This is a genomic window from Geobacillus sp. DSP4a (assembly GCF_013096875.1).
In the GTDB taxonomy this organism is placed as follows: Bacteria; Bacillota; Bacilli; order Bacillales; family Anoxybacillaceae; genus Geobacillus; species Geobacillus thermophilus.
On the sequence record NZ_SDLD01000018.1, the window covers coordinates 1 to 57671 of the forward strand.

General features: G+C 50.5%; 53 protein-coding genes, 4 tRNA genes, 11 pseudogenes and 1 riboswitch (1 of these 69 running past the window's edge). Of the genes and pseudogenes, 56 read left to right on the forward strand and 12 right to left on the reverse strand.

Features of this window, described 5'->3' with window-relative positions; genetic code table 11:
• Positions 1-217 precede the first annotated feature (217 nt).
• The 3 genes from ETC02_RS07935 to ETC02_RS07945 form a co-directional block, all read right to left on the reverse strand.
• Positions 218-865, reverse strand: a complete 648-nt coding sequence (locus ETC02_RS07935; protein ID WP_171698178.1) for an MOSC domain-containing protein — start codon at positions 863-865, stop codon at positions 218-220.
• Positions 866-869: 4 nt separating this feature from the next.
• The gene (locus ETC02_RS07940) at positions 870-1874 is read right to left on the reverse strand and encodes an LLM class flavin-dependent oxidoreductase (protein ID WP_033016728.1); all 1005 of its coding nucleotides are present in this window, start codon (positions 1872-1874) and stop codon (positions 870-872) included.
• A 156-nt stretch (positions 1875-2030) separates the two neighbouring features.
• Complete coding sequence (locus ETC02_RS07945) at positions 2031-3005, reverse strand: coiled-coil domain-containing protein (RefSeq protein ID WP_015374768.1); 975 nt, start codon at positions 3003-3005, stop codon at positions 2031-2033.
• A 135-nt stretch (positions 3006-3140) separates the two neighbouring features.
• On the opposite strand from ETC02_RS07945, the gene ETC02_RS07950 reads away from it, so the two are divergent.
• The 25 genes and pseudogenes from ETC02_RS07950 to ETC02_RS08070 all read left to right on the forward strand — a co-directional run.
• Positions 3141-3704 (forward strand): thioredoxin family protein, encoded by a 564-nt coding sequence (locus tag ETC02_RS07950; protein ID WP_050367214.1) that lies wholly within the window; start codon positions 3141-3143, stop codon positions 3702-3704.
• Positions 3705-3963: 259 nt separating this feature from the next.
• Positions 3964-4353, forward strand: a complete 390-nt coding sequence (locus ETC02_RS07955) for a gamma-glutamylcyclotransferase family protein (protein ID WP_044744334.1) — start codon at positions 3964-3966, stop codon at positions 4351-4353.
• A gap of 191 nt (positions 4354-4544) precedes the next feature.
• On the forward strand, positions 4545-5903 hold the full coding sequence (glnA, locus tag ETC02_RS07960; RefSeq protein ID WP_050367215.1) for a type I glutamate--ammonia ligase: 1359 nt from the start codon (positions 4545-4547) through the stop codon (positions 5901-5903).
• Between the two features lie 263 nt (positions 5904-6166).
• The gene (locus ETC02_RS07965) at positions 6167-7054 is read left to right on the forward strand and encodes a sulfite exporter TauE/SafE family protein (protein ID WP_171698179.1); all 888 of its coding nucleotides are present in this window, start codon (positions 6167-6169) and stop codon (positions 7052-7054) included.
• Positions 7055-7341: 287 nt separating this feature from the next.
• A pseudogene (locus tag ETC02_RS07970) lies at positions 7342-7548 on the forward strand (MBL fold metallo-hydrolase); the annotation flags it as partial.
• 230 nt (positions 7549-7778) lie between these two features.
• Positions 7779-8078: a transporter suffix domain-containing protein gene (locus tag ETC02_RS07975; protein ID WP_171698206.1), complete on the forward strand. Its 300-nt coding sequence runs from the start codon at positions 7779-7781 to the stop codon at positions 8076-8078.
• A 9-nt stretch (positions 8079-8087) separates the two neighbouring features.
• Positions 8088-8885, forward strand: coding sequence for an SGNH/GDSL hydrolase family protein (locus ETC02_RS07980; RefSeq protein ID WP_171698180.1), 798 nt, complete (start codon positions 8088-8090; stop codon positions 8883-8885).
• Positions 8882-9796 (forward strand): ABC transporter ATP-binding protein, encoded by a 915-nt coding sequence (locus tag ETC02_RS07985; protein WP_171698181.1) that lies wholly within the window; start codon positions 8882-8884, stop codon positions 9794-9796. The genes ETC02_RS07980 and ETC02_RS07985 overlap by 4 nt, the downstream gene beginning before the upstream one ends.
• Positions 9789-10769 carry an ABC transporter permease gene (locus ETC02_RS07990; RefSeq protein ID WP_050368664.1) on the forward strand — a complete coding sequence of 327 codons (981 nt, stop codon included), beginning with the start codon at positions 9789-9791 and terminating at the stop codon, positions 10767-10769. The genes ETC02_RS07985 and ETC02_RS07990 overlap by 8 nt, the downstream gene beginning before the upstream one ends.
• A gap of 177 nt (positions 10770-10946) precedes the next feature.
• Complete coding sequence (locus ETC02_RS07995) at positions 10947-11129, forward strand: hypothetical protein (RefSeq protein ID WP_171698182.1); 183 nt, start codon at positions 10947-10949, stop codon at positions 11127-11129.
• Positions 11130-11288: 159 nt separating this feature from the next.
• A tRNA-Pro gene (locus tag ETC02_RS08000) sits at positions 11289-11365 on the forward strand.
• Positions 11366-11375: 10 nt separating this feature from the next.
• Positions 11376-11448: transfer RNA gene (locus tag ETC02_RS08005), tRNA-Ala, on the forward strand.
• A gap of 9 nt (positions 11449-11457) precedes the next feature.
• Positions 11458-11547: transfer RNA gene (locus ETC02_RS08010), tRNA-Ser, on the forward strand.
• A gap of 238 nt (positions 11548-11785) precedes the next feature.
• Positions 11786-12055, forward strand: coding sequence for an AbrB/MazE/SpoVT family DNA-binding domain-containing protein (locus ETC02_RS08015; protein ID WP_023634676.1), 270 nt, complete (start codon positions 11786-11788; stop codon positions 12053-12055).
• A complete protein-coding gene (locus ETC02_RS08020; protein ID WP_011231143.1) occupies positions 12055-12384 on the forward strand; it encodes a type II toxin-antitoxin system PemK/MazF family toxin in 330 nt (109 codons plus the stop codon). Before ETC02_RS08015 ends, ETC02_RS08020 begins: the two co-directional genes overlap by 1 nt.
• A 452-nt stretch (positions 12385-12836) precedes the next feature.
• Entirely contained in the window at positions 12837-13670 is an 834-nt protein-coding gene (locus ETC02_RS08025) for a pirin family protein (protein ID WP_171698183.1), read from the forward strand.
• Positions 13671-13765: 95 nt separating this feature from the next.
• Positions 13766-14515 (forward strand): oxygen-insensitive NADPH nitroreductase, encoded by a 750-nt coding sequence (nfsA, locus tag ETC02_RS08030; RefSeq protein ID WP_171698184.1) that lies wholly within the window; start codon positions 13766-13768, stop codon positions 14513-14515.
• 73 nt (positions 14516-14588) lie between these two features.
• Positions 14589-15332, forward strand: coding sequence for an NAD-dependent protein deacylase (locus tag ETC02_RS08035; RefSeq protein WP_171698185.1), 744 nt, complete (start codon positions 14589-14591; stop codon positions 15330-15332).
• A 180-nt stretch (positions 15333-15512) separates the two neighbouring features.
• Positions 15513-16691: pseudogene (locus ETC02_RS08040) on the forward strand (acyl-CoA dehydrogenase family protein).
• Positions 16692-16726: 35 nt separating this feature from the next.
• On the forward strand, positions 16727-17491 hold the full coding sequence (locus ETC02_RS08045; RefSeq protein ID WP_171698186.1) for a beta-ketoacyl-ACP reductase: 765 nt from the start codon (positions 16727-16729) through the stop codon (positions 17489-17491).
• 18 nt (positions 17492-17509) lie between these two features.
• Complete coding sequence (locus ETC02_RS08050; protein WP_171698187.1) at positions 17510-17959, forward strand: MaoC family dehydratase N-terminal domain-containing protein; 450 nt, start codon at positions 17510-17512, stop codon at positions 17957-17959.
• A complete protein-coding gene (locus tag ETC02_RS08055; protein WP_171698188.1) occupies positions 17956-18360 on the forward strand; it encodes a MaoC family dehydratase in 405 nt (134 codons plus the stop codon). The genes ETC02_RS08050 and ETC02_RS08055 overlap by 4 nt, the downstream gene beginning before the upstream one ends.
• A 181-nt stretch (positions 18361-18541) precedes the next feature.
• Positions 18542-18766: pseudogene (locus ETC02_RS08060) on the forward strand (acetyl-CoA C-acyltransferase); the annotation flags it as partial.
• 20 nt (positions 18767-18786) lie between these two features.
• Entirely contained in the window at positions 18787-19413 is a 627-nt protein-coding gene (locus tag ETC02_RS08065; protein ID WP_094238669.1) for a TetR/AcrR family transcriptional regulator, read from the forward strand.
• Between the two features lie 95 nt (positions 19414-19508).
• Positions 19509-20072: pseudogene (locus ETC02_RS08070) on the forward strand (ABC transporter substrate-binding protein); the annotation flags it as partial.
• A gap of 178 nt (positions 20073-20250) precedes the next feature.
• Here ETC02_RS08070 and ETC02_RS08075 read toward each other — a convergent pair.
• Complete coding sequence (locus ETC02_RS08075) at positions 20251-20694, reverse strand: OsmC family protein (protein ID WP_031409611.1); 444 nt, start codon at positions 20692-20694, stop codon at positions 20251-20253.
• Between the two features lie 293 nt (positions 20695-20987).
• Here ETC02_RS08075 and ETC02_RS08080 point away from each other — a divergent pair.
• Positions 20988-21980 (forward strand): annotated as a pseudogene (locus ETC02_RS08080) (DMT family transporter); the annotation flags it as partial.
• Positions 21981-22353: 373 nt separating this feature from the next.
• On the opposite strand, the gene ETC02_RS08085 reads toward ETC02_RS08080, so the two are convergent.
• Positions 22354-22857, reverse strand: a complete 504-nt coding sequence (locus ETC02_RS08085) for a QueT transporter family protein (protein WP_171698189.1) — start codon at positions 22855-22857, stop codon at positions 22354-22356.
• 72 nt (positions 22858-22929) lie between these two features.
• Here ETC02_RS08085 and chrA point away from each other — a divergent pair, with 72 nt between their 5' ends.
• The 5 genes and pseudogenes from chrA (at position 22930) to ETC02_RS08105 (ending at position 28064) form a co-directional block, all read left to right on the forward strand.
• The gene (chrA, locus tag ETC02_RS08090; RefSeq protein ID WP_171698190.1) at positions 22930-23754 is read left to right on the forward strand and encodes a chromate efflux transporter; all 825 of its coding nucleotides are present in this window, start codon (positions 22930-22932) and stop codon (positions 23752-23754) included.
• A gap of 315 nt (positions 23755-24069) precedes the next feature.
• The gene (locus ETC02_RS08095; protein ID WP_171698191.1) at positions 24070-26187 is read left to right on the forward strand and encodes a YhgE/Pip domain-containing protein; all 2118 of its coding nucleotides are present in this window, start codon (positions 24070-24072) and stop codon (positions 26185-26187) included.
• 539 nt (positions 26188-26726) lie between these two features.
• On the forward strand, positions 26727-26972 hold the full coding sequence (locus ETC02_RS17695; protein WP_253264111.1) for a hypothetical protein: 246 nt from the start codon (positions 26727-26729) through the stop codon (positions 26970-26972).
• 10 nt (positions 26973-26982) lie between these two features.
• Positions 26983-27282 (forward strand): annotated as a pseudogene (locus tag ETC02_RS17700) (nitric oxide synthase oxygenase); the annotation flags it as partial.
• Positions 27279-28064, forward strand: a complete 786-nt coding sequence (locus tag ETC02_RS08105; RefSeq protein WP_015374799.1) for an ABC transporter ATP-binding protein — start codon at positions 27279-27281, stop codon at positions 28062-28064. The pseudogene ETC02_RS17700 and the gene ETC02_RS08105, both read left to right, overlap by 4 nt.
• Before the next feature lie 152 nt (positions 28065-28216).
• Here the strand turns inward: ETC02_RS08105 and ETC02_RS08110 are convergent, their stop codons facing one another.
• Positions 28217-28423, reverse strand: coding sequence for a hypothetical protein (locus ETC02_RS08110; protein ID WP_033014172.1), 207 nt, complete (start codon positions 28421-28423; stop codon positions 28217-28219).
• A gap of 226 nt (positions 28424-28649) precedes the next feature.
• Here ETC02_RS08110 and ETC02_RS08115 point away from each other — a divergent pair, with 226 nt between their 5' ends.
• Complete coding sequence (locus ETC02_RS08115; protein WP_171698192.1) at positions 28650-28790, forward strand: hypothetical protein; 141 nt, start codon at positions 28650-28652, stop codon at positions 28788-28790.
• A 61-nt stretch (positions 28791-28851) separates the two neighbouring features.
• Here the strand turns inward: ETC02_RS08115 and ETC02_RS08120 are convergent, their stop codons facing one another.
• The 3 genes from ETC02_RS08120 to ETC02_RS08130 all read right to left on the reverse strand — a co-directional run bounded on the left by ETC02_RS08120 (position 28852) and on the right by ETC02_RS08130 (position 32090).
• Positions 28852-29679 (reverse strand): serine/threonine protein kinase, encoded by an 828-nt coding sequence (locus tag ETC02_RS08120; RefSeq protein WP_171698193.1) that lies wholly within the window; start codon positions 29677-29679, stop codon positions 28852-28854.
• On the reverse strand, positions 29679-29876 hold the full coding sequence (locus ETC02_RS08125; RefSeq protein ID WP_033014157.1) for a hypothetical protein: 198 nt from the start codon (positions 29874-29876) through the stop codon (positions 29679-29681). The genes ETC02_RS08120 and ETC02_RS08125 overlap by 1 nt, the downstream gene beginning before the upstream one ends.
• Positions 29877-29996: 120 nt before the next feature.
• Positions 29997-32090: a DNA topoisomerase III gene (locus ETC02_RS08130; RefSeq protein ID WP_171698194.1), complete on the reverse strand. Its 2094-nt coding sequence runs from the start codon at positions 32088-32090 to the stop codon at positions 29997-29999.
• Positions 32091-32306: 216 nt separating this feature from the next.
• On the opposite strand from ETC02_RS08130, the gene ETC02_RS08135 reads away from it, so the two are divergent.
• The 5 genes from ETC02_RS08135 (at position 32307) to ETC02_RS08155 (ending at position 36062) form a co-directional block, all read left to right on the forward strand.
• Positions 32307-33680 (forward strand): sensor histidine kinase, encoded by a 1374-nt coding sequence (locus ETC02_RS08135; protein ID WP_171698195.1) that lies wholly within the window; start codon positions 32307-32309, stop codon positions 33678-33680.
• 2 nt (positions 33681-33682) lie between these two features.
• Positions 33683-34363, forward strand: a complete 681-nt coding sequence (locus tag ETC02_RS08140) for a response regulator transcription factor (RefSeq protein WP_095860215.1) — start codon at positions 33683-33685, stop codon at positions 34361-34363.
• Positions 34364-34394: 31 nt separating this feature from the next.
• Positions 34395-34952, forward strand: a complete 558-nt coding sequence (locus ETC02_RS08145; protein ID WP_015374808.1) for a TVP38/TMEM64 family protein — start codon at positions 34395-34397, stop codon at positions 34950-34952.
• Between the two features lie 126 nt (positions 34953-35078).
• Positions 35079-35645 carry a YdhK family protein gene (locus tag ETC02_RS08150; protein ID WP_171698196.1) on the forward strand — a complete coding sequence of 189 codons (567 nt, stop codon included), beginning with the start codon at positions 35079-35081 and terminating at the stop codon, positions 35643-35645.
• 240 nt (positions 35646-35885) lie between these two features.
• Positions 35886-36062 (forward strand): hypothetical protein, encoded by a 177-nt coding sequence (locus tag ETC02_RS08155; protein WP_371810155.1) that lies wholly within the window; start codon positions 35886-35888, stop codon positions 36060-36062.
• Positions 36063-36113: 51 nt separating this feature from the next.
• Here ETC02_RS08155 and ETC02_RS08160 read toward each other — a convergent pair whose 3' ends face one another.
• Positions 36114-37478: an amino acid permease gene (locus tag ETC02_RS08160; RefSeq protein WP_171698198.1), complete on the reverse strand. Its 1365-nt coding sequence runs from the start codon at positions 37476-37478 to the stop codon at positions 36114-36116.
• 159 nt (positions 37479-37637) lie between these two features.
• Here ETC02_RS08160 and ETC02_RS08165 point away from each other — a divergent pair.
• From ETC02_RS08165 to ETC02_RS08225, 13 genes and pseudogenes are all read left to right on the forward strand, one after another.
• Positions 37638-38228: pseudogene (locus ETC02_RS08165) on the forward strand (PH domain-containing protein); the annotation flags it as partial.
• A 133-nt stretch (positions 38229-38361) separates the two neighbouring features.
• Positions 38362-40566: a catalase/peroxidase HPI gene (gene katG / locus ETC02_RS08170; protein ID WP_055359027.1), complete on the forward strand. Its 2205-nt coding sequence runs from the start codon at positions 38362-38364 to the stop codon at positions 40564-40566.
• 543 nt (positions 40567-41109) lie between these two features.
• On the forward strand, positions 41110-41559 hold the full coding sequence (locus ETC02_RS17705) for a transposase (RefSeq protein ID WP_253264113.1): 450 nt from the start codon (positions 41110-41112) through the stop codon (positions 41557-41559).
• Between the two features lie 589 nt (positions 41560-42148).
• A complete protein-coding gene (locus ETC02_RS08180) occupies positions 42149-42424 on the forward strand; it encodes a hypothetical protein (protein WP_063211955.1) in 276 nt (91 codons plus the stop codon).
• A gap of 163 nt (positions 42425-42587) precedes the next feature.
• Positions 42588-43013, forward strand: a complete 426-nt coding sequence (locus tag ETC02_RS08185; protein WP_063211957.1) for an NUDIX hydrolase — start codon at positions 42588-42590, stop codon at positions 43011-43013.
• Between the two features lie 176 nt (positions 43014-43189).
• A pseudogene (locus ETC02_RS08190) lies at positions 43190-44062 on the forward strand (IS982 family transposase).
• A 284-nt stretch (positions 44063-44346) separates the two neighbouring features.
• Entirely contained in the window at positions 44347-44670 is a 324-nt protein-coding gene (locus tag ETC02_RS08195) for a hypothetical protein (RefSeq protein ID WP_216367745.1), read from the forward strand.
• 313 nt (positions 44671-44983) lie between these two features.
• Positions 44984-46240: an MFS transporter gene (locus ETC02_RS08200; protein ID WP_171698199.1), complete on the forward strand. Its 1257-nt coding sequence runs from the start codon at positions 44984-44986 to the stop codon at positions 46238-46240.
• Between the two features lie 373 nt (positions 46241-46613).
• Positions 46614-47710, forward strand: a pseudogene (locus ETC02_RS08205) (ISL3 family transposase); the annotation flags it as partial.
• Positions 47711-48334: 624 nt separating this feature from the next.
• Positions 48335-48406: transfer RNA gene (locus ETC02_RS08210), tRNA-Gln, on the forward strand.
• 99 nt (positions 48407-48505) lie between these two features.
• On the forward strand, positions 48506-48988 hold the full coding sequence (gene rraA, locus ETC02_RS08215; RefSeq protein ID WP_171698201.1) for a ribonuclease E activity regulator RraA: 483 nt from the start codon (positions 48506-48508) through the stop codon (positions 48986-48988).
• 52 nt (positions 48989-49040) lie between these two features.
• Positions 49041-49229: riboswitch (cobalamin riboswitch) on the forward strand.
• A 122-nt stretch (positions 49230-49351) separates the two neighbouring features.
• Positions 49352-50718 (forward strand): annotated as a pseudogene (locus tag ETC02_RS08220) (cobyrinic acid a,c-diamide synthase CobB).
• A complete protein-coding gene (locus tag ETC02_RS08225) occupies positions 50711-52291 on the forward strand; it encodes a cobyric acid synthase (RefSeq protein WP_171698202.1) in 1581 nt (526 codons plus the stop codon). Before ETC02_RS08220 ends, ETC02_RS08225 begins: the two are co-directional and overlap by 8 nt.
• 88 nt (positions 52292-52379) lie before the next feature.
• Here the strand turns inward: ETC02_RS08225 and arsC are convergent, their stop codons facing one another.
• Complete coding sequence (gene arsC / locus ETC02_RS08230; protein WP_062754587.1) at positions 52380-52802, reverse strand: arsenate reductase (thioredoxin); 423 nt, start codon at positions 52800-52802, stop codon at positions 52380-52382.
• Positions 52803-52850: 48 nt separating this feature from the next.
• A complete protein-coding gene (locus ETC02_RS08235) occupies positions 52851-53711 on the reverse strand; it encodes an oxidoreductase (protein ID WP_171698203.1) in 861 nt (286 codons plus the stop codon).
• A gap of 160 nt (positions 53712-53871) precedes the next feature.
• Between ETC02_RS08235 and ETC02_RS08240 the strand changes: the two genes are divergently transcribed.
• The 6 genes and pseudogenes from ETC02_RS08240 to ETC02_RS08265 all read left to right on the forward strand — a co-directional run.
• Positions 53872-55299, forward strand: a complete 1428-nt coding sequence (locus tag ETC02_RS08240) for an FAD-binding oxidoreductase (protein ID WP_063211976.1) — start codon at positions 53872-53874, stop codon at positions 55297-55299.
• A complete protein-coding gene (locus tag ETC02_RS08245) occupies positions 55296-55835 on the forward strand; it encodes an MFS transporter (RefSeq protein ID WP_015863935.1) in 540 nt (179 codons plus the stop codon). Before ETC02_RS08240 ends, ETC02_RS08245 begins: the two co-directional genes overlap by 4 nt.
• 301 nt (positions 55836-56136) lie before the next feature.
• A complete protein-coding gene (locus ETC02_RS08250) occupies positions 56137-56865 on the forward strand; it encodes a transposase (protein WP_171698204.1) in 729 nt (242 codons plus the stop codon).
• A gap of 5 nt (positions 56866-56870) precedes the next feature.
• Positions 56871-57032 carry an IS3 family transposase gene (locus ETC02_RS18370; RefSeq protein WP_171698205.1) on the forward strand — a complete coding sequence of 54 codons (162 nt, stop codon included), beginning with the start codon at positions 56871-56873 and terminating at the stop codon, positions 57030-57032.
• 190 nt (positions 57033-57222) lie between these two features.
• Positions 57223-57489, forward strand: a pseudogene (locus tag ETC02_RS08260) (Type 1 glutamine amidotransferase-like domain-containing protein); the annotation flags it as partial.
• Positions 57490-57519: 30 nt separating this feature from the next.
• Positions 57520-57671, forward strand: the start of a protein-coding gene (locus ETC02_RS08265) for a nucleoside phosphorylase (protein WP_371810157.1). 601 nt of this gene lie beyond the right edge of the window; the window shows 152 of its 753 coding nt (coding positions 1-152); it begins with the start codon at positions 57520-57522; the stop codon falls past the right edge of the window.

A 57671-nucleotide genomic window follows, 5' to 3' on the forward strand; every position in this document is an offset into this window, starting at 1 on the left:
ACAAAACAGAAAATAGCGGCATATTGTTTTTGAAGTTTGGCTGGATCTGTAGTAAAATGAAAGTGCTCTTGCATGGGGGATCTCTCCTTTCGAATGTTGGGTGACACTTTCATTCTACTGGAGATCCACCAGCAAGGGCTATTTTTATGCTTGATCAAGTTTATCTAGCACCACGGGTATAAAGATATTTTGTTAGTCATTTCCGCCGCTTTGTGCTTTACGGCCGGGGCCGAGCGGCGAGACGCTTTTGAAACGTTTCGCGCCAGCTTGCGGATAAGGCCGGATGGCTGGCGATTTGCTTCATGGCAGCAGCATTGTCGCGCTCATGATAGTAAATGTGATTGATATACGCGATAGACAGCGCCCCCACGCCCCGTTCGACGAGAACGAGCGGCGCGCCCGGCTCTACGACGCCTTCTTGCAAGACGCGGAAATAAAACCCGCTTTTTCCTGTCTGGCAGACGGCTTTCGGCAAATCGGGCAGCTGATGTTTGAACGCCAATTTGGAGCACGGCTGGCGCGGCTGTGACACTTGTACGAGCACCGTGCCGGCGGCATACATGTCGCCAAGACATACATCGTCTTCCGTCAACCCGAGAAGCGTCCAGTTTTCGCCAAACGCCCCCGCCGTAAATGGGCGGCCGTATCGCTCTTCCCAATAGACGAAATGCTCGGACGGATAGGCGCAAATCGCTTTATCTTCTCCTCCGTGATGGACGAGGTCGGCTTGTCCATCTCCAGCCAAGTTGAGCTTGCCGACAGCGACCGGCCCGGCGACCGGCGTTTTGTGAATGCCGGTCACTAGCCGCTCGCCATTTACCTCTATTGTTTTCGGCTTTCCAACATTAATTGAAACAATTTGCATTGGTTCACCCCCATACCGCCTCGGCGATGAGCCGGAAGCTTGCGAGTTTATCCTCGAAGTCGTATGTAATCGTCACGAGCATGATTTCCTCTGTTTCATACGTTTCGCTCAGCCGATACAGCTTGTCTTTGACGCGCGTCGGACTGCCGACGATCATCCGCCGCCGGTTGTCTTCCACCCGTTTGCGCTCATACGGGCTGTACGGATACGCAGCCGCTTTTTCCGGGCTTGGCGTGCCGTTCAGCGCCATCCCTTGCTCGATCATAAGAAGCGACAGATCAAGGCTGCCGGCGATCCATTCCGCTTTTTCATCCGTTTCGGCGCAAATTGCAAACACCGCGACCATTCCGCGCGGCTCGGCCAAATACGGCGATGGAACAAACCGGTCGCGGTACAGCCGCATATAATGTTCGCCGCCTTCCCCGTTGATAAACTGGGCGAACACGTACGGCAGCCCTTTATCGGCTGCCAGCTTCGCCGTTTCCGAACTGGAGCCGAGCAGCCATAGTTCCGGCGGGGACTGCACGATCGGCGTCGCCTTGACGCCATAAAGCGGGTGGACGGGCGGAAGCGCATCGTGCAAATACCCAAGCAAGTCATCGATTTGCTCCCGATAGCGATCCGCTGAACGCGGCCGGCCGTCTTGGAGCGCCATCGTCGCCCGCGGCATGCCGCCGGGTGCCCGCCCGATGCCGAGATCGACGCGGCCGGGATGAAGGCCGGCAAGCACATGGAAGTTTTCCGCCACCTTGTACGGGCTGTAATGCGGCAGCATCACGCCGCCTGAGCCGATGCGGATGCGCGACGTTTTCGCTCCGATGTGTCCGAGCAGCACTTCCGGCGACGAACCGGCAAGGCTGTTTGTATCGTGGTGTTCCGACACCCAAAACCGCTTATAGCCGAGCTGCTCAACGTGTTGGGCGAGCTTGACGGTGTTCTCGAGCGCTTCTTCTGCCGTCATGCCTTCGGCGATCGGCGACTGGTCGAGGACGCTCAGTTGCAGCGCCATTGCGATTCCTCCTTCTTCCGCCGCAGCGGTGGAAATAATGATTAGTTTCTATTATGCGCTGTTTTGCTTCGGTTTGTCCATTCATTTGTCCACCCGTCTAGCAAAAACCGATCCGCCGTCGGCGGATCGGCCAATCTCGTCAAGATGCGCGGCAGTTCACAAGCTGACGGACTGCTTTTGTTCAGCCGCCTGGCGGTCGGGTTTGGGGCCGCGCTTAGGGAAAAAGGAATGAAACAGCTGTCTGACGCTGTCGACGATAAACGAACACCGTTCATACAGCGCCTCTTTTAAACTGTCAAGCTGGCGGGTGACTTTGTACTGCGCGGCCTCTTGCGCTTCAAGCCGTTCGATGACCGTCTCATGGAACACGTGCTGCAGCTCGAACTGCTCGATCAACTTTTGGTACAGTTTTTCCTGCCCTTCGAGGCGGGCGGCCATTCCTTCGGCGAGCTGTTCACGTTCAGCCGTCCGCTGCTCGAGCCGGCGCATCGTGTCGCTTTGCACGGTGAGCGCTTCGATGACGGCCTGCTGCGCCGCTTCTTCTTTGGCCAGCTGCTCTTCCCACCGCAATTGTCGCCTTTCCTCCCGCTCCTGCTGGGCGATGACCGACTGCTCGAGGCGTTCGAGCGTTCCGGCCAAGGCGGCTTGCCCCGCCTGTGCTTCCATAAGCAGCCGCTCGAGGCGGGCGAGCGCTTCCGCCCACTGCCCGCTTTGCGCTTCCTGTTGCTTTTGCCCGGTTTCGGCCGCTTGCTGAAGCGAGGCAACTATGGCGGCCATTTCTTCGTAATAATGGGTTTGGGCTACTTGTCCAGCAGTCACCGTTTGTCCGAGCTCGGACAGCGCCTCGGCAAGCCGTCCGCTTTGCCGCGCCCAGCCGGCCGCAAGCGACTGTTCGAGGCGGGCGAACATGTCCGCCATTTGTTCGCGTTGTTCCGCTTGGTGCTTTTGCCCTTCTTCGATGGCGTCCTCAAGTTGGGCGAGTCGTTCCGCCAACTGATCGAACTGTTGTTTTTGCTGTTCGAGCATTTGTTGCGCGGCGGTGCGGCGATAATAAAACATCGGGTGGGATGCGGGTGGTGCGGCAGCTGGCCCGTACACGCGCGGGGTCATGTGTTTATTCATATAAATCAATGCACAAACGCCTCCTTTCCGTCGTCTATGTGGCATCATATGCCGAGCTGTGCAGTTCGGTTTGGGCGCTGGATTTGTGACACCCGCCTTCCTTTTGATATAATGAAAGAAAATATTGGAGAAAGGGTGTTGTTGATGCCAGCTGTCGAATCGAATATGTTTCCGCTTGGCAAACAAGCGCCCCCGTTTGCCCTCACGAATGTCATCGATGGCAATGTCGTCCGTCTTGAGGATGTGAAATCGGACGTCGCAACCGTCATTATGTTCATTTGCAATCACTGCCCATTTGTCAAGCATGTCCAGCACGAGCTTGTTCGCCTCGCGAACGATTATATGCCCAAAGGGGTGTCGTTTGTCGCCATCAACTCCAACGATGCGGAACAGTATCCAGAAGATTCACCCGAAAACATGAAAAAGGTGGCGGAAGAGCTCGGCTATCCGTTTCCGTATTTGTACGATGAGACGCAAGAGGTGGCGAAAGCATACGACGCCGCTTGCACCCCGGACTTTTACATTTTCGACCGGGATCTGAAATGCGTCTACCGCGGCCAGTTGGACGACTCGCGCCCGAACAACGGCATCCCGGTCACCGGGGAGTCGATCCGCACCGCGCTGGATGCTTTGTTGGAGGGCCGCCCGGTGCCGGAAAAGCAAAAGCCGAGCATCGGCTGCAGCATTAAATGGAAACAAACACTGTAACAATGTGCTTGACTTTTCATTGTGAAGCGGGTATGCTGGAAAAAGCATCATTCGTTCGTTGCGGAATCGCCACCGCCGTGCCGTTGGCTTGCGAGTGCAGCCGGCACGGCATTTTTGTGGCCGCGATCTACTGAACAAATTCACACTGGCGCCGCCTCGGAGCGGCAAGGATGGATGAGAGGAAGGGCTTCCATTGTTTTTGTTTCCTTTCCTTGAGTTTTCGTAATTTATGTTATGTAAACAAAAGGAGAACGAGGAGATGGCAGAAGGGCGATATCGGGTGTTTGTGTATGGCACGCTGCTGACTGGCGAAGAAAACCATGAAGTGGCCGCTCCATACGTTCGCGCCGCGTGTCCAGGGAAAGTAAACGGCCGCTTATACAATGTCGGTCCGTACCCCGCGCTTGTGCTTGGAGAAGAGGGGGAAGTGGAAGGGGAGTGGCTGACGGTGACGGAAGAAGGGCTCAAGGCAATGGATGAGCTCGAGGATTACGTTGAAGGGCGGCGCGATAACGAATACGAACGGGTGTGGGTTCGCGACGCGTGCAAACCGATCGAAGGATATGTGTACGTCTATCCGCCGGAAAAAGCGGCCGGCTTGCCGCTTATTCCGTCCGGATCATGGCGGCGGCGTGAGGAGAAAATGTAACATCTAGAAACAGCCTGTGAGGAACGGTCATCCTCTGGGCTGTTTATTTTTTACATGAATATGAAAACGGTTGCAAAAAATCGTTATAAAAATACAGAAAAATTGCTAAAAAAGTGTTGCCAAACGGCCACTCTTTTTCTATAATAAAAGCATGTTAGAAAAATAAACGTAAGAATGTGAGGTAATGTGACATGTCAAAAACGTTCGTTTCCTCCACCCAAACGGGATTGCTCGAACAAATTAAAGAAACGATCCAACAAAAGAACGTTGAACTTCTTCATTTGCAGTTTGTCGACATCGAAGGGATTTTAAAACATGTAACGGTGACGGCGGAACAGCTTGATGACGTCGTCGAAGGAAAAATCATGTTTGACGGTTCGTCGATCAAAGGATTTTCGCCGATCAACCGCTCCGACTTGTATCTTCTTCCGGATTTGAATACGTTTGCTGTTTTGCCGTGGACGGTCGAGGAAGGCTATGCGGAAGCGCGCTTTCTCTGCTCGGTGACCAATCCGGACGGCACGCTGTTTGAAGGCGATCCGCGCAACGTGTTGAAAAAAACGGTCGAGCGGGCGGCGGAAAAAGGGTATACGATCTCGGTCGGCCCGGAGCTGGAGTTTTTCCTGTTCAAAGCCGATGAAAACGGCAATCCGACGCTCGAGCTCCATGATGGCGGCGGTTATTTCGAACCGTCTCCGAAAGACTTGGGCGAACGCGTTCGCCTTGAAATTTACCGCGCCTTAAAAGCGATGGGCTTTACGATTGAAGCGTCGCACCATGAAGTGGCGGAAGGCCAGCATGAGATCAACTTCAAATATGCCGATGCACTCGGTGCGGCGGACAATGCAACGACATACAAATGGGTTGTCAAAACGATCGCCAGCAAGTTCGGCCTCCATGCGACGTTTATGCCAAAACCGGTGTTTGGCATCAACGGTTCAGGGATGCATGTCAACATTTCCCTCTTCAAAGATGGGGAAAATGCGTTCTTTGATCCGAACGATGCGAACCAGTTGTCAGAAACAGCGTACCAATTCATCGCGGGCTTGCTGAAAAATGTGAAGCACTTTGCGGCGGTTACGAATCCGCTTGTCAACTCGTACAAACGGCTTGTGCCAGGGTATGAAGCGCCTTGCTACATCGCGTGGTCCGCTTCGAACCGTTCGGCGCTTATCCGCATTCCGGCGAAACGCGGCGTTGCGACGCGCGTTGAGCTCCGTTGCCCGGATCCGTCAGCGAATCCGTATTTGGCGTATGCCATCATCGCTGCCGCTGGCCTTGACGGTGTCGAAAAAGGGTTAACCGCTCCAGCACCGGTTGATGAAGATATCTTCCATATGTCGGAAGAACGCCGTGCGGAGCTTGGCATCGACAACTTGCCGGAAAACTTGGGTGCTGCTGTCGCTGCGTTCGAAGAAGGCGAAATCGGCCGCACGACGCTTGGCGAGCACGTATTCAACGAATATGTCGCGTTGAAAAAAGAGGAATGGAACAGCTACCGCACGGCGGTTCATGCTTGGGAAGTCGAGCGGTATCAAGGAAAGTTCTGATCGAAAGCCACCATCCAAAAGGTGTCCCGTCGCCATATTCGGGGCGCCTTTTTTCTGCAGGCAGCTGTTTGTCTTGATGGACGGTCGCGCGGCGCCTTCCGCCCGTCGGCCGCCAAGCTGCCGGCGTTCGCAACGTCATCTTGCGCGTGGGGAGGAAAAGATGACTGCATTTTTTTATATTTTAAATTCATAGTTGACATCTATGAATAATGGGATTTAAATTATAAGTAACACGCTCAACTATTGCAAGCGGAGGGAAACCAATGAAAAAACTGATCGTTTTTGTGTTTGTAGGATTTATCGCCCAGTTGATCGACGGATCGCTCGGAATGGCGTACGGCGTCACCTCGTCGACGCTGCTGTTGACGTTTGGCATCGCTCCAGCTGTTGCCTCGGCGTCTGTTCATTTGGCGGAAGTGGTGACGACAGCGGCGTCCGGCGCCTCTCACTGGAAATTTGGCAACGTCGATCGCGCCATGGTCGGGAAGCTCATTATTCCCGGATCGGTCGGCGCGTTTATCGGAGCATGCTTTTTAAGCAACTTGCCAGGGGATGTGATCAAACCGTATGTATCGTTGTTTTTATTGGCGCTTGGCTTTTACATTATTTATCGATTTTTAGTGTTGAACGGCCGCGCGCCGTCGGCGTCAGGAAAACAGTGGTCCAATAAGCAGCTCGTCCCGCTCGGCTTGGCGGCCGGTTTTCTTGATGCGACCGGCGGTGGGGGCTGGGGGCCGATTGCGACGCCGGTGCTGTTGGCCAATAAAAACATGGAGGCGCGCAAGGTGGTTGGCACGGTCGATACGTCCGAATTTGCCGTTGCCTTGTCGGCAACGCTCGGATTCGTCATTTCACTCGGTTGGGAGCAAGTGAACTGGTATTGGGTGCTGACGCTCATGGCTGGCGGGGTCGTCGCTGCACCGATCGCCGCTTGGCTTGTGCGCAAACTGCCGTCCCATTTGCTTGGAGTGTTGGTCGGCGGGTTGATTATTTTGACGAACGTCCGCACGCTCCTGCACGCTTGGGAGGCGCCTGCGCCGGTGTATCCGACCGTTTATGGCCTCATCGTCATCGGTTGGGCCGCGGCGGTATGGCTGGCGATCCGAAACGGGCGGAAAGGAAAAACAGCTAGTGGGGAGTTGGCGTCGTAAGCATTGGGGGGCGCTTGGCAAACGACAGTGTCTTTCCGTTGGCGGCAGCGTTGGATGCGATCGGGTTGAGCATCAGGGAGCTTGTTCGTGCTGCAAAGGGCAACGGTCGACAGCGCCTGCCCTCAAAAATAGCGCGCGGAGCAGTTGTTGCCCTGTTGACGACAGTTGAAACGAGAAGGTGGCTCTTGCCCTCTGGGCAGGGGCTGCTTTTTTATCAACCCCTGTAGCGGGAAGCCGGTTTCTATGTTAAAATATTCTGCATCATCAACCAAAGGGGGAGAGGGAACATGGCACAGCCGCTTGATCTCGGCCGCCGCATTTCACTCATCGATTTGTATGATTTGCGCATGCCGCGGCGCACCGGTACATACGTGCTTCACGAAGAGAACTTGGCGATCGTGGAAACAGGGCCAAGCCCGTCGGTGCCGCACTTGCTTGAAGGGTTGAAAGCGCTTCGGATCGATCCGGCTGAGATTCGCTATATCATCGTCACCCAACGGTGATCATTCGATTGGCCTGGCCGATTCGGCTGGGTTTCTTTTTTGACGGGAAAGCGAAAATTGGAAAAACAGGAAAAACTGTTTTTGTGTGTTCGGTTTTTAGGCGGATCATTTCGTGAAATCGCGGTGTATATGTTAGAGTGGAAATAAGCGATCCTGATTCCTGTTGGAAAGAGCGTCCATGAGCAAGGGGGAACGGAAGAGTGAAACAGAGGCGGTCCGTCATGCATCACATTGGCGTCGGGCTCATCATCGCATCGTTCGTCGTTTGGGTCATTCCGCCCATCGCGCCATTTTTACCGTTTTCGACTGCGGCCAAAGCGTCGATCGTTGCGGTTGTCATTGTGGCGGCGGAAATCATGTTTTGGATCGGGGCGCTGTTGGTTGGAAAGGAAGCGGCGTCGAAGCTGAAGAAGTATTGGGATCCGAAACATTGGCGAATAAAACGGCGGTTGTCGGATCAAACCAATGATGGCGAACAATGCCAAGACGGATCGCGAGAGATGACAACGATGAAGAAATGAGGTGGTTGCATGCGACGGAGCACAGTTGCGCTTCTCGTAGCCGTTGCCGCCCTGTCCGGAGTGCTTTGGCTTGGCGGCCTGGCATTGGCGGTGCAAGACCAGTTTTTTTCGGCCGCCAAGCCGCCGACGAAAGAACAACGGCCGCCGACGGCTGAAACAAGGCAACATGACGAGAAAATGGATATTGTTGCTCTTGGCGATTCGTTGACGAGAGGAACGGGCGATGAAAGCGGAAAAGGGTATGTCGGCTATATGGTCGATGCGCTTCGCCGGCAAACGGATAAGCCGATCCGTGTGACGAATTTGGCGGTTCGCGGCCTTCGCTCCGACGGACTGCTTCGCCAGCTTGGCCAGCCTGAGATTCAGCGGCAAGTCGCCATGGCGGATCTTATTGTGATGACCATCGGCGGCAACGACTTGTTTCAAGGCGGGGAAGCGTTGAAACTGGATCGAAAGCAGCTGAATGAGGCGAAACGGCGATATGTAGCCAACCTAGACCGCATTTTCGCCGCGCTGCGCCGCTTCAACAGCGAAGCGGTCATTTTTGCGATCGGTTTGTACAACCCGTTTGGCGATTTAGACGATGCCAAATGGACGTCGGCGGTTGTGCGCGATTGGAATTTTGCATCAGCGGAAGTGGCGGCCCGCTATCCGAACATCGTCGCGGTGCCGACGTTTGACTTGTTTGCCTTGCATGTCAATGATTATTTATATAGCGACCATTTCCATCCAAACAAAGAAGGGTACAAGCGGATTGGAGAGCGCGTCGCCTCGCTCATCACGTTGACGGAGGAGGGTGAGCAATGACCAAACAGGTGACGTTAGCGGTCAAAGAGCTGCGGAAAACGATTCGCGGCAAGGAAATTATTAAAGGCATTTCGTTTGAGCTGCATGAAGGGGAAGTATTCGGTTTTTTAGGGCCGAACGGCGCGGGAAAAACGACGACGATCCGCATGCTCGTCGGGCTCATTCGGCCGACGGCGGGGACGGTGGCGATTTGCGGGTATGATCTTCATCGCCAGTTTACCGACGCGATCCGCCAGATCGGCTGCATCGTCGAAAACCCAGAAATGTATCCGTATTTAACAGGCTGGGAAAACCTTGAACATTTCGCCCGCATGATGCCGGGAATTGGTGCAGATCGCATCATGGAAGTGGCGAAGCTCGTCGGGCTGGAACAGCGCATCCATGACCGGGTGGGCACGTATTCGCTCGGCATGCGGCAGCGGCTCGGCATCGCGCAGGCGCTGCTTGGAAAGCCGAAGGTGCTCATTTTGGACGAGCCGACCAACGGCCTTGACCCGGCCGGCATTCGCGAAATGCGCGCCTTCATCCGCTTTTTGGCGGAAACGGAAGGGTTGAGCGTCCTCGTTTCATCGCATTTGTTAAGTGAAATTCAATTAATGTGCGACCGCGTCGCCATTATGGCGAAAGGGCGGCTCTTGGCCGTGGACACGGTTGAGCGGCTGTTAAACCAACAGGCGCGCGTCGTCTGGAAAGCCGCTCCAACGGATCGGGCGCGGGCGCTGTTGGCCGAGGAAACCGAGGTGTTGCGCGCCGATGAAGAGACGATCGTCACGCCATATGAGCCGTCGAGACTAGCCGCTTGGAACGCCAAACTTGTCCAAGCCGGCGTCTCGGTTTCGGAAATTGAACCGCGGCTGCCGACGCTCGAGGACTTGTTTATCGAGCTGACAGGGGGCGAAACGATTGAGTAAGCTCGTGTATAATGAAATGTTGAAAATCGTCCGCAAAAAGCGGCTATGGGTGATCGCCGCCATCATTGCGGTGCTCGTCGCCTTGTTTACATACGCCCAATACCGCGAGACGGAAGAGTTGAGAAAACGGCTTGGCACGACCGACTGGCGGACGCAGCTGCAGCAGCAAATCGTCGATTTGCAAAACCGCTTGCAGTCGCCGAGCATGTCTGAGGAATGGCAGAAATACTTGCAAATCCGCCTCAAGCAGCAGCAGTACTACTTAGAGCACAACATTAATCCGTCCGCCCCTGGAGCGCCGACGTTTATGCGCACGTTTATCGAAAACGCCATCGACTTGTTTTTGCCGCTTTTAGTGATGGTGGTTGCGGCCGATTTAGTGTCGTCCGAGGCAAGCGCTGGAACGATCAAGCTGCTTCTCGTTCGGCCGGTGAAGCGGTGGAAAATTTTGTTGAGCAAATATATCGCGTTGCTCCTGTCGGTGTCGCTCATTATGCTGATGGCGGCGGTGCTGTCGTATGCCATCTCCGGACTCGTGTTTGGATATGGCGGCTTCCGTCTGCCGCTATTGACCGGATTTGTCCAGCAAGGAGAGGATCTCAATACAGCGAATGTCCACATGATTCCGCAATGGAAATACATTTTGATCGAGCTCGGGCTGGCAGCGTTTGTGAGCGTTGTCGTCGGCACACTGACGTTTATGTTTTCCGTGCTGCTTAGGAGCACGGCGGCGGTGATGGGCATCATGCTGGCAGCATTGATTTCTGGCGCGATTTTGTCGAACATGGTGTCGTCGTGGCATTCGGCAAAATATTTGTTTATGGTCAATTTGCGGCTGACGGATTACATAAAAGGAGCGGCTCCGCCGATTGAGGGGATGACGCTTGGCTTTTCGATGGCCGTGCTGGCTGTCTGGGGGCTTGTCGCCCTCATCGTCGCTTTTGTTGTGTTTACGCGGCGGGATGTGTATTGAGAAGGAGAGCAATAAAACCGCGGGGAATCCCCTCGCGGTTGTTTCAACGAGCGTTGCGAACAACTCTTTGGCCTTTTCAAAATCGCCGAGGAGCGAGTATAATATACCTGTGTTGACGTGCGCCTTTGTATTGATAAACAGCTCCCATACGATTAAAATAAAAGCGGTGGCGTATCGGTGCTGCATGAAATTGCCGAACCCGGGAAACGAGAACGAAAAGAAGGCGACAATCAGCGGGTGGCGCAAATGCAAGTGGGTCGTGGTAAACTGCGACAAGTGCGCCCGCCTGCGCCGCGCCGGCGGAATCAGTTTCACGGAGCGTCCCCTTTTCTTGATGCGTTTGATGTGTTTTTAGTATAGGAAAAAAAAGGGGGGCGCTATGCGTTCGGCTGTGGAAAAAACGCGCCTTTTGTCCGTTTTTGTGTGAGCAGCCGCAAAAAAAATAAAAAAACTATTGACTTTCTTATAGAACTCATATAAAATATGAATTGTCGCAAGGGAAAATAAACAAGAGAACGACGGGAAGTAGCTCAGCTTGGTAGAGCACACGGTTCGGGTCCGTGAGGTCGCAGGTTCAAATCCTGTCTTCCCGACCATTATAGACATGGGGCCTTAGCTCAGCTGGGAGAGCGCCTGCCCCGCACGCAGGAGGTCATCGGTTCGAATCCGATAGGCTCCATTTTCATACGGAGGAATACCCAAGTCTGGCTGAAGGGGGCGGTTTCGAAAACCGCTAGGGGTGTCACAGCCCGCGGGGGTTCGAATCCCTCTTCCTCCATTTCTAATATCCATCCTGTCAAATTGTAAATCATGAACCCCTTGATACGACTGCGTTGGCAGTCGTTTTTCATTTTTTTGGGAATCCTTTTGACTTTTCTTCAAATCTTTTAACATGTTCAGCGTCTTATCATCAATCGTAATCGTTCGTTTCGAATCGAAAACACCGTCTCGATGGCATCTTTTTTTTGAATTTATGTATATACTATGTATATACGAAATGAAAGGAGAGAGGTATAGTGGAATTAAACAAACAGAAAGGAGTGTCAATCATGACAATAACAGTTCAAAAATGGGGAAACAGCCTTGCGGTTCGTATCCCAAGCGTGATTGCTGAACGTTTAGCGCTTCATCAAGGATCAGAAGTGGAGGTGATCGTTGAGAACCAAGCGATCAAGTTGATCCCGAAAAAGAAAAAGCCGACATTGGAGGAACTTTTGGCTAAAATCACGCCGGAAAATCGCCATGCTGAAATTGATTTTGGAACAGAAGGGAATGAATTGTTCTGATGCAAGCGCCGGATCGTGGGGATCTTGTTTACGTCAATTTCAATCCACAAGCAGGGCATGAGCAGGCAGGAAAAAGGCCCGGCATCGTTCTATCACCAAAGCGGTTCAATCAATTGACAGGGTTTGCGGTGCTTTGTCCGATCACCCGGCAACAAAAAGGATATCCATTTGAAGTGGAATTGCCATCAGGCTTGGCCGTTGAAGGCGTGATTTTAACCGATCAGGTCAAAAGTTTAGATTGGCGCGCCCGACAGCTTCAAATAGTAGGACGGGCGCCCAATGAAGTTGTTTCGGATTGCTTGGATCTGATTCATACTTTTCTTTCGTGAAAGGCCATTTATATTGGCCTTTTGTTCACTTTTAGCATACTTTTTGCGTACATTTTTGCCCTTCACGCTCCTTGAGGCGGGAGACTTCCTTCGGATATTTTGTTAAAAAGGCAGAATCGAGCAATGAAAAGAAGGCGGATTGTCCCGCCTTTTTGCATGGATTGACACACTGGAGATTATTTTGCACAAATTTTGCACGTGATGAACGAGCATGTCCATTCATCCTTGTATCAATAGTTTTATGGTGGGATTGGAATCCCTCTTCCAACGTCCACCTGCCGAGTGCCGGCAGGTTTTTTGTTTTTTGCGAGCGGTATGGCCGCCATTTTTCAGGCAGATGACTTGCCTGTTTTTCGTTGAATCCGGTACGATGAAGGAGGAAACGGTTTGCCGATTGAGCTGCACTCCTTTCGGCAACGGCCGGGATTGCGCAACATAAGGGAGGAGAGGTTATGGCGATTCAACGCCGCATTCGTCGCGTGAAAACCGTGCAAATGACCACCAACAGTCCGATTCATCGCAGCGGTTCGGTGCTTGAGCCCGGGAACTGGCAAGAGTATGATCCGTTTTTGCTGCTGATGGAAGATATTTTTGAGCGAGGAACGTTTGACGTCCATCCGCACCGCGGCATTGAGACGGTCACGTATGTGATCAGCGGCGAGCTTGAACATTTCGACAGCAAAGCCGGCCACGGCACGCTCGGGCCTGGAGATGTGCAATGGATGACGGCCGGCCGCGGCGTCGTCCATAAAGAAGACCCGGCTCCCGGTTCAACCGTGCACAGCCTGCAGCTTTGGATCAACTTGCCGAGCACGCATAAAATGACCGAGCCGCGCTACCAAAACTTGCGCGCCGAGGACATGCCGGTGCGAAAAGAGGAAGGGGCGGTGATCCGCGTCTTTTCCGGCTCATCGAAAGGCGTCAAAGCGCCGACGAAAAACATCGTCCCGGTGACGATGGTCGACATGACGGTGGAGCCGGGGGCGACGGTGGCGCAAGACTTGCCGGGCCATTACAACGGCTTTTTGTACATTTTAGAAGGCAGCGGCATGTTTGGCGCCGACAAGACGGAAGGAAAAGCCGGGCAAGCGCTGTTTTTCAGCCGCCACAACCGCGGCGAGGAAACGGAGCTGCAGGTGACCGCGCGTGAAAAGCTGCGCCTTCTTCTTTATGCCGGCGAGCCGGTGAACGAACCGGTCGTCGCCTACGGGCCGTTCGTCATGAACACGCCGGAACAAATCCGCGAAGCGATCCGCGATTACCAGGAGGGGCGGTTTGGTCAGTAATGGCAGAAAAGAGCTGATCATTTTTCGGCTCTTTCTTTTTTTACTATGATGAAAATCGGGAACAATACCATTCATTGCATCAGGAGGCATGGATGATGAATGCGGTCATTGAAACGATTTTGCGCCATCGCTCGATTCGCCGTTTTGAAGAGCGGCCGTTGACGGATGAACAAATCCGCACGATCGTCGAATGCGCCCAGGCGGCGTCGACTTCCAGTTATGTGCAGGCGTACTCGATCATCGGCGTGAAAGATCCGGAGAAAAAACGGAAGCTCGCCGAGCTGGCGGGAAATCAATCCTATGTCGAGCATAACGGCCATTTCTTTGTCTTTTGCGCTGATTTTCACCGCCATGAGCTCATTGGCGAGCTAGAAGGAAAAGACGTGCTTCCATCGCTTGAGAGTACGGAAAAGTTTATGGTTGCGCTGATTGACACAGCGCTTGCGGCGCAAAACGCCGCCATTGCCGCGGAGTCGATGGGGCTTGGCATCTGCTACATTGGCGGGCTGCGCAACAACTTGCCGGAAGTATGTGCGCTGCTAAATGTGCCGAAGCGGGTCATTCCGCTGTTTGGGCTTGCCGTCGGCTATCCTGCACAAACGCCGGATCAAAAGCCGCGGTTGCCGTTTGAACACGTTTATCATGAGGACGAATACAACCAAGACCGCGCCCGATTCCTCGAACAATTGCAACGCTACAACGAAACGGTTTCGGCGTATTATGAGCAGCGGACAAACGGCCGCCGCCGCGACACATGGACCGGGCAGATGGCCGATATGCTCAGCCGCCAAGTCCGGATGTACATGAAGGAGTTTGTGGAAGGGAAAGGGTTCAATTTACGGTAGCCTCGCTGCAGGCGGGAGCCCCCAGCTCCCATTCCCGAAGTCCAAGAGGTTCGTAAGAAAGGAGAGAACGAGAGTGGACAAAATCCGGCAACTGGCGCAATGGATCAAAGAGGCGAATACAATCGCCGTCCTGACCGGGGCCGGGATGAGCACGGAGTCCGGCATTCCTGATTTTCGCAGCGAAAACGGCCTTTATGCCCAAGAGGACCATGTCGAATATTATTTGTCAGAGCATTATTACAAAAAAGATCCGGCTGATTTTTGGCGTCGATTCAAGCGGATGTTTTCATTAAAAATGATGGACGGCTTTGCCCCGAATGATGGGCATCGGTTTCTCCGCTGGCTTGAGGAGATGGGCAAGACGGTGACGATTTTGACGCAAAATATTGACGGGCTGCATACGAAAGCAGGGAGCACGAATGTCATTGAGCTGCACGGCACGCTGCAGACGGCGACATGCCCGTCATGCGGCAACAAGTATGATCTGTCGTTTATCAACCACCACGAGGTGCCGCGCTGCGAAAAGTGCCAGACGATTGTCAAACCGGATGTCGTTTTGTTTGGCGGGCTCGTTCCTCGTATCGAAGAAGCATTCGCTAGAGCGGCGGAAAGCGACTTGCTTCTGGCCATGGGAACAAGTTTGGAAGTGGCGCCCGTGAATCAAATCCCGTTTTATGTCGCCGCCGAATCGCCGGCAACAAGGAAAGTATTGATCAACAAAACAGCGACAAGAATGGACGGGATGTTTGACCTTGTCATTTATGGCGGAATCGGGGAAACGGTCGCTAGCGTGCGCAAGCAAATACAGGCGGAATAGATCGATAGATTCCATGCCAACGGGAGAACACATATGGCGTTTTCCCGTTGGACAAAAAATCAAAAAAGGTATTGTAATTTTCAGAACATTCTAATATAATAAAGATAACATACCAACCGGTTGGTATTTTGATGAATGGAGCCGAGCATAAAGGCGTAACGGAAAACGGAGGGGACCATCATGTATTTGCGCTTAACAGACGAGCAGCGCATGGTGCAAAAAGCGATCCGCAAGTTTGTGGAAAAAGAGTTAATGCCGCTTGAAAACGAAGTGTTGCGCAATGAGTGGGAAGGAAAGCCCGGGCTTGCGCCGGAGAAATTGAAAGAATTGCAATTAAAAGCGAAAGAAGCGGGTTTTTGGGGGATCAACACGCCGGAGGAATACGGCGGCGCGAACTTGGGCCACGTCATGCAGGCGATCGTCCTAATGGAAGTGTCGAAAACGCTCGTTCCGTTCCAGTTCGGCGGGTCGGCGGACAACATTTTGTATTATGCGAATGAGGAGCAGAAGAAAAAATACTTGATCCCGACGATCAATGGCGAGAAAAAATCGTGTTTCGCCATGACCGAGCCAGGGGCGGGGTCCGATACGCGCAACATCAAAATGACGGCGGTCAAAGATGGCGATGAATGGGTGTTGAACGGGGAAAAAACGTTCATCACCGGCGGCAATGACGCCGATTTCGTGATGGTGATCGCCATCACCGACAAAGAGCGGCATCAGGCGACGAACGGGCGCGAAGGGGTGACGTGCTTTATCGTTGACCGCGAGATGGGCTGGCGCTCCGAACCGATTTATACGATGGGGCCGTCGACGCCAGCCAGCTTAATTTTCGAAAACGTGCGCGTGCCGGAAGAAAACATTTTAGGCGAGCTGCATCACGGCTATAAGCTTGGGCTTGAGTGGATCGGCTACGCCCGCTGGGTCGTAGGCGCCCGTGCGGTCGGGGCGGCGGAGCGGCTGCTGCAGATGGCGATTGATTATGCGAAAGAGCGCGTCACGTTTGGCAAGCCGATCGCCGAGCGGCAAGCAATCCAATGGATGATCGCCGATTCAGCGGTGGAAATCGAAGCGGCCAAATGGCTGGTGTTAAATGCGGCGTTTACGCTTGACTAAGGGGAGGACAACCGCCACTTGGCATCGATGGCGAAACTGTTTGGCGCGAACATGGGCAACCGCGTCGTCGACCGCGTCATGCAAATCCACGGCGGCATGGGCTACACGAAAGAAATGCCGATCGAGCGCTGGTATCGTGAAGCGAGATTGTGGCGCATTTACGACGGCACGGATGAAATTCAGCGCCTCATTATCGCTCGCAACTTGATTAAAGGGCATGTCAAACTTGGTCAGTTCATCTGAAAAATGAAAGCGTTATCGAAAGGGAGGAGAACACGATGAGCCAACGGTTTGCAGGAAGAGTGGCGTTTGTGACCGGAGGAAGCCGCGGCATTGGCAAGGCGATTGTCACCCGCTTCGCGGAAGAAGGAGCGAAAGTGGCGTTCATTGATTTAAACGCAGAAGCCCTTGAAGCGACGGCTGCGGAGCTGCGGGAAAAAGGGTATGACGTTTACGCCAAGGTGGCGAGCGTCACCGACCGCGAACAAGTAGAAGCGACGATCCAAGAAGTGGTCGATCAGTTCGGTTCGCTCGATATTCTCGTCAACAACGCCGGCGTCATCCGCGACAATTTGCTGTTTAAAATGACCGATGACGACTGGCAAACGGTGATGGACGTCCATTTAAAAGGCGCGTTTTACTGCGCCCGCGCCGCGCAAAAATATATGGTCGAAAAAGGGTACGGGCGCATCATCAACATTTCGTCGACATCCGCGCTCGGCAACCGCGGCCAGGCGAACTATTCGGCGGCGAAAGCCGGCATCCAAGGATTTACGAAAACGCTGGCGATTGAGCTTGGCAAATTCGGCATCACGACGAATGCCGTCGCCCCTGGGTTTATTGAAACCGATATGACGAAAGCGACGGCCGAGCGGCTTGGCATTTCGTTTGAGCAGCTCATTCAGGCGAGCGTCGCCAACATCCCGGTCGGGCGCAGCGGCCGTCCGGAAGACATCGCTCATGCGGTCGCGTTTTTCGCCGACGAACGGTCGTCGTTTGTCAACGGCCAAGTGCTGTATGTCGCCGGCGGTCCGAAATGCTGAAAACGAGGAGGACGGGGCATGTACCAACATGACATCGGGAAACGGTCAGCGAAAGTGAAAAATGTCGTTGAGAGCGGAGCGGTGAAAAAGTTTGCGGAGGCGATCGGCGACCCTCATCCGATTTATTGGGATGAGGAGACGGGGAAACGGTCGCGCTACGGGCGCAACATTGCGCCGCCGACGTTTCCGCGCGTGTTTGACTACGGCGTCATTGAAGGATTGAAATTGCCGGCCAAAGGGCTCATTCACGGCGAACAGCACTTCCATTATGAGCGCCCGCTGTTTGTCGGCGAAGAGCTGTACTGCTATGCGGAAGTGAAAGATTATTACGAAAAACAAAGCAGCATGGGCTTGCTCGGTTTTTTAGTAATCGCCAACAACGGCGAAGACCCTGATGGGAATCTCGTTTTTACTTCGACCTCGACGATCATTATCAACGAGGCGGTTAGAAAGGCGATGAGCGTATGACGAGCATCCGCAAATGGCAAGTCGGAGAGTCGCTTCCCGAAGTAACGCTCGCACCGGTGTCCCGGCTCGATTTAATCAAATACGCCGGCGCATCAGGCGACTACAACCCGATTCATACGATCGATGAAGAGGCGAAAAAAGCCGGCCTGCCGGGCATTATCGCCCACGGCATGTGGACGATGGGCAATCTCGCAAAGCTGTTTACGCCGTACTACGAAGAAGGGTTCGTACAGGACTATTTTGTCCGCTTTCAATCGATGGTGTTTTTAAATGATATCATCACCTTAAAGGCAACGGTGAAGGAAAAAGGCGACAAGACGATTCGGTTTGACGTCGCGGCCGTCAATCAGCATGGCAAAGAAGTCGTCAAAGGTGAAGCGGTCTTTGCGCTTTACGAGTGAAAAAGACGGGCGGCCCCAAAGCTGAAGCCGTAAGCGGGGCGAGGGGCCAGCCCGTTTGCGGGGATGTGTTCACAACGAACAAGGGGGAATGACGATGAAACGGGATGCCGTCATTGTGTCGGCCGTACGGACGGCCATTGCCCGCCAAGGAGGCGCTTTGGCGACGTTGCCGGCGCATATGTTTGCCGCGCAAGTGATCGCCTGCGACCGCGAGCTTGAAATGGATCCGGAAAAAGTGAACATAAACGGCGGCGCCATTGCCCACGGCCATCCGCTTGGCGCGACCGGGGCGATTTTGATCACAAAAGCGGTGTATGAATTGAAACGCCGCAGCGGGAAGTATGCGCTGATTACGGCGTGCATCGGCGGCGGCCAAGGGATTGCGACCATCATTGAGAGAGAATGACGCATTGGAGACCGTGGAGGATGAAAGAAAAATTAAGGGAAGTGGCCATAGAGTTGTTCGAACGCAAAGGATTCAAAGAAACGTCGGTGCAGGAAATCGTCGAAGCGATCGGGGCAACGAAGGGAGCCTTTTACTACTATTACAAAAGCAAAGAGGAGTTGCTATGTGATATTTGTGTTTCCTATCTGGACGATTTGCTTCGGCAGCAAGCTTGCATTGTCCAAGATCTTGAGAAAAGCTGCACGGAGAAATTGCGGGCCATCGTCCATATGGTCATCTGCAATATCCGCACACGGAAGAAAAGCGCCCGCATTTTCTTCCGTGAGATGCGGCATTTGGCTGACGACCATTTAGAGGAAATCCGCGCCAAGCGGCGGTTGTTTCGCAAGCGGTATGAACAGCTTATTCGGGACGGAATGGCGCGCGGCGAATTCAAGCCGTCGCTTCATGCAGAAATGATTACGTTCGGCCTGCTCGGCATCACCAACTGGAGCTATTATTGGTTCCGGCCTGACGAAGGCATCTCTGAAGAAGAACTGACGGATATTTTCGTTGATTTCATTTTGCACGGCATAAAGGCGCCAAGAGCTGGAGAAAGCGGTCGAAATGAGGAGGAGCCAGGCAATTCGGGCGGTCAGACCGAATGAAAGATCGGCCGCTTTGATGGTCTGGCCAAATGGCACACAAAAAGGGGGATCGGGATGGAGCTATTCATCCAACAGCTGTTAAACGGGCTGACTGTTGGAAGCCGTCGATTGATTTTACGAAAGACACTGACTTCTTTACCATCGTGACGAACGCATTGAAAGAAAAACCGGACGTGCTGTTTATCGGCGGACCGTCGGAACCGACGGCGAAAGTGGCGAAACAAGCGCGTGAACTTGGCTTTAAAGGCGGTTTTATCATTATGGATCAGGCGAAGCTCGATGAAATGCAACGGACGATCGGTTCTTATGAGATACTGGAAGGCTCAATCGGCGTCATGCCGCTTATTCACTCCGACCAACCAGGGGCTCCGGAGTTTGCGGAAAAATATCGGACGAAATTCAATGCCGAGGCGAGTTCGGAATCCGGGTATAACTACTTGGCTCTTTACGCGTTTGTTGAGGCTATGAAAGCCGCTGGGACGGTTGATGATCCGATGGCCATCCGCGAGCATTTGAACGAAGGGCTGAAAAACATTCCGAAAGAAAAGCAAGTATACGTCGTTCCAAGCGTCGGCGATGATGGCGGCTTTGAATCAGAAATCGTTGTGGCCGCGGTGGAAAATGGAAAAGTTGTGCCCATTGAGTTAATAAAACAATAATACACCATGCAGATTGACAAGCAGAGGAATCCGATCATCGGGCTTTCAATGGGACTGCTCTTTCCATGAGCCCTGAAACGCGCATCCCGTAGATGGAGCGGCATAGGGATAAGCCATACAGAGGCTGTCTGAAAAGGTCATCACGCGACTTTTCCAGACAGCCTTTTCCATTTCCACATTATGACGTTTTTTGATTCATTATAGGTACTGTGGGTACGCCCCTTAGGGTGTCTTTGACCGGGCAGACACGTTCAACGTGTTCAATCAAGGCTTGGACGTTTTTTGGATCGGAAGGAGAGTCAATATCAATATGGTAGCGAATTTCTAAGAATCCAGGCCGAACGTCCGCTTTCTCCATAAAGCCATCGGGATCTAAATCCCCTTCTACGTGTACTTGGACTCCTTTCAGTTCGACCCCGTGATGGCTGGCAAACAGAGAGACCAGTACATTGATGCAACCGCCCAGTGCAGCTAGGACCAGCTCTACGGGATTCGGTCCCTGATCAGTGCCTCCCAAGGCTGGGGGTTCGTCAATGATGACTTGCTTGCCGTTAATGTCAGCCACTGAGCGTACTCCTTCGCCAGACCATTTGACATCAGAGGAAAAGGTGAGTTTAGGCATGAAAAAACCTCCTGACAAATAGGAATAGTGGATAAATTAAGAATAATACATAAATACCTATTTGACAAGTAAGAATTAAAGAAAATGGAGGTGACAGAAAGAAGAATGAATACAGTGTTGATCGGATTGTCGCTCGGTGCAACCACTTTCGGTTGGGTTCTCTCTTAATACTCATCTAATAAAACTATGTTCTAAATAATCAACAAAACAAATAGAAAAATTTCCAATCGTGCGATAAAATAAAGTTATTCCGCCACCTAGCGAATACAATCAAACAAGGGGAGAGACCGGCGATGCGCGAGATGGCCCTCGGCCTTGCCGCCTCATTCTTCTTTGCTGTTACATTCATATTGAACCGCTCAATGGAGCTGGCGGGTGGAAGCTGGGCGTGGAGTTCGTCGCTTCGTTTTTTCTTTATGGTTCCGCTGTTGTTTGCCATTCTTTTGGCACGCCGCAACCTCGGTCCGGTTTGGCATGACATGAAATGCCATCCGTGGACATGGATCACCTGGGGGACGGTCGGGTTCGGCTTGTTTTACGCGCCGCTCACCTACGCGGCCGCCTACGGACCCGGATGGCTGGTGGCCGGGACATGGCAGTGCACGATTGTGGCCGGCGTTCTGCTTAGCCCGCTCTTTACAGAACGAAGAGAAACGAAAAACGGAACGGTATTGGTGCGCCGTCCGATTGAAAATCGGGCGCTCTTGATTTCCATGTTGATTTTGTCCGGCGTCGTGCTTATCCAGTTCCAGCAAGCAAGCCACCTCACTTGGAAAGAAATCGGGTTGGGGATCTTTCCCGTGCTGATGGCCGCGTTTGCGTACCCGCTTGGCAACCGGAAAATGATCGAACATTGCGCCGGGCGCCTTGATGCGTTTCAACGCGTATGGGGAATGACGATGGCCAGCCTGCCGTTTTGGCTGATTGTCGCGTTGATGGGCTGGCTGACAGCAGGTGCGCCGTCCGCGGGGCAAATGATGCAGTCGTTCATCGTGGCCATTAGTTCCGGGGTCATCGCAACGACGTTGTTTTTTATCGCGACCGATCGGGCAAAAGGGAACGAACGGAAACTCGCCGCTGTGGAAGCGACGCAGTCCGCGGAAGTCGTGTTTGCCGTCATCGGCGAAGCGCTGTTCTTGTCCGCTCCGCTTCCGAACGGATGGGCATTCGTTGGCTTGGCCGTCATCATCATCGGGATTTGCTGGCATAGCTTCGAATCGACAAGAACAGTGAAACACTCATCGCTGCCCATTTCCACAGATCGGCGCCTCAAACGCATAGGGGGGAACGATGAGAATCATCGTGTGCATCCTGCTTGCCTGCCAGACGTTCGTCATCTACTATTGGATCAGCGATTGGCGTCAGCTTGTCACCCCGGTGGGTCTTTGCATGTGGGTGGGCGGAATCGCAGTCGGCCTTGTTGTTCTTCGGACGGGGCGGTACCTATCGCCAAGATGGCGGAGGGCGCTGAAGATGACGACGGCGGGAGTCATCTTGCTTGCTGTGATGTCGCTGATCATTGAATGGGCGGTTTGTTCGATGCCGTAATCAAAATGGATATGGAAAGCCCGTACGGTTGATCAAGGCTTTCCTTGCGGGCCTACGAGGAATGCGCCTTTCGAATGAAGCGAACCCCTTGCCTAAGGCGAAAGAGGGTTGCTAACGGCCTTGATGGGCGGAATTGAACAGCTCCGGCGCTAAGCGGCGGCCAACAGCGTACATGATCGGCGCGCCGAGTGCCATAACGACAAATTCGCCGATGGCCGTCGTCAGCCATGTGAGCCAAAACGGAAAGCCGAGCGCGAGTTTTAGTTCAAGGGCGATGAGACCCATCGTAACGGTAAACGACAACGTATTGACCGCCATACGCGCCCAAATGTTCTCGACATAACGCATGGAAACAATCGTGATGAGAAGCGCCAGCACCGACTGGCCGACGCCGAATACAAGATCATACGCGACAATCGGCGAGAAAAACAAATTGGCGAAAAAGACACCAAGCACGATGCCCACGGCGTATGTTCGGCGGAATACGACTAGGTGGTTTAACATTTCTGAGACGCGAAACTGAATGTTCGTAAAGCCAAACGGCTGAATGAGCGCCGTCACCGCGATGTACACGGCGGCGATCAAACCGTTTGTCGCCATCGTTCGAACGTTCATGGTATTCTCTCCTCTCGTGCATGATGATATGATTGTAGCATGACCATCTCGTGAACGAAAGGAGCAGAATCCATGACTGCAAAGAAACAAGCAGCAGACCGACGCGGCTCCGTCTTTGAGGTTGGGATCACAGCACTTCGCCTTGGCTTGACGTCGTTTGGCGGACCGGTGGCCCATCTTGGCTATTTTTACGAAGAATACGTCAAACGAAAGAAATGGATTGACGAGAAAACGTATGCCGATTTGGTCGCTTCCCTTTCCTCATCTGTGGCAGGCATTCCGCCTTTTATTCGCCGTTCCACTGGTGTAACGCTGCTTTTGCTGTTTGCTGTGCTGCTTGTTGCGCTGCCGCTTGCCCGCGCTTGGGTTCATTCGCCGCTTTGGGCGCTGTTTGACAGCTTTTACCGCGCCGGGGCACTCGTGTTTGGCGGTGGGCATGTCGTGCTGCCGCTTTTGGAAGCGGAAGTGGTGCCGCAAGGGTGGGTCACCGCCGATCAATTTTTAGCCGGCTACAGCGCCGCGCAAGCCGTTCCGGGGCCGCTGTTTACGTTTGCTGCGTACATCGGAATGGCTGCGTTCGGTTGGAAAGGCACGCTCGTGGCTACGGCAGCAATTTTTCTCCCGTCTTTTTTGCTTGTGCTCGGCTCGTTTCCGTTTTGGCACTGGCTTCGCCATCAGCCGCGCTTCCAAGCGGCGCTTGCCGGCATGAACGCCGCTGTCGTCGGGATTTTGCTCGCGGCTCTGTACGATCCGATTTGGACGCAAGCGGTGAAAGGACCGGTTGATCTAGCATTTGTCCTCGGCGCTTTTCTTCTCCTTGCCATTTGGAAGTGGCCGGCGTGGGCGGTTGTTCTTGTTTCGTTTGTCGGCGGAGGGCTGCGCGCTTGGCTCGGCTGATCGCGCCAAACACCATTCGTTACCGTCCAATGGACAACGGCGCTTTCTGCTTTGCCCCTGCAATGGACGGCAAATGCAAATAGACGTACAGTTCGATCAGCAGCAGCGCCAGCCAAGAAAAATGCTATGAGAAAATGGATGGTTACAATAGCAGGCGGGAGGTCAAACCAGAAAACAAGGGTGTCGAGTGCGATCTGCGCCGCAAGCTGGCTTTTTTTTCGCAAATGAACTACAGGACCGGCCAAGTTGGTTTAGTTTTCCGTGAACCGCTCATACTAACAACAGCATGATCGACTTGAAAGGAAGCGGATCAAAGTGAAACAGGCATGGCGCATTTATATGAGCGATTTGAAACATCTCACGACCAACTGGGCCGCATCCATATTGGCACTCGGTCTGATCGTTCTTCCATCGCTTTACGCTTGGATCAATGTAGAGGCTTCGATTGACCCTTATGCCCATACAGAGGATTTACCGGTCGGCGTCGTGAACGAAGACCGAGGGGCGGAGCTCGCCGGTCACCGGTTTCGCGCCGGCGATGAGATCGTCAAGACCTTAAAAAACAACCACCAGTTGGGATGGCGATTTGTCACGCGGAAAAAAGGAATGGAAGGCGTTCGGAGGGGAGACTACTTTGCGACGATCGTCATTCCGGCTGATTTCTCGGCTAAATTAGCCACTGTAGTGCAGAAACGTCCGAAAAGGGCGGTTATTTACTATTATGAAAACGACAAACGGAACGCCATCGCTCCCAAAATCACGGAGCGCGGAGCAAGTACATTGTCAGCGCGAGTCAGCGATGAGTTTGTGAGGGTGGTCAATACCGCATTGTTTTCCTTGTTCCACCAAGCGGGAGTGACGCTCGAACAGCAGCTTCCCACCATTCGCCGCGTTGAAGCGTTTGTGTTTCGTTTGGAAAACGAATTGCCAACGATTCAACGACAATTGAAAGCCCTAGATCGCGATGTGGGAGAGGCAAGATCACTAGTTCGTACAGGCCGCGAGCTTCTGCCGGCTGCCAGAGCAACGGTGCGGCGCGGTTTAGAATGGACAGGCCGCGTTGAGAAGTTGTTCATGCAAGTCAATGCTTCATCGCACTTATGGGAAAAGCCGGTGGAAATGGTGGTTCATGTACTCTATTCCGTTGCGGAGCAGATGCCACAGTCCCTCGATACACCGGAAAAGCAAGCGCGTTGGGCGGCTCTCATCCAACAGGCTGCAACAGACGCGAGCCCATTGGTTCAGCAATTGCGCCGAACGTTGAGAACATGGGAGGGGACGATTGATTCCTCTTCGCTTCAACCTGTGCAGCGCACCATCAGCCGTATCGAGCAGACGCTAGCGTCTATTCAAGAAACAGCGGCGCTAGTGAAACAACATCCAACAGGCGTCGAAGGGAAGATCACTCACCTGCGTGAACAAATGGCCTTATTGGACGCACAGGCGCAGCAACTTGATCAAGCATATCGCCAACGGCTGCTACCTATGCTGCGGGCAAAATGGAATCAAACAGGGGAACAGGTGCGCCAAGCGAAACAAACGCTTCTTCGCATGGATCAAGCGTTACATGAGGCAGAGCAATGGTTGTCAAACACAGATCGTGATTTAGCGGCCGCGCAACAAGCGCTAAAGACCGCACAGGCTCAATATCCATTTCTCTCCCGCCAGGTCCGCGAGCTGGCCGCCTTCCTATCGAAAATCAAAAGAGAAACCGACATCGACGAACTGATTCGCTTGTTGAAACAAGATCCACAGGCGAAAGGGGCGTTTTTAGCTCACCCGGTTGACGTCAAAACGTTCCGCCTTTTCCCGCTGCCGAACTATGGTTCGGGCATGAATCCATTTTACACGGTGCTGGCCATATGGGTAGGATGTTTGTTGCTTGTTTCCGTCTTGTCGACCGATCCTTCTTCGTTTTCGGAAGCGAATGAGCGGGAACAATATGTCGGACGGCTGTTGACCTTTTGGACGCTGAATGCTTTGCAGGCGATGGTCGTGACAGCTGGAGCGGCTTTCATCTTGCCGAATATTTTCGTCCGTGAGCCGGGATGGTTCATGACGTTCGGCCTTTTGTGCAGCTTTGTCTTTATGGCGGTGGTTTTTTCGCTTGTTTCCTTGTTCGGCAATGTGGGAAAAGCGATGGCGATTGTGTTGCTCGTCTTGCAAATTGCCGGAGCGGGAGGCACGTATCCGATTGAGCTGATTCCTCCGTTCTTTCAGCAATTAAACCCTTGGCTGCCGTTTACCTACGCCATTGACATCATGCGCGAGGCAGTCGGCGGGATCGTATGGGAAAATGTTGAGCATGACGTCAAGCGGCTTCTCTTGTTTGCCGTTGCCGCCCTTTTGGCTGGGCTTGTGTTGAAAGGCCCGTTAAGCACGTGGATGCGCGTGCTGAAAGAGAAAGCCGCTCTAAGCGGGTTGTTTCATTGAAACATTTTCTCTATTTTCTTTTGGAAGCATCTGCTACAATAGGGACGAGAGCGTTGCTTCATCCTATTTCGCGCAGGAGACTCCCACTTCAACGACCAAAGGGAGTAAGTGGGAGAGGAATGTGCGTTCCTCCTTTCTTTTGTGTATGATCGAATAAAGGCATGGAGAAAACCGTTCAATAAAGGCACTCCAATCACGGTTGCTCGATGTATGGAGTTGGTTGCAGGAAACGTTGCAACCGCAAAACATCGAGCGTAGGTCCGTCTGTTGTGTGTGGAAGCCAAGTACTGCCAACAGACACACCGAGAGAATCGGTAACGATGCAGGCATGACCTGCGTCGTTGGGCAGTCGTCAACCTGCCCCCTGATGCAACCCCAAGTCAAGGAAGGAGGACGAAGTCCGTTTGCACTTCTGGGGAGTTGCAAGCCCCCACTTCAAGCGTTCGCAAAGTGGGGGTAGTTGACTCTCAATTGCCCCGTAGGATAGACGTCTCCCAAGCATTGTTCACTGCTGCTTTTGCGCGATGGGAGAGCGCTCGATGGCGGGGAAAAGGGGAGAGAATCATGTCGATCCGTCGACTGCTTGGTTTTGCGCTCCTTTTTTTGGCGATTTCGATGTTTATCGAGCAAATGTGGTGGGTCGGGGGAATTTGCCTCTTGATTGGAATTGGAATGACGGCGAAGTGGAGGAAAAAGAAGCATATATGGTAACGATCGAGAGCGATAAGCTCAGACAGCACGATGAGCAGTTGATGACAAAAGCAGAACAGTTTATCATAGCTTGACACCAACTCCAACGCATCATTATGGAAAGACAAGGCGTTAGTCGAATTGAATATCGCGGTTTTGTATTCCTACAAAAAGGCGGGCGTCAGCATCGTGGACCATCATACCGCCGCGCGCCAATTTCAGTTGTTTGAACAGCAGGAGAAAGCAGCCGGCCGCCATGTCACCGGCGATTGGACATGGCTGATTCCGCCTCTTTCTCCGGCAACAACGCACATTTTTCACCGAACTTATGACAACACGACCATGTTGCCCAACTTTTTCTATCAGGACCGTCCATACGAACCACAAAGGGGAGGGGAACAATGACCGTCATCATCCGCATGCGCGATGTGTCATGGGCAAGAGGAGAGCGCACGATTTTGCGCGATATAAACTGGGAAGTAAAAGAAGGCGAGCAATGGGCGATTCTTGGCCTAAACGGCTCCGGGAAAACATCGCTTCTCAATATCGTCACCGGCTATCAGTACCCGACGCGCGGTGAGGTGGAAGTATTAGGCTATCGGTTTGGACAGGCGAGTCTGCCGGAGTTGCGCCGGCACATCGGGTTTGTCAGCAGCGCGCTCCTTGATCAATTTCACGACACGCTGCAAACGGAAACGGTTGAAGATGTCATCATCAGCGGCAAGTTTGCGACGATTGGCCTGTATGATGCAGTAACTAGCGAGGATCGGGATCAAGCGGAGGCATTGATGGAATCGTTCCGCCTGCAAGCGGTAAAAGGGAAGCGATACGCGACGCTGTCGCAAGGGGAAAAGCGAAAAACGTTGATCGCCCGGGCGCTGATGGCAAATCCGAAGCTGCTGATCTTGGATGAGCCGACCGTTGGCCTAGACTTATTGGCGCGTGAAGAAGTGCTTTCCTTGATCGAACAGGTCGTGTCCCGTCCGTGCCATGTATTATACGTCACCCACTATATTGAAGAGATTGTGGGATCGATCACCCATGTGCTGCTCTTGCAAGACGGGCGCATTGCCGCCGCTGGGCGAAAAGAGGATGTGCTGACCGATGAGCGGCTTTCAGCGGCGTTTCGCCTCCATATGCGCGTTCATTGGGAGAACGGGCGGCCGTGGGCGTCTGTGCGCCGCTGAGCCGGCCGATTCCTCCGCCGCTAGGAGGTTGGTGATTTAGTACAAAATAATGGTAGCTCCACCTGTTTCTCAATTTTCAACCCGCATAGCGCCATCAACGCATAGAGGATGTCCGCCAAACAGCGTGACATCCTCTTTTGTGGCTCGACGTTTCAAAACGCCCGGTCAACGGGCGGAAAATCGATATCGTCCGCTTGTTGGCGGCCGTCAGCGGGCGTGATTTCAATGACCGGCGGCCGTCCGTTTTCAAAGCCGCGGGCGATATCGCGAATCGGACTCATTTCATCGGGAACGCCGATTCCCGGGGTATAGCGCGGCAGGTTGGAAGCGGCGCTGCGTTCTTCCCAAGGTTCTCTCATGAACAAACACCTCCGTATTCTCAGTATGGCCGTTTGGAGAGGCGATACAAATGGAAAAAGCCTCCTTTCCCTTCCGCCGCAACAGGAGAAACTTCTTGATCAAGTCAATAAAAATGTTTCAAATATTAGAAATAAATTGTATAATAAAAGCAATCACATACCGACCGGTTGGTATACAGTGTTTTGAAAACGGATTCATCCGGAAGAAAAGGAAAGGCGGGAGAACGTGAGGCTGAACGGAAAAGCTGCGATTGTCACCGGTGGGGGCAGCGGCATCGGCAAGGCGGCAGTGCCAAAAGAGCGTTGTGCCCTGTTTCTCCATCAGCGAGAAACGGGGCGTATTTTGTTTTCACTTCGCCTCAAATGAAACAGCCCCCTTTCCAAATGGGGAAAAGGGGTGGCTGGTCGGGGAACGGTGCGATCAAACGTCAAAGCGCCCCTGCTTGATTCCGGATGGGTTCTGCGAGCAACTGATCCACGTCGTCGATCAACTCGTCAACATGGTCATACGGCGCATCCAGCTGCAGCATTTTCCGCAAGATCCGACGAGCGTTTGGCGATAAATCGAGCTCTTCTTCCCAGCTTTTTTCCTCGTCACTTGTCGGTTCATAGGCAGAATACAATAAAAACAAGGTGAAGTGTCCAAGGGCATAGAAATCGCTTCGTGGATGCGGTTCGCGCCGCAGCCGTTTCTCAAGCGGGTCGTCATCGCGGAAATCCACCGGTTCGCCGATGCGGCAGGCCAAGCCGAAATCGATGATCGCCGCCGTTCCATCGCGCCAAATGATGTTCGGGATGCGCAAATCGCGGTGGACGATGCCGAAAGCATGGACGTGCCGGACGACCTCAAGCACCTTCTTTAACAATCGAAACGCCTCTTGTTCCGTGTACTTGGCTTCTAGCTTGAAAATCTGGTCTTCCACCGTTTCTCCTTCGATGTACTCCATCACGAGATGCGGATGTCCGCGCTCCACAAACCGATCATACAGCCTCGGAATTTGCGGGTGGCGCAAACGGGCAAGCAGATCCGCTTCGCGCTGAAGCAAGCGGCGGCCGTCTTCTCCTTTTGTCCGCCGCGCCTGCTTGACGACGACAAACCGCTTGGTATGGAGGTCGCGCCCTTTATAGGCGATGCCGTAGCTTCCCATCCCAAGCTCTTCGATGATTTCATAGCGGCCCAAAAGCACCTTCCCGCCCCGATGCGGTCGATCAACCCAGCGGGAGACGAACGGATGGCGTTCAAAAAACCGTTTCATCAGCTGCCGAAAAAGCTTGAGAAGAAGCTGCCGCTATGATGTTTCTTTTTGTAGTGATGATGCCCATACTGGGACGGGTGGTGGTGCGAATGATACGTCGGGTTGTAATAATGGTGGTCGCTGCTGCTGTAATGTTTATGGTAGTGCGACGGATGATGGGGATGGCCCAAAAGGGATTTTAGCCATTTTTTCAACATCGTGATCGCTCCTTTGTGATAGATTTATCTATATATACGAGGCAATGAGAGGGAGGTTTCAGATTCAAAGATGAAAAAGAAACCGCCAGGGGCATGAGCCCCTAGCGCGGTGCGGCAACCTCATTCCTTTTTTTCGTTCAACGCCTGCTTGAGCAGCTCCCCTAAACTCGTGCCAAACGATTCGTTGGCCGGGCTGTATTTTTTCAGCAGCGCCCGTTCGCTGCCTTTGGCGGCGATGCGTTTGGTCTCGTCCGCTTTTTCGACAATATTGCACGGGCGGCATTGGAAATAAAGTCCTGCTTTTCCTTCATGCATTTCCATACGCCGGTGGCATTGCGGGCAACGGCGGTTCGACAGTTTCGGGTCGCGCCGACGGCGGTAGCGGCACGCTAAGTTCGAGCAGACAAGCATCCGTCCGTCTTTCGTTTTCCGCTCTTTTAAAAGCGCGCCGCATTCTGGACACGTCAGATTCGTGAGGTTTGGCGCTTTGTATACCTGCTCGCTTTGCTTAATTTCGGCAACGAGCTGCTGCGTTTGGCGGCGGATGTTGGCCAAAAATTGTTGTGGATTTCCTTTCCCGCGGGCGATCGCCTCCAGCTCCCGCTCCCAGCGGGCGGTCAATTCCGGCGATTTCAGCTCTTCATTGACGAGCTCAATCAGCTGTTTCCCTTTTTTTGTCGGATAAAACCGTCCGTCTTTTCGCTCGACCACTTCGGTTTCAACCAGCCGTTCGATGATGTCCGCTCTTGTCGCCGGCGTGCCGAGCCCGTATTTCTCCATTTGCGCGAGCAAGTCAGCTTCCGAATAACGGGCAGGCGGTTCCGTGAACGATTGTTCCAGCTCAAGTTGCACTGATGGGAGCGTCTGGCCTTCCGCGAGATGCAACAACGTTGGTTGGGCCTTGTTGTCTTCTTTGCTGAGAACGGCTTGAAATCCGGCGTTGACAACCACCGTCTCCTTGGCGACAAACGTTTCGCCGCCGATGTCAAAGACGGCTGTCGTCGTTTCGGATTCATGCGGCGGGTAGAAAAGCGCCAAAAAACGGCGGGCGATGAGATCATACAGCTTGCGCTCATCAGTGGACAGCCTGCTAAGGTCGAGCCGCTCATCCGTTGGAACGATGGCGTGATGATCGGTCACTTTGTCATCGTTAAATACCCGCTTGGCTGCTTTGGCTTTGCCTTTGGCGAGAAGCGGAACGATGACGTCCTCATAACCGGATTTCATCGCCAACAACCGCTCGGTCATCGTCGCTTCCATATCGCTTGGCAAATGACGCGAATCGGTGCGCGGGTACGTGACAAGCTTGTGTTGTTCGTACAGTCGCTGCAACACCGAGAGCGTCTTTTTCGCCGAAAAGCCAAACCGCTTGTTTGCGTCCCGCTGCAGTTCGGTCAAGTCATACGGCAGCGGGGCGGGCTCGCTTTTTCGTTTCCGTTTGATCGATGTGACGCGCGCCGGCTGGCCTTTGAGACGAGTCATCAGCCGGTTGGCCTCGTCTTGGTCAAACAGACGATGTCCGCCATGCCGCTCCCATACGGCTGTGATGGACCCGATCTTGGCCCGAATTGTCCAATATGGCACGGGAACGAACGATTGGATCTCGCGTTCGCGCTCGATGATCATCGCAAGCGTCGGCGTCTGCACCCGCCCGGCTGAGAGCGGATCGTTGTATTTGGTCGTCAAGGCGCGCGAGACGTTTAACCCAATCAGCCAGTCGGCTTCCGCGCGGCAGACGGCCGATTGATACAGGCGTTCAAACTGCACCCCGGGCTTGAGTTGGCGGAAGCCGTCGCGGATGGCGCGGTCGGTTTGCGACGAAATCCATAGCCGCCAAATCGGCTTCGTCCAACCGATCATCTCTAAAATCCAGCGCGCCACCAGTTCCCCCTCGCGGCCCGCGTCGGTCGCGATGATGACATCTTTCACATCCGGTCGTTTCGCCAACCGTTCAATGGCGCGAAACTGGTGGCTTGTTTGCCGAATGACTTTCAAGCCCATTTTCTTTGGGATGATCGGCAAGTCCTCCAGCCGCCATGTTTCGTATTTTCGGTCGTAGTCTTCCGGCATCTTCAGCTCCACTAAATGGCCGAGCGCCCAGGTGACAATGTGCTGCTTTCCTTCAAAATAATGTTTATGTGCTTGCTTGCAGCCGAGCACGCGGGCGATGTCGCGGGCGACGCTCGGCTTTTCCGCTAACACGAGCGATTTCATCGATAAACCCCTTTCTGTCGTCTCTACATGAGCACAGTCTGCTTCTTAAGTATAAAGGAAGAAGGAAAAAGACGCATCCGTCAAGGTTTGTCTCCTTGGCGGGACAAGACGCCTTGGCGTGGCGCAAAGCTGCATCTCCACACTTTCTGCACATTTGCCAAATAAAATAGTAAAATTGAAATGACACTCGGGCTTGATGGATGAGGAGAGGAATCCGTGCGAAAACTGTCATGGAAACTCGGCATGCTGTTTTTTGCCTTTGTCTTGGCCATTGAAATGGTGCTGTTCGTTTCCCTCTACGCTACGCTCGTCCATGCGCGCATCGAGGAAGAATTCGCGCAGCTTCTGGCGCGCGGAAACAGCCATCGCAATGTATTGGAAAAAAATTACGATCGAACGACGTTGGCGCATGTCGTGATGATGGAATCAGAGGCGGAAACCGATGTCGCCATTACGGACGCCCGGCGCCGAATTGTATCGGCATCTAGCGGCATTGTTCCGTTTGCCAAGCGCCTCATTCCTTTAACGAACGGCCGTCATATTCCCCGCCGGGGAATGATGGTTGAAACCGACTGGAAGCGGGCGTCGCATATCGCTGCCGTCAGCCCGATTCAAATCGGGGGGGAAACAAGGGGATATGTGTATATGTTTCAAGACACCCGCTCGATCCGGACGATGGTGTATAAACTGAAGCATCATTTTATTGTCGTTGGCGTGCTGTCGGTGGCGATCACCGTGTTGACCATCGCCTTTTTCTCCCGCGCCATCACGATGCCGCTCCTTCGCATGAAGCGAGCGACCGAAGCGCTCAGCCGGGGGGATTTTTCTGTCCGCCTCGAGATGAAAGGCAACGACGAGCTGGCGCAACTCGGGAGAGCGATTCAAACGCTGGCCAACGATTTGGCGTATTTGAAACAAGAGCGGAGCGAATTTCTAGCGAGCATCTCTCACGAATTGCGCACGCCGCTGACGTATGTGAAAGGATACGCCGACATTGCTAGGCGTCCGCATCTGTCTGAGGAGCAACGGGCGAACTATATGGCGATCATTTACGAAGAAGCGGAAAAGATCGAAAAGATGGTCAAAGATTTGTTTGAATTAGCCAAACTGGAGCAACACTCGTTCCAGATTGAAAAGCAACCGACAAATCTTTGTTCGTTTTTGACAAAATTGTGTGAAAAACTGCGCCCCGCGTTTCAGGAAAAATCGTTGTCGCTTGTGTGCCAGTGCCCCGGTTCGGTTATGGCTGCGATTGATCGGCAGCGGTTCGAGCAAGTGATGATCAATGTGCTTGACAATGCACGAAAGTACGCGTTTTCCGGCACGACGGTGGCCGTCGCCGTTCACCTTCAAAAGCAAGGAATCGTCATTGCCGTGTCCGATGAAGGAACCGGCATTCCGCCGGAAGATGTGCCCCGGATTTTCGAGCGGTTTTATCGGGTTGACAAATCGCGGTCGCGGACAAGCGGCGGGACCGGACTCGGTTTGGCGATTGCCAAAGAAATCGTCGAGGCGCACGGGGGAACGATCGCTGCTCGAAGCGAACAAGGAAAAGGAACGACCATCCTCATTACGCTGCCGGAGGGATAATGATGTATACCTTGCTGTTGGTTGATGATGAAGAGCGGATGCTCGATTTATTGGAATTGTATTTAGCGCCGAACGGCTACCGTTGCGTGAAACGGCGTTCAGGGGCGGAAGCCATTGACTATTTGCGGCGCCATCACGCCGATTTGGTGCTGCTTGATGTCATGATGCCAGAACTCGACGGATGGGAAACGTGCCGCCGCATTCGATCGTTTTCGAATGTGCCGATCATGATGGTCACCGCTCGCGATGAGACGGCGGATATTGTCCAAGGATTGAAAATCGGAGCGGACGATTATGTGACGAAACCGTTTGACGAGGCGGAACTGCTTGCTCGCATTGAAGCGGTGCTGCGCCGTACAGCTGGCGGTCGTTCCGCCATTCGCGCGGCCGGGCTTGTATGGGACGAAGAGGAACATACGGTCCGCTACGAAGATAAGCCGATTGCGTTGACGCCGAAAGAATTTGCCATTTTGGGGCTGCTGTTAAAGCACCCGAATCAGGTGTTCAGCCGCGGGCAAATCATCGCATCGCTATGGGGCTATCTCGCTGATACGGAAGAGAGGACCGTTGACTCCCACATGAAAAACATCCGCGAAAAATTGCGGAAAGCGGGGTTCCCAGTGGACGACTATTTGCAGACGGTCTGGGGCGTCGGCTACAAATGGGAAGGGCGCAAGTCATAACCATTTTCGGAAAGAGAGGCGTTTGGGTCAAATGGAAGAACGGATGATTGAGTTCCTTCAAGCATACGGCGGAGCGGCGTACTTCTTGAGTCTAGCCTGCAATGTGGTGATCAGCGTGCTCGGAGTCGTCCCAAGCGCCTTTTTAACTGCCGCCAATTTGACCGTTTTCGGATTTTGGCCCGGCTTTTGGGTGTCGTTTGCCGGCGAGGCGATCGGAGCGGTCGTCTCGTTTGTCTTGTATCGAAAAGGACTTCGCCGATGGAGCGAGACGACATGGCTTTCCCATCCCAAGGTGAAGCCGTTGCTTCATGCAAGTGGCAAGGAGGCGTTTGGGCTTATTTTCGCGCTTCGACTGTTGCCGTTTGTGCCATCCGGGGCGGTGACGTTCGTTGCTGCCATCGGCCGCACGTCTCTTTCTGTGTTTGCAACGGCTAGCTCGCTCGGCAAGCTCCCGGCTTTATGGATGGAAGCGTATGCCGTCCATCAATTCCTCGAGGCCGCCTGGGCGGGCAAACTGATGCTCGCTGTTGCATCGATCGTTCTTTTGTGGTTCGTCTGGCGAAAGATAGGGCAAAAAGCAGCGGGGTGAAACAGCCCCCGCCCGAAAGGACAGTCAGCCTAGGCGCCATACGGCCTTTAGCGGCAAATCCAAGGCCATCTCCACAAAATCTGCACAAATGTCCGGTATGCTAACAAGGCAAGGAGGGTGAAAACGATGAAAAACTGGAAAATGTTATTGGGAACAACTTCAGTTATGGCAGCGCTCTTGTTATCGGCCTGCACCGGTGCCAACGACAACAAAGCGCCAGAGGAACATACAGCTTCTCACACCGGGCATGAAGGAATGAATCACTCGGGCTCCAAAGAGGTGCCGGCCGGATTGAAGGAGGCGAAACAACCAAAGTATCCGGTTGGAAGCCAAGTCATCATCCATGCCGACCATATGCCGGGAATGGATGGAGCCAAGGCGACTGTCACCGGTGCCTTTGACACGATCGTCTATACGGTCACATACACCCCAACTACAGGCGGGGACCCAGTGAAAAACCATAAATGGGTCATTCACGAAGAAATCGAAAACGCCGGAGACAAACCGTTCCAGCCGGGCGATGAAGTCGTCTTGAATGCCGATCACATGGAAGGGATGAAAGGGGCCAAAGCAGTCATTGATTCGGCGAAACAAACGACGGTGTATATGGTCGATTACATCGATACGGAAACTGGTCAAAAAGTGACCAACCACAAATGGGTGACCGAAGACGAGCTGTCGCCGGCCAACTAACGAATCATCATCGGTGTTTCCGCAAAACGCGCAGCCATTTCCCTTGGAGCATAGGGGAATGGCTTGTTTTTTTCGGCTCATTTGTGAAAATTGTGGTATAATTATACGAAAATCCCCTATTTTTTCAAAAAATAGACAATATAGGCGGCTTCGCCTGAGTCTTACGGAGCGATCGGGAAAACGGGAGAAAGAAAGGGAGAAACGATGCGGAGATTTTGGTTGGGAGTTATGTGGTTTTCAGTGGTTTGGGTGCTTTACGGCATCGGAGCGGCAGGGCATCACTTATGGACGGAACACCGGATGGACGGACAGGCGCTGATTCTCGCGCTCGGCATGGCGACCATGGCCTGGCGGGCATGGGACGAATATCATGGGAACGGTTGGACACGAAAAAAGGAAGACGGGCGCCGTCTATGATGAAAGGACGCCCGTCTCTAGCTGTCGCCCGAGCGAAAAGAGGCGGTTTGGTTACGCCGTTCGCCCGGGCGCTTTTGTTGCTTGATGCTGCTTTTCTTTGACAGTGGAATAGATGAATAAGAGAACCAAGACGGCCACGCAGAGAAGCGAACCGATTCGATGCTCTCTTTGAAGCAAAAAGCCAAGCCAAATCGCCCCGAGCGCCCCGACCGCCGCCATCGTTGTGTACGGAAACCCTTTCGTTCGGAAAAACGGCTTCGTTTTGTAGTGCGGCCGCAGCTTCAGCTGAGCGGCGCCGATCATCATCCAAACGATGAGCACGGTAAACCCAGGAATCGTCATCAATTCCCCGATGATCCGCCCGGGCGCCAAGTAGGCGCCGATCACGCCAGCGGCGATGCAGATGGCGACCATGCCCATCCCGTACAGCGGAACCCCGTGTTTCGTCGTCCGCTGCAAGCGGCGGCTTGCTTCTCCTTGTTCAGCCATGGTGTACAGCAACCGAGAAGTCGCATAGACGCCTGTATTGGCCGCCGATAAGACGGCAATGAGCAACACCGCGTTCATGACATGGGCCGCGCCGGGCAACCCGATCGCTTCCAACACTTGGACAAAGGGACTGTTCGTTTCCGAAACGGTGTTCCATGGCATAATGCCGCAAATGATGGCCATTGGCAAAAGATAAAAGCCGACAACCCGCCAGATTGTGGTGCGAATGACGCGCGGCAGCACCTGCTCGGCGTCTTTCATCTCCGTCACCGCCACCCCGATCAGCTCCGCTCCTCCATAGGAAAACATCACGATAAGCAAGGCGCTGAGCGTTCCGGCAAACCCGTGCGGAAACCATCCGCCGTCGCTGGCAGACGGAAACGAGCCGCTTATGCCGCTTGGGATCACGCCAGCCCATACGCCCGCCCCGAGCACGATAAACACCACTAGCGCCGCCACTTTCAGGCCGGCCAGCCAAAATTCCGCTTCCCCGTAATACTTCACAGGGAAAAGATTCAACCCCATGATCAGACACGCGCACAGGAGGGCAAGCAGCCATAACGGCACAGACGGAACCCAATAGTTCAGAAAGCTGCCGGCAGCCAGCAGTTCGACAACAGTGACCAACGTCCAATTGATCCAATACAGCCAGCCGACGATCCATGACAGGCGAAAGCCAAACGCCCGGCGGATCAAATGTTGAACGTTCGAACCCGGATACGCGATCGCCATCTCGGCCAGTGCAGCCATAATCCAAAACAACAGCACGCCGCCGATCAAGTACGTGAGCACGACGCTTGGTCCAGCGATATGAATGGCCTCGGCGCTTCCTTTAAAAATGCCGGTGCCGATCATCCCTCCTAACGCGATCAGCTGAACGTGGCGGGGCAATAGTCCTTTTTGCAGCTGAGGACGGGATTGTTCCATGTTGACAACAACCTTTCTGCTCTAATGTTGATTCATAGATGTGCTTTTTTGCTTTTATGCGGTTAAGCAAAAAAGATAATTTCAGAATATAATAGTTCAGTTGTTCTGTCAACGATTGTCGAAAAAAGGCATCACCAACATGGAAATTGGTGGATGAAGATGACGCCTAGACGCTGCCTTCATCCCGTTGCGATTATGGCGGGAGTCGGAAAAGAACTGAAAAACATGGTCGTTCCGCTCCTTGTGATCATGGTGGCGGGCAGTCTGAACCGCTTCTCTTGGCGGGATTTCATCGTGCCGCTGGCGGCTGTCGTATACACGGTGGTGATGGGGGTTCTGTCTTGGCTCCGCTTTACCTACGCTTGGGATGAAGACCGCTTGCTCGTGGAGGAAGGCGTGTTTGTCCGCAAAAGACGTTCGATTCCGTTCGAGCGCATCCATGGGATTTCAGTGACAGAGGGGATATGGCAACGGATGGCGGGAGTGGTTCAAGTACATGTTGAGGCGGCGGGTGATGCCCTCGGTGAAGCAGAAGTGACGCTTCGGGCCATATCAAAGGAAGAAGCCCGCTGCCTGCAACGATGCGTGGAACAGGCGAAACACAAGGTGGGAGCCGCCGCCCATCCAGAACCATCCGCGAACCGTCCACATCGTGCTCTGTTTGCCTTATCGGCGAAAGAAATAGGGGTGGCTTCGTTGACAAGCGGTGGAGCGCTTGGCGTGGTTGCCGCTTTATGTGGGTTTTTGTCGCCCAAGCGCCAGCCGCAAACAAATATTGTATGTAAAAAAATATTTTTTATACTTTACTACTAAATATTAATTTATTATAATTCTAATGTACTAATCATTATCAATTATAGAAAGATAGAAAGGGGAAGAAATAATGGGGAACCAACAAAATGCTTCCAAATGTCCGTATCACGGCAGCGTCACAAGCTACAACTCAAATCGAACAACCAATAAAGACTGGTGGCCGAACCAGCTGAACTTAAGCATTCTCCATCAACACGACCGAAAAACGAATCCTCATGATGAAGAGTTCAATTATGCCGAGGAGTTTCAAAAACTCGACTACTGGGCGCTCAAAGAAGATTTGCGCAAACTGATGACCGAAAGCCAAGATTGGTGGCCGGCCGACTATGGTCATTACGGTCCGCTGTTCATTCGCATGGCGTGGCATTCGGCGGGAACGTACCGCATCGGCGACGGTCGCGGCGGCGGTTCGACCGGCACGCAGCGCTTTGCCCCGTTAAACAGCTGGCCGGATAACGCCAACTTGGATAAAGCGCGGCGGTTGCTGTGGCCGATCAAGAAGAAATACGGAAACAAAATTTCCTGGGCTGACTTGATGATTTTGGCCGGCAATGTCGCCATTGAATCGATGGGCGGCAAGACGATCGGCTTTGGCGGCGGCCGGGAAGATGTCTGGCATCCGGAAGAAGACATTTATTGGGGCGCGGAAAAAGAGTGGCTCGCTTCGGAACGCTACAGCGGGGATCGCGAACTGGAAAATCCACTTGCGGCTGTGCAGATGGGGCTGATCTATGTCAACCCGGAAGGCCCTGACGGCAAGCCGGATCCGAAAGCGGCAGCGCGCGACATTCGCGAGACGTTCCGCCGCATGGGGATGAACGACGAAGAAACGGTCGCCTTGATCGCCGGCGGCCACACGTTCGGCAAAGCGCATGGCGCAGGCCCTGCTTCCCACGTTGGCCCCGAGCCGGAAGCCGCTCCGATTGAAGCGCAAGGATTGGGATGGATCAGCTCATACGGAAAAGGAAAAGGCCGCGACACGATCACGAGCGGCATCGAAGGCGCGTGGACGCCGACACCGACGAAGTGGGATATGTCGTATTTCGATATGCTGTTTGGCTATGACTGGTGGCTGACGAAAAGCCCATCTGGGGCATGGCAATGGATGGCAGTTGACCCGAAAGAAGAGCATCTCGCACCGGATGTCGAAGACCCATCGAAAAAAGTTCCGACGATGATGATGACAACCGACTTGGCGCTTCGCTTTGATCCGGAATTCGAAAAAATCGCCCGCCGCTTCCATGAAAATCCGGATGAGTTCGCGGATGCGTTCGCCCGCGCTTGGTTCAAACTGACGCATCGCGATATGGGGCCGAAAACGAGATACTTAGGTCCGGAAGTGCCGGAAGAAGATTTCATCTGGCAGGACCCGATTCCAACGGTCGACTATGAATTGACCGATGCCGAAATTGAAGAAATCAAAGCGAAGATTTTGAACTCGGGTCTGACGGTTAGTGAACTCGTCAAAACCGCTTGGGCCTCAGCCAGCACGTTCCGCAACTCCGATAAACGAGGCGGAGCCAACGGCGCCCGCATACGCCTTGCGCCGCAAAAAGATTGGGAAGTGAACGAACCAGAGCGGCTCGCCAAAGTGCTTTCGGTGTATGAAGACATCCAGCGCGAGCTGCCGAAAAAGGTGAGCATCGCCGACTTGATCGTCCTTGGCGGCAGCGCGGCGGTTGAAAAGGCGGCGCGCGACGCTGGCTTTGATGTCAAAGTGCCGTTTATTCCAGGACGGGGTGATGCGACGCAAGAACAAACTGACGTCCAGAGCTTTTCCGTACTGGAGCCGTTTGCCGACGGATTCCGCAACTATCAAAAGAAAGAGTACAGCGTCGGTCCGGAAGAATTGCTCATCGACAAAGCGCAGCTTCTAGGGTTGACCGCACCTGAGATGACCGTGCTCATCGGCGGTCTGCGGGTGTTGGGCGCGAACTATCGCGATCTCCCGCACGGGGTTTTCACTGATCGCGTCGGGGTGCTGACGAACGACTTCTTTGTCAACTTAGTCGACATGAACTATGAATGGGTGCCGACAGACAGCGGCATTTATGAAATCCGCGACCGGAAAACGGGCGAAGTGCGGTGGACGGCCACCCGGGTTGACCTTATTTTCGGAGCCAACTCAATCCTTCGTTCGTACGCCGAATTTTACGCCCAAGACGACAACCGAGAAAAATTCGTCCGCGACTTTATCAACGCTTGGGTGAAAGTGATGAACGCCGACCGCTTTGACATTCATTTGAAACAAACCAAAGAGTCGGTCACAGTTTAACCAGGCAAAAAAAGCAGCTTGTCCGTTTAAGGGGCAAGCTGTTTTTTTATATTTCTTAGACTTGTTGTGGATCAAAAGGGAAAGATTCGTTGAAAGGAAACTAGAGCGCTCAATTACCTGTTTTTATGCTTATGTGTCAGAGATTTGCAGAGAGAAAAGAGCCTTCGGAGAATCTTTGAGAATAGTATGTATTTTATTGACAAATTATGTGTTTTTCAGTATGATTGCGGCAGAATCAAATCAAGATCAAATAGCATAGGGAAAGGGACAGGACAAACGTTCACGTCAAAATAAAAAGACAGCTCAGCCCTGCCCAACGGTGGCGGGGAAAACAACACCTTCTTTCTATGATTGTAAGGTATAAACGTGTTTTAGTCAACACAAAATGAATTTATGTATGGAAAGTAAAGGAGTTTACTTTAACATAAATCAGCCAGAAGTCCCCCACCTCTACAGGTGGGGGATGAATGGCGTTCGGTTTTTCTGTTTTTCTCTTTCTTCTTTGGATGGCAATAGAATACAATAAACATAGGAGGTGAAACCATGTATCGAACGCTGAAAACCCGTTTTCGGGCAAAGAAAGAAGTTATCCAAAAACTATTTGAATGCAATCGTATCTCCGCAGAAGTTTGGAACGAATGCCTTCGTTTGGCAAAAGAACATCATTTGGAAACAGGAAAATGGATAACCAAAACGGAACTGCAAAAAGCAACAAAAGGTCGTTTTTCTATCCACAGCCAAAGCATCCAGGCGGTTGTGCATAAATATATCTTTGCCCGTGATGGGGCAAAAGAAGCACGGAAAAAAGGAGAAAAAATCAAATATCCATACAAAAAGAAAAAACATTTCAACACGAAATGGGCAAAAGATGGGTTTGTTTTGCGTGAAGACGGAACGTTGGAACTGTCGCTAGGAATTTGGAATCGAAAACGACAATCTCCTTTGGTGGTGAAAATCGACAAAGAGAAACTTCCAAACGGAAAAGTTCCATGAGCAATTTTTGCTCTCCACCCGGGCATGAAAATGACTCATCGGGGCGCATGCATTTTCACGGAAAAGTCAAAGAAATCGAGTTGGTCTATGACCGTGGTTTGTGGCTTTGTTTATCGTATGAAGATGGGAAAAAACCAAAAGAAAATCCATGTAAAAACCGTGTTGCTATTGACCCAGGGGAAATTCACACCATCGCAGCCATTTGTGAAAATGGGGAAAGTCTCATTATCACGGGAAGAAAAATAAGAAGCATTCATCGGTTGAGAAACAAGAAATTAAAAGAACTGCAAAAACTCATGAGCAGATGCAAAATTATGGTGAAATCCGCCCATTGGAATTTACGGTCAAACCGTTTACGTATCGACGGATTGCTTAGGTATGAAGTCGTAGATGGCGAGTTCCCGCCCTTGAGTATCATGGATACTCATGTTGCCTGTGGCTCCCAACGGGACGGGTGCCAGGTGTTGCCTGCAGATAGGCTGCCAACCAGCCTATCATGCATCCACCTCCGAAGGGGAAACAGGAAACCCCCACTTCGATAAGTGGGGGAGGTTCATTATACCGGTTCCTTATTGAAGGAAATAACTTAATGAAGTTTCAACAGCAAATCAAACTATATAAATGGACGGGACACGAAGAACTCACCTTTGTCAATATCAGCGACTATGTATCACCTTTTATGGCTTATAAAGCAGCATATGATTCACAAGAAATAATACGAATTCAAAAGATCATGGTTGAGAATCCAGCGATGCCTCTAAAAGAGCTTAGACTCAAGACAGGCTATCCGAATACCATGAAGAACACACTGATCGGATACAAGGATCAGATTGAAGGGCGGGGTAGGAATTATTCTATTTTATGATTCTCTTAGTTAGTTTTTTTATCAATAAATATGAATCTTTGACACACAAAGAAAAGAAGGAGTTTTCCCATCATGGACGTTCGAATTCGGGCCATTTATGAAACCCGAGTTCGGCAGTCATGGCCGGCTGCATCTGTAAAATAGATCTGGAAAGGAGCGCCCGATGAGGATACGCAAATGTGCTAGAGCAGTGATCATCAATGAGCGAAACGAAATTCTTCTTCAGCAATTTGAATTTCGGGATGTAGTAGGGAACAAAGTGTTATGGGTTACTCCAGGAGGGGGCATTGAAGAAAACGAGACCCCAGCTGAAGCTTTAAAAAGGGAATTATACGAAGAACTAGGCATAGTGGTTGATCTTCTCGGTGGCCCCATATTCCAACTGGATGTATGGATTGAAGGAAAACAAGGTTCTTTTATTAGCCGGGAAATTTATTATCACGTTACGATCCAATCCGATACGGTGTTGTCTATCGAACATATGACAAAGAACGAAAAAGACACACTGAAAGGACTTAAATGGTGGAGCAAAGACGAATTGCAGAAAATCGACAACTTTGTGCCGCGTGAAATATTGAACTACATATAGTTTTCTGCTTTTCACTGCGCTGCGGTTGCAGCGAGTCGAGGGGGGAGTAGAGGGAATCGTGACGTTCCTTTCTCTACCCGTGGTGCTAGATAAACTTGATCAAGCATAAAAATAGCCCTTGCCTGCGGATCTCCTTAAAATGAAAGTGCGACCAAACATTGAAAAGGAGAATCCCCATGCAAGAGCACTTTCATTTTACTACAGATCGGGCCAAGATTCAAAAGCAATATGCCGCCATTTTCTTTTTTGTTTCTGCCCAACTTTCATGCATTCAGGTGCATCTTCATCGTCGAAATCGCCATTTGGTCAAGCAAGAGGACGCTGTCATCATCGCCATTCATCTTTTAGGAAAGTTGCTCGGTTTTACTTCTGAACGGGCGTGGCATCGCTTTGTGATCGGGAACTTGTTCCCAAAGGGGCAGTTTCTGGAACGTTCCCGGTATCATCGTCGTTGTCGATCACTGCGTTTTGCGATCAAATGAATTCGCCATGAATTGGCGAAACGCGGGCAGCACCATGCCTACGCTGTGGTGGATAGCTTGCCAATCGAGTTATGTCATGCCGTGAGAATGGATCGGGTCAAACGGTTTCAAGGAATCGCCGATATCGGGTATTGTGCTTCGAAAAAGCAATGGTACTACGGGTTTAAGCTGCACCTTCAAGTTACAGATCAAGGTCTGCCGATGGGATATGTGGTGACGGAAGCATCTTGTCATGATCGAATAGCAGCCGAAAGCGTCATGACCCAAATTCCCCATCCCTATAACTTCGGGGACAAAGGGTTTATTAGCAGCGACTTGCAAAAAAGGCTGTACGAAGAATACCAAATGGCGCTTTGGACTCCGTCTCGAAAAAACCAGAAACATCGTCCGCCTGAGACATGGGAGCAGTGGATCAAACAAAAACGCAAAGTGATCGAGACGGTGTTCTCGGTTCTGGTTGACCACTATCGTATCACTGAGATCCGAGCCAATTCGATTATCGGATTTGAAGTGGCGTTAGACGGTATATTGTTAGCCTATTCCCTGGTTACACTTGGACTAGTATAATTTCTATCTTTAGCTCAGTAAGTGCCTATATAATTCCTAGAAGAGAGTTAAATAATGTAGAGGAACAAGAACTTATCTTAAATCAAAGTTAACACACATTGAGAAAGAAACAGTAAGGTAAAAAAGAATTGATACTTCTGCCACAAAAGGAATCAAAAAGAGACATCATTCTTAATATTTTCATTCTTCTGATGGTGCTGTGTAGATGCGGCATGGTTGTCTCTCATGGAAGAACGAATGAACTTCCATCATCTGTAGTGCCGCGAAATGCAGCATGGGTGGCTATGATTCAAAAAGTTATTATCAACAAAAAGGTGGGGGTAATAGTGTTAGACAAGAAAAAAGTAGGAAATATATTAGGTGTCACGTCTTTGTTTCCTGTAATCATAAGTATCATTATTTTCTATGTTGAAAGAGGTCCAGATGCTGATGTTTATTTCGTGATCACAATTTATGGCATCTTATCAATTATTGGTATTTTATTCGCTGTGTTCTCGTGGTTGATGACAAAACGTTTCTTTCTGCCAATTATCAGCTTGATAGGAAATGGAGCGGTTTTGGCCATTGCTTTTCTTTTGCTATTGGCAATGGGGATTAGTGAACCATAAAAAAATATTCTTATTCAAAGATTCTGCCCGTAGTTGCAATCTTTCTTTTTCTCCTGTAAATACACAAAAGTAGGTGGCATATAAAAATGGAAATGAGTAAGTTTATAAGCTCTTCACCAAAAGTTATACTTGACTGTTTCAGATCATGTCTTGCTTACATGCATAAGGAAAATCAGTAAATCAACGATTTTCCTACATGGTGACACGAGAAAAAGCCTCGCTTGTCAAGTACACGTTGTGGTGATGAACCACCACAAGATTTAATATGCTACAGTTTATTAAAATTTATTAAAAAGGGAATGGGTTCGGGATCATGAGTCAAAAACTTAACAATACTAATTTGTTACTTTTTTTAGGAAGCAATATTTCAGTCACTTTTGGTTTATCTATGTTTACCATCATCATGACATGGTTGGCCTATAATGGAAGAGGCTCTTTAATGGACTCGGCGTTTGTCAGTATCGCGATGATGGTTGCTCAACTACTCATTGCTCCGATAGGCGGAGTTATTGCTGACCGTTCTAATCGAAAAAAGGTGATCGTCTTATGTCGCCTTCTTTCATGCGTAGTGATATTCATTGTTTTCCTTCATTTTTATATAAATGGGAAACTCGGAATTGTCATTGTGTCTATGGTTGCTACTTTTCTTCTTACGATCCTGTCTACTTTATCAGGTCCTGTACAATCAACCATTCTCCGAGAATTAGTAGAAAAAGAAAAATTTTCGAGTGTATATGGCAATTTTATCGCTTTAAGCGGAGTAAGCAGACTTGTAGGCCAAGGAATTGCAGGGTTTCTTCTTGCATGGATTGGAACTTCTTGGTCATTGCTGACAATTTTTGTTGTGTTTATATTTGGCGTTCTGCTCATACAGTTTTCTAAAATTTCTACCAAACCAGTAAATAACTATAGTGAATCCAGTTCGAAGCTTAGGGAATTGAAAGAAGGGTGGAATTATTTAATAAACATTCCATATTTAAAGTGGTTATTAATTACCGCTTGTCTCACAAATGTTTCGCACAGTTCGTTAACGATTGCGGCTCCGGCAATCGCCAAAGAGCTTGGCAACGGCCCGCAAACCTTCAGTTTACTAACGATGTCACTAGTTTTTGGCGGATTAGTTTGCGGGGTTATTGGGGGGAGAATGACCAAAAAAATTAAAACTGGATTAGCATTTGGATATTTAAATTTGTTAACAGGATTATTTACTATCATTATTGCCTTCTCTCATTCTTTAATACTTACATGTGCTGCTGTTTTCTTTCTGTCTTTTGTCATTACGATGGATGATATCATGTATGAATCTATCGTTATGTTACTCACTGACTCTCGTTATCGAGGAAGAATTAAAGGGCTTCAAGTTTCCATTGCCATGTTGCTAATGCCTTTTGCTATGCTATTAGGCGGCTATGTTGGAGATTTAATAGGTGTACGTAATTTGATTGTTATTTCCAGTGCATGTGTCTTTTTGGCAGCGATCATATGCTTTACCAATAAACATGTGAGATCTGTTTACTCTGGACATTATGAACACGCAGTTAAGAATGAGACAATGCAAATAAAATTATAGCTTTACCGATAGCTTACGCTGCTTTTATTAACCATTCTGATGTACAGAAAGTTTCAAACAACGTGCAGAAAGAGTAGAGAAACAAGTAATGCAATCGTTGAACAAAAATTCAAAAAAACACAAGTGATAAAACAAAACCATTCAATTGTTCGTTTATTTTAGAAATTATAAAAAATAAAACTATACGCTAAATAATCCATGAAACCAAAACAAAAAATACCTAAACAACTAAAAATTGGCTCTTCACCACAAGTTGTACTTGATATATTGACATAGAACGCAGTAGGAAAATAAAGAAAATAGAGGGTACAAAAAATGCGAATTTTCCTGTATGGTAAAGGTGACCAAACCAAACCATTGGAGGAAAATTCGCATGTACTCTCAGTTTATCAAAGAACTTATCGATTTGCCAGATGTTTTGATTGAAAAGGAACGAAAAGAAGGAGAACGCTGGATTTTCGAACTTTCTCTTCCCGAACAATGTCCGTTATGTCCTGTCTGCTTGCAACGCACAACAAAAATGACCCGAAAAAAGAAGCAATGGATGCATGGCTATGCCCAACGGATCGGGGTTTTTTGGATTGAACTCCCAGTGGAACGGAGACGTTGTTGCACTTGTGGCATGACATTCAGCACCTCTTATCCAGGGATCTCCCCTCGAAGTGTGGCAACGGACGCCTTTCAACAATGGGTGGCGCAATCTTGCATTGGAACATCCATTCAGGCGGTGGCTCGTATGCTAAAACTCCCTTACACGACTGTTGAACGTTGGTTTTATACCCATGCCCCTTCCTTTTTGTCGAATACCATTCAGCCAAAGGCGGTTTGTGTCGATGAGTTTGCTTTTCGAAAAGGGCATGACTATGGAGTGGCGGTCATGGATGCAGAGACGGGAGAAGTGTATTCCATCGAAGCAGGAAAGAATGAGGCAGCCATTCGAAGTGCATTGACGTGTGTTTCTTCTTCTGTCCAGTGTGTCGTGAGCGATTTGGCTCCGGCCATGAAAAAAGCCATTCAAGGGGCGTGTCCAGAAGCGGTACATGTGGTCGATTATTTTCATGTCATTCAGCTGTTTACGGAAGCCTTAGATCGGTGTCGCAAATATTTAGCCAAAGGGGGCAAGAAACACGGAAATGTTCGGTACGTTTGTTGTTTATTGAGCCAATGCCCAGAGAAATTAACCGAGGAGGAACGTCAAACGGTACGGGAGTGGTGTAAAGAAAGCGATTACCTACAGGTTGTTTATCAATCCCTCCAACATTTTCGCTATGTATCCAAAAGCCAAGGCGAACGACAGGCGAAACGTCGCTTGGAAGCTTGGATTCATCGGTATTTGTTTTGTACTTGTTCTGTTGTGCGTGCCATCGCAAAAGCACTCGCAAAACGAACAGAAGAAATCATTTCGTGCATTTTGTCGCCTTATTCGCTTATTCGAATGGGAAAATGGAAGGGACGAATAACAAGATCAAGCCGCATATAAAGACAAAAAATTGTTTTTAAAAAATAATGATAAACAAGAGACTGCATTTCATTAATAAAAGAAATGATTAAAGGATCTTAGTATTTCAAGCTCCTTTTTTGTGAATTAATATCTGATTTGCACAGAGATTTGATTGTTAATTGCAATGTTATTCGGTATGTTTATTTAACTTTTTGCACTCTATAAGTAAACCCGTTTTTTATCAATCATAAGTTGGCTTTTCATTTGGTCGAAAATCAACAATTAACGATAACAGACACCCATGCCAATAATAATTGGCACATCGATGGATGAAATAACAGTAAAAGTTATCCACAGTTATTTCAAGGTAGAGCTTTATTTAAAGGAAATTGTCGATAAATACGGAGTTAAATAGCTAAGAAGGTATACGATATAAAAATTAGGAATTGCGGTGAAAAGGCGGTGATAAACGTAACAGGTTAACGCCTGTTGTTTTTTACGCATATTGCAATATCAATGTGGTCATACTACAATTGAATACGTTAGGTGTTTGTGTTAATACGTAGGCATTTATAACAAAAATACGTTATGCCTGCGAAGGTGAGTGCTTTTTAATGGTTGTTTTTATGGCATTTTAACGTATTTATAATAATTGGGCTATAGCCAAGTGGTAAGGCAACGGACTTTGACTCCGTGATGCGCTGGTTCGAATCCAGCTAGCCCAGTTTGGAAACAGGCAAGCAATGTCGCTTGTCTGTTTTTTTGTGGAAAAAGAAGGAGTTTCGACAAAGATGTCAAATATACGTAGCGAGGAGGGGATTGTGGTGAAGACAGCAGATTTATGCGATGAATTTTTGAGTGAATTGCAAGTATGCCAGTTGCCGATGCAATCGTACGGAGGCAAAAAAGAATTTTCCGGACCGATTGCGACCGTTGAGGTGTTCGAGGATAACGTGCTCGTCCGCGAGGCGTTAGAAACCGTTCCTGCGGGAACAGTGTTAGTTGTTGACGGAAAAGGTTCACGCAATTGTGCGTTACTCGGAGATCGTCTGGCACAAATCGCCTGCGATCGTGGACTTGCGGGCGTGATTATCCATGGCTGCATTCGCGATTCCGCGGAAATCGCGAATATGCCGTTTGGGGTAATGGCGATCGGTACATGCCCGGTGAAAAGCAAAAAAGAAGGAAAAGGAAAGCGGGATGTCGCGCTTGAATTTGGCGGTGTCCTTTGGGAGCCAGGCGCTTATGTTTATGCCGACAGCGACGGAATTGTAGTAGCAAAAAGAGAATTACCAAAAAGTGATTGACGATGTTTGAAAATTTGTACTTAAGAAAACTTATTTCATAGACAACTACATAGCGTGTCAAAGCAAATAAGGTGCCTTTTCCCATAAGGGAATAGGCTTGGGAAGTACGGTGAAAATCCGTCACGGTACCCGCCACTGTGATGGGGAGCTTTGTTGCATCATGCCACTGAAGGAAACTTCGGGAAGGTGCAACAAAGCGATGATCCTAAGTCAGGAGACCTGCCTTATTTGTTCGGACGGATACCTACGGGATTATAGGTAGACGTGCGGGAGAAGCGTGTACTTTTTGGCTATTGGTATGCATTTTTCTGCACCTCTGCGTATATAGGGGTGCTTTTTATTTAACTGATGGAGGAAAACAACATGCACAGAATTGTAGTGGCTGGAACGGAAAGCGGCGCCGGCAAAACGACCGTCACGCTCGGCCTGATGGCGGCGTTAAAACAGAAAGGTTATATCGTGCAAGGATTTAAGTGCGGCCCTGATTACATTGACCCGACGTATCATACGGCCGTAACAGGGAGAACATCGCGCAATTTGGACAGCTGGATGGTCGGGCCGGAAACGGTGCGGGCGATTTGTGCAAAAGGGTGCGAAGGCGCTGACATCGCCATTATCGAAGGGGTGATGGGGATGTTTGACGGTGAACGCCCGACAAGCAATGAAGGTTCGACGGCGGAAATTAGCGTCCTCACCGACAGCCCGGTGCTCCTTGTCGTTGATTGCGCAGGGATGGCGAGAAGCGCGGCGGCGATCGTGCGCGGCTTTCAGACGTTCGACGGCCGCGTCCGCATTGCTGGAGTGATTGCCAACCGTGTTGGCAGCGAAGGACATTTCTGCCTTGTAAAAACGGCGATTGAACAAGAATGTGGCATTCCCGTGATTGGATTTTTAACGAAAGAGGATGCGCTCCACATTCCGGAGCGTCACTTAGGGCTCATTCCATCGATTGAGCGTGGAGAATTAGATCATTTTTTTTTGCGGAATTAGGCGAGCGCATTGCCAAGACAGTGGATCTTAACGCATTGCTACAGCTGGCGGAAGCGCCAGCATTAAACGTTCCTCGATCGTATTTCGATGTAAACAAATCGTATGATGTGCGGATTGCGGTCGCAAAAGACGCGGCGTTTCATTTTTACTATCCGGAAAATTTAGAGCTGTTACAAGCGTATGGCGCCGAGTTAGTCTTTTTCTCCCCGCTTGCCGGCGAGCCGCTGCCAGATGGGGTGCATGGGTTATACATTGGCGGCGGGTTTCCCGAAGAGTTCGCGAAACAGCTTTCGGAACAAATGCATGTAAAGCAATCGATCCAAACGGCGATTGAAAACGGTTTGCCGACATTGGCCGAGTGCGGAGGGTTTATGTTTTTAACGGAAGGCATTCAAACAACGGACGGCGCGTACTATGAAATGGTCGGCGTTATTCCAGCACGGGTGGTGATGCATTCGCGGCTTGCCGCGCTGGGATATCGCGAAGTGAAAGGCGAGCCGGGCAACTTGTTGCTTCCGGATGGATGGACGGCGCGCGGCCATGAGTTCCATTATTCGACATATGAAACGGACGGTGCCGTCAAGTTTGCCTATGAAACATCGGGATTGAGCGGCACGAAAAAAGACGGCTATCAATATAAACGGTTAGTTGCGGGCTATGTGCATTTTCATTTTGCTTCCTGTCCGTTGATGGTCGAAAATTGGCTGGCGCAGTGCGAGGAGGTGAAGCGCGGTGGCTAAAGCATTGCCGATCATGTTTCAAGGCACGCATTCCGATGCGGGAAAAAGCGTGATCGCGACGGCGTTTTGCCGCATTTTCGCGCAAAGCGGTTGGAAAACAGCTCCGTTTAAATCACAAAACATGTCTCTTAATTCATATGTGACGATCGATGGAAAAGAAATCGGGCGGGCACAAGGGATACAGGCGGAAGCTGCCGGCGTTGTCGCAACAACGGATATGAATCCGATTCTAATTAAACCAAGCCGCGAGTATGAATCGCAAATCGTCGTGCACGGAAGGCCGTATAAAAATATGCAGGCGCTCGCGTACCGCAGCGAATTTTTTGAAAAGGGGCTGGCGATCATCCGCGAGTCTCTCGATGTCTTAATGAACGAATACGACCGGATCGTGATCGAAGGCGCAGGGAGCCCGGCGGAAATCAATTTGAACGACCGGGAGCTCGTCAATATGCGGGTCGCGCACATGGCCAATGCCCCGGTTGTACTGATTGGCGATATTGAACGGGGCGGCGTGTTCGCCAGCTTAGTCGGCACCTTGCAGCTGCTAGAAAAAGAAGAACGCCAGCGCATTATCGGCGTGATCATTAATAAATTCCGCGGTGATTTGGCGCTATTGAAGCCGGGGCTTGATTGGTTTGAACAATATACCGGCGTTCCGGTGCTCGGGGTGGTGCCGTATTTGCCGAATTTGCATATTGACGCTGAAGATTCTGTTTCTTTAGATCAAGTGCCAACGACGGCAAACCCGGAAAAAGACATCGATATCGCTGTGATTCGCTACCCGAAAATCGCCAATTTTACCGACATCGATCCGTTTTTCGCCGAACCTGATTGCCACGTGCGCTTTGTGACGACGGCATCTCAGCTTGGGAAGCCGGATTTGTTGATTTTGCCGGGAAGCAAAAACACCATTGAAGATCTATTATATATGAAGCGACACGGCATCGCTGCGCAAATCGAAAAGCTTTTCCATCATCATAAGGTGATGATCATTGGCATATGCGGCGGCTATCAAATGCTAGGCGCCATCATCCGCGATCCGTTCGAGGTGGAGACGCCGATTCGGGAAACTGAGGGGCTGGGACTGTTGCCGATTGCGACGACGCTAGAGCGCGAAAAAACGACGATTCTATCGGAAGGAATCGTAACATTTGCCGGGGAGCGGTTTGCTGTGAAAGGATATGAGATTCATATGGGCCGTTCTGAGCCGTTAGCAGGGTATATTCCTCTTATTGAGATGCACGGGCTTGAGATGCACAGGCGGAAAGAAGGCGGGAAAAGCGAGGATGAACGAGTGATGGGCACCTATTTTCACGATCTTTTCCACAACGACGCGTTCCGCGAGTCGCTCCTTAATCATCTTCGCCGCCAAAAAGGGCTCGCCCCGCTTTACGGCCGCAAGTCGTTCCGTACGCTGAGAGAGGAAGCGTTTGACCGGCTGGCCGCTTGCGTGAAACGGCATGTGCGCGTGGAGGAAATCGAAGAGAAAATGCATGTATTTCAAAGGAGATTAAATCGTTCCAAATTAAATCTTTGTGCAATTAAGCCGTTAACGCTCAAAGAACGATGCTAACTGCTGTGAGTAAATAGAAATGGGAAACGGGGATTCCATTTCCCTTTGTTTCTTAAAGGTTTTGTTTAAGCATTGAATAAACTTCTTATTATTGGCCTTCTTTAACGAATTGTTCAATGCGTTTTTTTATGGAGTCGCGAACTTCACGGAACTTCGCCATAATTTCTTCTTCGGTTCCCGTGGCTTTTGCCGGATCGTCAAAGCCCCAATGCCATCTTTCCGCTTTGTCATTACGTACCACCGGGCAGTTGTCGTTGGCGTGACCGCACAAAGTAATAATGTAATCAGCTTTGCTTAAAATTTCTGGGTCAATCACGTCAGAAGTATGGTGACTAATATCTACCCCTGCTTCTTTCATTACTTGAACAGCACGGGGATTTAAACCGTGGGCTTCAAGACCAGCACTTTTGACTTCATATTGATCTCCGCCTAAAGCTTTTAGAAAACCTTCCGCCATTTGAGAGCGGCAGGAGTTACCTGTACATAAGAAGTAAACGAGTTTTTTGTCCATTTTTGATCCCTCTTTCATGTGAGTGGTTTTTGAACTAAAATCTCAGCATCACTTTCCCTCCCAAAGCCGTTTTGTCACCATCCGCTCCCACCACTTCCACGGCAGCACATGTTTCAAGACAATTCCTAATTTCACGCCTTTGCCAACCGGATACCGCAATTTCGGATAGGGAGACTTCGCCACTTGCACAATCTGTCGGATCACTTCATCCGGAGCAGGTGCCGTGTCGGCAACCTGATTGACATATTTCAAAATCGCCTTCATCTCTTTCGCATAAGGAGAATTCGGATGGATCGTTACCGCTCCCAACCCTTTTGACCAGATATCTGTTTTATAGGACCCCGGCTCAATCAAAACTACATGAACGCCATACGGCAGCATCTCTAAACGCAAAGATTCGCTGAATCCTTCCACCGCAAACTTAGATGCCACATAAGGTCCCATAGAAGGGAATCCGATTCGTCCGCTGATACTGCTTATATTCACAATCTTGCCGCTTCTGCGTTCCCGCATCGACGGCAAAACAGCTTTCGTTACTGCCACCAAACCGAAAAAATTGGTTTCAAATTGCCGTCGCCATTCTTCAACAGCAAGTTCCTCCGTGAAGCCGCCCGCTGCATAACCCGCATTGTTCACCAACAGATCAATTCGTCCGTAACGGCGAATCACATCCTGAATCACCGTTTCTACGGCGGAAAAATCGGTCACATTCAATTGGACAATCTCAATCCGATCTGTTACACCCGCTTCTTTAGCTGCCGCTTCCAGCCGTCCTTTGTTATTCAAGTTTCTCATTGAAGCCAGCACGCGATAGCCTTCGCCGGCAAGTACCACACTTGTCAGCAAACCAAAGCCGCTTGAAGCTCCTGTAACAAACGCAACCGGTTGCTTGTCAGAAGTCTGATCCACAAGATTCCCTCCAGCTATTAACTATTTCTAACTATTGGAATTGTATCATAAAAATAATGGAATAAATTTTGCGAAATTTGTTTCAAGAAGGATAATTGTATGCGAATGGTCGAACTGTATCTTCAGTAAGAGAAGCGATGCAAATAGAGAGGTGGTTCGGATGAACAGATCTTGGATTATATTGGTAGTCGTTTATATCCTTGGCTTTTCTTTTTCGGTATACCGCTACACACAACTTCCGCTGATAGTCGAGGATTCGGGAAAATTGCTGCCAACTTCGATTAAACAAATTCGCTCGGCTACTGATGAACAGTCTCTTCAAGAATGGATTCAAGCGGCTGCCAAACAAGGAGAAAAAATTTCTGTGGCTGGCATGCAGCACAGCCAGGGCGGACATACCTATTACCCCGGTGGGATCGTGATTGACATGAAATCGTACGATAAAATCTTAGCATATCACCCAGAAGCAAAAATGATACGCGTTCAAAGCGGAATTACTTGGGAAAAAATCCAACAACACATAAATCCTGATGGTTTGGCGATACGAGTCATGCAATCGCAAAATATTTTCACCGTTGGCGGTTCATTGAGTGTGAATGTCCACGGTCGAGATATTCGCTATGGCTCTTTGTTGGATTCTGTGGAATCGTTCCGTTTGCTGCAGGCCGATGGTTCTATTATTGAAGTAAGCCGAACGCAACATCCGGAACTATTTAATCTTGTCATCGGCGGCTATGGGTTATTTGGGATTATTTTAGATGTTACACTGAAATTGACAGATGACGAGCTTTACCAAATGTATACCCATAAAATAGATTACAAAGATTATGCCTCTTATTTTAAAGAGAAAGTACGAGCCAATCCTGCCATTCGGATGCATATGGCTCGCATTTCCGCTGCTCCTGAGTCTTTCTTAAAAGAAATGTATGTGACCAATTATTTATTGTATGAAGACCAATCCCTTCGTGAAAAATATCAACCATTGAAAAAAGAAACGATCATTGCCTTGCCGAAATTTTTGTTAGGATTATCACGATACAGTGATTGGGGGAAGCAAATACTCTGGGATACACAGCTTGCTTATTTCCAAAGCAAAAATGGCGACCTCATTACTAGAAATAACGTGATGCGCTCCGAAAGCCAATTCATGGAGTATGAAAACCCGAACAGAACAGAAATCCTTCAAGAATATTTTGTTCCTGTTGATGAATTCGCTTCTTATATCGATGATTTACGGAAACTTCTGAAAAGAGAGGACTTGAATTTATTGAATATCACCATACGGTATGTGGAAGAAGACAAGCAAGCGGTTCTTTCGTATGCGAAAGAAGACATGTTTGCCTTAGTACTCTTAATCAATCAGGGGCGAAGTGCAAAAGAAGTAGGAAAGACGCAAAAGGTCTTGAGGAAGATGATTGATGTTACTTTAGATCACCGAGGTTCTTATTATCTCCCTTATTATCCGTATCCAACGAAAGAACAACTGCATAGGGCCTATCCAAGAGCCAAAGAGTTTTTTGAAAAAAAACGCCAATATGATCCCGATGAGGTTTTCGTCAATCTCTTCTACAAGGAGTATGGAAAATGAATTATCAACGATTTGTAGCAGCGCAAAGTTTCGTTATGACAGCAGGCAGCATTGTGTTTCCATTTTACTTATTATTTATTCGAAATATCGGTGATAGCTATTCGCAATTCGGCTTGGCTTATGGTTTATTTGCTTTGACAGCGGCTTTATCCCATGTATGGATTGGGAAGCTCACGGACCGTTATGGCGATCGCATAATGTTGTTAGTATATGCATGGGGGATGGCTGGGTTGATGTTATTGATTCCTATTTCAACAGAAATATGGCAAATATACTTTATCCAGATTGTGATGGGATTGCTTGGTGCCGTTCAAAAAACGACAGAAAAGACCAGCCTTTCCAGATTCACTGAACCCGCTACCGCTGGAAAAACAATTGGTTACTATCATTTTTGGACATCGATTTGGCCAGCAATCGCCATCATTGCCACCGGCTATCTCATCGATTTCTTAACGATTGGGAGTTTGTTTTATTTCGCGTCTTTGCTATATATGGCAGCCGCACTTAAATTAACATCCACTGTTAATAGAAATTAGTGATGGATGGCCAGGATTTTTGGAAATTATACTTAATGTAAGATGGTAATTTAGAAATGTATTCGATGAATGAAGGGGCGATTACTGGTATGACCCATATGACTGTAGGATGATCTATAATGCGCGTTATGTAAAAATTCGCGAGGGGTGCGATCATCTTGAACAAGCAACTGTACGAAGTGCCGCTCCGGTGTTCATTGGACAATCAAAAAGAGGAATGTCTAGAAGGCCGGTGAAAAAAGTACACCCTGAGGCAGGGATTTAGGGGGCTTATGTCGAAAAAGGAAGAAAAATCGTTGGAATGGAGCGTGAGCGGATCATGAAAGCCCCCAAAAACCCTTCGACTCAGCCTCGTCTGTTTCAAGTCATCGACATGGAAGAACTGGTTCCTCCACATCATATCTTGCGCCAAATCAACGAAGCGGTTGACGTTTCCGTCATTCACGATTGGGTGGCTCCCCTGTACACGGAAAAAACGGGTCGCCCGGCGGCGGATCCGGAACGGCTGCTTCGCCTAATGCTGCTCTCGTATTTGTTCGACCACTCTGAGCGGGAGTTGTATGAGATCCTCCCCATGCATGCCGGATACTTGTGGTTTTGCGGTCTCGACTTTGAATCCGTGCTCCATCCGGATCCTCATCACCCCACACTGCCGGATCGAACGACGCTCGTCAAAACGCGGAAACGCTGGCGCCAACATGGAATCTTTGACCGGCTGATCCTTCGCACGCGTTGTGAGCATGTGTTCGCCGAAGGGAAGGAATGTCATGGGCTGGACCGGGCCCGAAGCCGGGGTCTTTACGCCATGGAAGAACAGGCGCTGTTGACCGCCGTCGTGCAAAATCTGAAGCGATTGGGCCGGTTTCGAAAAAAACGAGGGGGGACCGGCTCTTTGGCGTGCGCAAAAACGGAATTGGGAGCAGGAAGTCCTGCTCGTCTTCCCATCCTTTGGCGCCAAACGGCGGGGAGAATGACCTCCAAAATTCGACATGTGGGAAGTCTATGCCCCATTAATTCACCGGCCTTCTAGGGAGAATGGTGTTTGATCGCTATGAAGAGGCTTATCAAGCTTTGGTGGAGTATATGCGATTTTATAACGAACGGAGGATTCATTCAAGCATTCTCGATCTTCCGCCGCATGAATTTTACAAAAAAGCGCAAACGGAAGCGTTAATAATTAAAGAAATTCGAGTATAAGGCAAGAGGGATTTGATCTTTCTTGCCAAGAAAAAATGAGAAATTTTAAGAATAACCTAAAATAAGATAGGATGTGTCCAAAATTAGGGGGTCAATCCGCCATAAAAGTGATTCTTTTTAATTCGTTAATCGAGCGAAAGCAACCGTGTTGATATTCATAATGGGGAAAGGTGCTTGAAATGACAAGTTTTCTCATTTATCTTTATTTAAACCGCCAACAAGAGATTTAGAGGGGTTTATACTGGAGAAGGATATTATATATGTTGGTGGGGGAAATACAAGAAACTTATTAGTTTTATGGAAAGAGTGGGGGTTAGATAATATTTTGAGAAAAGCTTGGAACTAAGGGATTGTTTTAGCTGGCGTTAGTGCTGGTTCTATATGTTGGTTCGAGGAAGGCGTCACAGATTCATTTGGAGAGGGATTAGAACCAATTAAATGCTTAGGTTTTTTTAAGTTTTTCTGAGGACAAATTAATATCTAGGGAGTGATAATCTTGAAATTATACGGTGAATTTACAAAGAAAGATTGGCTAAAAGCATTTAATATAGAAGAAAAGGATGTTCCAAAGTCATTTATTATTCATGGTGCTTGGGAACATGAAAAAAACCTAACGATATGGAAAGATAAGATTGTTAA

Excerpts from the sequence above, each read along its gene's own strand:
- ETC02_RS07935 (WP_171698178.1), bottom strand. The coding sequence starts at position 865 with ATGCAAATTGTTTCAATTAATGTTGGAAAGCCGAAAACAATAGAGGTA.
- ETC02_RS07940 (WP_033016728.1), bottom strand. The coding sequence starts at position 1,874 with ATGGCGCTGCAACTGAGCGTCCTCGACCAGTCGCCGATCGCCGAAGGC.
- ETC02_RS07950 (WP_050367214.1), top strand. The coding sequence starts at position 3,141 with ATGCCAGCTGTCGAATCGAATATGTTTCCGCTTGGCAAACAAGCGCCC.
- ETC02_RS07955 (WP_044744334.1), top strand. The coding sequence starts at position 3,964 with ATGGCAGAAGGGCGATATCGGGTGTTTGTGTATGGCACGCTGCTGACT.
- glnA (WP_050367215.1), top strand. The coding sequence starts at position 4,545 with ATGTCAAAAACGTTCGTTTCCTCCACCCAAACGGGATTGCTCGAACAA.
- ETC02_RS07965 (WP_171698179.1), top strand. The coding sequence starts at position 6,167 with ATGAAAAAACTGATCGTTTTTGTGTTTGTAGGATTTATCGCCCAGTTG.
- ETC02_RS07975 (WP_171698206.1), top strand. The coding sequence starts at position 7,779 with ATGCATCACATTGGCGTCGGGCTCATCATCGCATCGTTCGTCGTTTGG.
- ETC02_RS07980 (WP_171698180.1), top strand. The coding sequence starts at position 8,088 with ATGCGACGGAGCACAGTTGCGCTTCTCGTAGCCGTTGCCGCCCTGTCC.
- ETC02_RS07985 (WP_171698181.1), top strand. The coding sequence starts at position 8,882 with ATGACCAAACAGGTGACGTTAGCGGTCAAAGAGCTGCGGAAAACGATT.
- ETC02_RS08020 (WP_011231143.1), top strand. The coding sequence starts at position 12,055 with ATGCAAGCGCCGGATCGTGGGGATCTTGTTTACGTCAATTTCAATCCA.
- ETC02_RS08025 (WP_171698183.1), top strand. The coding sequence starts at position 12,837 with ATGGCGATTCAACGCCGCATTCGTCGCGTGAAAACCGTGCAAATGACC.
- nfsA (WP_171698184.1), top strand. The coding sequence starts at position 13,766 with ATGAATGCGGTCATTGAAACGATTTTGCGCCATCGCTCGATTCGCCGT.
- ETC02_RS08045 (WP_171698186.1), top strand. The coding sequence starts at position 16,727 with ATGAGCCAACGGTTTGCAGGAAGAGTGGCGTTTGTGACCGGAGGAAGC.
- ETC02_RS08050 (WP_171698187.1), top strand. The coding sequence starts at position 17,510 with ATGTACCAACATGACATCGGGAAACGGTCAGCGAAAGTGAAAAATGTC.
- ETC02_RS08055 (WP_171698188.1), top strand. The coding sequence starts at position 17,956 with ATGACGAGCATCCGCAAATGGCAAGTCGGAGAGTCGCTTCCCGAAGTA.
- ETC02_RS08065 (WP_094238669.1), top strand. The coding sequence starts at position 18,787 with ATGAAAGAAAAATTAAGGGAAGTGGCCATAGAGTTGTTCGAACGCAAA.
- ETC02_RS08075 (WP_031409611.1), bottom strand. The coding sequence starts at position 20,694 with ATGCCTAAACTCACCTTTTCCTCTGATGTCAAATGGTCTGGCGAAGGA.
- ETC02_RS08085 (WP_171698189.1), bottom strand. The coding sequence starts at position 22,857 with ATGAACGTTCGAACGATGGCGACAAACGGTTTGATCGCCGCCGTGTAC.
- chrA (WP_171698190.1), top strand. The coding sequence starts at position 22,930 with ATGACTGCAAAGAAACAAGCAGCAGACCGACGCGGCTCCGTCTTTGAG.
- ETC02_RS17695 (WP_253264111.1), top strand. The coding sequence starts at position 26,727 with ATGGCGGGGAAAAGGGGAGAGAATCATGTCGATCCGTCGACTGCTTGG.
- ETC02_RS08105 (WP_015374799.1), top strand. The coding sequence starts at position 27,279 with ATGACCGTCATCATCCGCATGCGCGATGTGTCATGGGCAAGAGGAGAG.
- ETC02_RS08110 (WP_033014172.1), bottom strand. The coding sequence starts at position 28,423 with ATGAGAGAACCTTGGGAAGAACGCAGCGCCGCTTCCAACCTGCCGCGC.
- ETC02_RS08120 (WP_171698193.1), bottom strand. The coding sequence starts at position 29,679 with ATGAAACGGTTTTTTGAACGCCATCCGTTCGTCTCCCGCTGGGTTGAT.
- ETC02_RS08125 (WP_033014157.1), bottom strand. The coding sequence starts at position 29,876 with ATGTTGAAAAAATGGCTAAAATCCCTTTTGGGCCATCCCCATCATCCG.
- ETC02_RS08130 (WP_171698194.1), bottom strand. The coding sequence starts at position 32,090 with ATGAAATCGCTCGTGTTAGCGGAAAAGCCGAGCGTCGCCCGCGACATC.
- ETC02_RS08140 (WP_095860215.1), top strand. The coding sequence starts at position 33,683 with ATGTATACCTTGCTGTTGGTTGATGATGAAGAGCGGATGCTCGATTTA.
- ETC02_RS08145 (WP_015374808.1), top strand. The coding sequence starts at position 34,395 with ATGGAAGAACGGATGATTGAGTTCCTTCAAGCATACGGCGGAGCGGCG.
- ETC02_RS08150 (WP_171698196.1), top strand. The coding sequence starts at position 35,079 with ATGAAAAACTGGAAAATGTTATTGGGAACAACTTCAGTTATGGCAGCG.
- ETC02_RS08160 (WP_171698198.1), bottom strand. The coding sequence starts at position 37,478 with ATGGAACAATCCCGTCCTCAGCTGCAAAAAGGACTATTGCCCCGCCAC.
- katG (WP_055359027.1), top strand. The coding sequence starts at position 38,362 with ATGGGGAACCAACAAAATGCTTCCAAATGTCCGTATCACGGCAGCGTC.
- ETC02_RS17705 (WP_253264113.1), top strand. The coding sequence starts at position 41,110 with ATGTATCGAACGCTGAAAACCCGTTTTCGGGCAAAGAAAGAAGTTATC.
- ETC02_RS08180 (WP_063211955.1), top strand. The coding sequence starts at position 42,149 with ATGAAGTTTCAACAGCAAATCAAACTATATAAATGGACGGGACACGAA.
- ETC02_RS08185 (WP_063211957.1), top strand. The coding sequence starts at position 42,588 with ATGAGGATACGCAAATGTGCTAGAGCAGTGATCATCAATGAGCGAAAC.
- ETC02_RS08195 (WP_216367745.1), top strand. The coding sequence starts at position 44,347 with ATGATTCAAAAAGTTATTATCAACAAAAAGGTGGGGGTAATAGTGTTA.
- ETC02_RS08200 (WP_171698199.1), top strand. The coding sequence starts at position 44,984 with ATGAGTCAAAAACTTAACAATACTAATTTGTTACTTTTTTTAGGAAGC.
- arsC (WP_062754587.1), bottom strand. The coding sequence starts at position 52,802 with ATGGACAAAAAACTCGTTTACTTCTTATGTACAGGTAACTCCTGCCGC.
- ETC02_RS08240 (WP_063211976.1), top strand. The coding sequence starts at position 53,872 with ATGAACAGATCTTGGATTATATTGGTAGTCGTTTATATCCTTGGCTTT.
- ETC02_RS08245 (WP_015863935.1), top strand. The coding sequence starts at position 55,296 with ATGAATTATCAACGATTTGTAGCAGCGCAAAGTTTCGTTATGACAGCA.
- ETC02_RS08250 (WP_171698204.1), top strand. The coding sequence starts at position 56,137 with ATGGAGCGTGAGCGGATCATGAAAGCCCCCAAAAACCCTTCGACTCAG.
- ETC02_RS18370 (WP_171698205.1), top strand. The coding sequence starts at position 56,871 with ATGGTGTTTGATCGCTATGAAGAGGCTTATCAAGCTTTGGTGGAGTAT.